The sequence below is a fragment of the Cyanobacterium sp. genome, from assembly GCF_054166785.1.
The window spans coordinates 1-57,671 of record NZ_JBSZCP010000025.1 but is presented as its reverse complement, the minus strand read 5'-3'; the positions used below and the strand labels follow the sequence as shown (position 1 = coordinate 57,671).

The window sequence follows — 57,671 nt, the reverse complement described above, 5'->3', positions numbered from 1 at the left end:
AGGGTAAGGGGTAGGGATTCGGGGTAGCGATTCCAGTTACCGATGAGATCAAATCCTAATAGGATACTGATGGCTTCAATGGAGGTAAATGCCGTAGCAACCAATAGCACTAGGGCTAAATTTTTTTGTACGAGGGTAAGGGGTTTGGGATCATTACTACTGGGTAAAATAATTACCACAGGTTTACCTTCTGGGGTTTCTACTAAGAATAAGCGATATTTATCTCCTAGTTTTTCACTCAGTTTTTTACTCAGTTTTTCGTGGGCAATGTCGGGTTCAGTTCGTAAATTTCCTTTAAAAATAGCTCCTTCTTGATAGGGAATGGTTTCGGTGCTAAAAAAGGTTTCAATACCAAATATACCTTTGATTATTTTGATGTCTTCTTCATCAATGGGGGTAAAGCTAGGCTCTGGTACTTGATTTCTAAAGGATGAGTCGGTTTTTGGGATGAGGGTTTTTTGCTCATCCTTCGATTTTTCAGAGTTGTCTTGTTCTATTTTTAAGACGTTATTGTTGATATTATTTAAATTGAAAGAGGTGATATTCTGCTCTAGGGCTTTTTTCCTAATTTGTCTGCCTAGATAGGTGTAAAGTACGGTGGAGAGTATGAGGAGGAATATGATACCGATAAAGTTGATGTAGATACCTGTGGCGAGAAAAACGAAGAATATTAGCCAAGGGGTCATCAAAGATACTGATTGTAACCATGCAAGGATGCCCATTTCTCCAAATTGTTTGCCCCGATTGTAGCCCCATATTAGGATGATAAGGGCGATCGCACCTATGGCTAAAATAGTAAAGTTTTCCTGTAGATCTAACATTATGGATAAATTCTCTTGAAGTGTGAACAATTGAGTCCCGTATAATAATTAAGATTGGACGGTGTCACAACTCCTAAAATTTTATCACAAATTAATAGTTAATTCATGGGGCATCTTTTTCGGGTCAATTTTCGTCTAAATTTCTAGGCTTTGTTGAACTTCAAAATCAAAACTATTGAAAAGTTATGTCTTTTAGTAAACTACGACAATTATTGATGGGGGTGGTTTTCTTTTTCTCTATTCCCACAGCAGGGGCGATCGCCGCAGAGCGAGTAATAATTCGTTACCATCACCATAGAATGCCCATCCCCGTAAGTGAATTATCAGAATTTAGTCGTACGGGGGAAATGTCCCCCACAATCCGAACCTACTTTAGAGCCACAGGGCAAGATCCACAAAGGATGCAACAAGCATTGAACAGAGAAATCCCCGTCAACCCCGTAACCCTTTCTCGCACCCTCAACAGTCCCTTGGGGTTAATGTTTTTGAATCCTTTAGGGGAAATTATCACCACCCCTTCAAACCGAGCCAATACCGAAGCCCTACGGGGAGCTTTAGTTACCTCCGCCCTCAACGATAATCGCATCAGCCTAATGGAAATTATCGAAAATTACCCCACCCATGAAGTACAGGTTCATGGCGATCGCATCTTAGAAACCTATAAAACCATAGCCAGAATAATCAGCCCCATGAAATTCTTTTAACAGTTTGAGCATTGATAAAATCACCGTTGGTGATAGTATAAAATATTAATTACAAAAATCTGTTTAGTAAGGAAAATTTATAAATGGAGGCAACCATGTTACTAGCTCAACTACCAGAGGCTTACGCCATATTCAAGCCCTTAGTAGATGTTTTACCCGTAATTCCTTTATTCTTCCTCTTGTTAGCCTTCGTATGGCAAGCAGCGGTAGGTTTTAGATAAACTAAATTAATTCCACAGGGGGCTTGACTATCAAGCCCTACAATTTTTTAGATCAAAAAAGCAAAATAAATCATTTATTTGAAAGGCAATTTTAATAATAATGATGAATTGCTGACCAAAAAATTGTAAACTAAAAAACGGTTAACCCGTCATAGTTGTATTTTAACTTGAAATTATCAAGAACAAACAACAGACGGACTAAAATAATAAAATAGATATTAAATATGAACTCAGAAATATTTGAAAAAGTAAAAGAAATCGTAGTAGAACAATTAGACGTAGATGCAGGGGATGTTACCCCCGAAGCAAACTTTGCTAATGATCTAGATGCTGATTCCTTAGACGTAGTAGAATTAGTCATGGCATTAGAAGAAGCCTTCGAGATCGAAATCTCCGACGAAGAAGCCGAGAAAATTTTAACCGTGGGTGCAGCGGTAGAACATATCCAAACAAAAACCAAAGCGACTGCTTAATGGCATCTCGCCTTCCATAACCATAAGAGCGTTAAGGTTAAGTACCAGAATTACACCCTATTTTCTGTGAACTTAACTTACCCGCTTTTTAAGGAAAATTTTATTTTTAAAAATCTGCTCACCTTAGTGGATAATTTTGTTTTATATGTAAAAAATTATGAGTAATCAACAACTAAAAAGAGTTGTCGTCACTGGCTTAGGGGCTATTACTCCCATCGGCAATAACCTCGAAGAATATTGGCAGGGTTTAATTCAAGGTCGCAACGGAATTGGTCTAATTACCCTTTTTGATACTAGCAATCATGCCTGTAAAATTGCGGGGGAAGTGAAAGGATTCGAGCCCCTCGATTTCATGGACAAAAAAGAAGCCAAACGCATGGCAAGGTTTTCTCAATTTGCCGTGGCTACTAGTAAAATGGCCCTGGAAGATGCCAAATTAGTCATTGATGATAGTAATGCCCATGATATAGGTATTGTCATCGGTACTGGAGTTGGGGGCTTAAAAGTAATGGAAGACCAACAGGAAGTGCTACTTGCCAAAGGGCCGGGGCGAGTCTCTCCATTCCTCGTGCCTACCATGATTGCTAATATGGCGGCGGGTTTAACTGCTATCCATGTGGGAGCAAAAGGTCCTAATTCCTGCCCTGTGACAGCCTGTGCCGCCGGTTCCAATGCCATTGGAGATGCTTTCCGCTTAGTGCGCTCTGGATACGCTAAGGCGATGATTTGTGGCGGTACCGAGGCCGCTGTAACTCCCTTGGCCATGGCTGGCTTTGCCTCAGCAAAAGCTATGTCCACCCGTAATGATAGCCCTGAAATTGCTAGTCGTCCCTTTGATAAAGATAGGGATGGTTTTGTGATGGGGGAAGGTTGCGGTATTCTCATCCTCGAGGAAAGGGAACACGCCTTGGCAAGGGGAGCAAGAATTTATGGCGAAATGGTGGGCTATGGTATGACCTGTGATGCTTATCATATGACAGCCCCTGTGCCGGGAGGTTTGGGAGCGACAAGGGCCATAGAGTTAGCCCTTAAGGATGGAGGAATTTCCCCCGATGAAATTACCTATATCAACGCCCATGGCACCAGTACCCCCGCCAATGATACGACGGAAACTAAAGCCATTAAAAATGCGTTGGGAGATAATGCCAGTAAGGTATTAGTTAGTTCTACTAAATCTATGACTGGTCATCTTTTGGGTGGTTCAGGAGGCATTGAGGCCGTGGCAACGGTAATGGCGATCGCCCATAACCAAGTACCCCCCACCATCAACCTAACGAACCCAGATCCCGATTGTGACTTAGACTACATCGCTCACAAAAGCCGTGAAATCCCCGTCGAGGTAGCCCTATCCAACTCCTTTGGTTTTGGTGGTCATAACGTTACCCTAGCCTTCCGTAAACATCAATAAACCCTGTATTGGATTACTACAATAGCCTATGGTAGGGTGGGCATTGCCCACCATTAGATTTTTGTAACCTCTCCATCAACTTCTAATCAGAGATTTCTACGATTACGGGTGCATGATCACTCGGTTTAACTAACTTTCGAGGTTCTATATCAATTCCACAACCAATGGCCCGAGGCATAAGAGACTGACTTAGATAAATATGATCAATTCTCCAACCTCGGTTTTTTGCGAAGCCCCCTTGACGATAATCCCACCAACTAAAATGTCCCTCTTCGGGATGAAAATTACGGAAAACGTCAGTTAAACCCAAATCTACAACTTTTCTTAATGTTTCTCTTTCGGTGGGAGTTGCCATAACGTGTTTTTCTCTGCCTTCTGGTTTATATATGTCCTTATCTTCCAAGGCAATGTTAAAATCTCCACATACCAATAAATCAGTTTTTTCAGGATTAATAGTAATTAAATATTCCTGTAAAAGTGCTAACCACCTTAGCTTATAATCATATTTCTCCGAACCCAAAGAGTTACCATTAGGTACATAAAGATTAACAATTCTAATATTATCAATTACTCCACTAATTACCCTTTTTTGTTCATCTAAATTACCTACTTTTTCTTCATTATCAAGAATAGCATTAAATCCATAATTAATTAATTCAAAAGGCTTTTTACTAAAAATAGCTACTCCATTATAGGCTTTTTGTCCATAAACATAAACGTGATAACCCAAATCTATAAAAGATTGTCTAGGAAAATCTTGATCAACTACTTTAGTTTCTTGTAAACACAAAATATCAATATCTTGATCTACTAACCATTTTTTTACATGGTCTTCCCTCGTACGGATTGAATTAACATTCCACGTTGCAATTTTCATGATTAAGCTATTAAAATTTATCTAATTATGAATTTAAATTAAATTTACTGAACATTCCCCCATAACCATGTAATTCATGACACAGTTAATTATGTGGGATTAATTAATAAATAAAAAATCAGTTTAATTATCCATTATCAACTCTCAATTCTCCATTACTCCTCGTCTCTATTTTCTGTCAAATGATAGGGAGAAAAACTGTCATAGGTCAAATTTGATTTGCGATGTTTTTGAATGTCTTCCCTAATTTGCTCCAAATCAATATAGCGATCTGCTACATTAATAAGACTATCACTGGTCATAGAACGTAAACTAACCACCTCAATGCGAGCGCCCCTATAACTAACAGCATCCACAGCATAAGCTAAATCACCATCACCACTAACTAAAACCGCAGTATCATAAGAGCCCACCAAAGCCATTAAATCTACCGCAATTTCCACATCTAAGTTAGCTTTTTTTGAGCCATCGGGTAATTGAATTAAATCCTTAGCAATGACTCGATAACCGTTGCGTCTCATCCATAATAAAAAACCCTGTTGCTTCTCATTGGTGCGGTCAACCCCTGTATAGAAAAAGGCTCTTAGAAGTTTTGCTCCAGCGGTGAGACGATATAAAAGTTTAGTGTAATCAATTTCAACTCCTAGCTGTAGGGCAGCATAGAAGAGATTTGAGCCATCGATAAAAATGGCTACGCGCCCCCGATTTTCCAGCACTTGTTCGGGTGGAAAAACGGGATCGCTATCGAAGTTATCCCACATTTGTGTATCCTTTTTTTGTTATATTAAAAATTTTTTAAAGAAAGTTTATTAAAGTAAGTTTTAAGATGGTTGATATATAAAAAAGTTTTATTTTTATAAGATGGAAAGTTATTACTATGCTCTCAAGATAAGACGATAAAAAAATATGAAAGTATCTTTTATATACGTTTTTTAACTATTGATTTGTGAGTGTTAAAGTTTATTTTATATAAAAATTTTATGGTTTTGTATTATATTATGTTTTCACAATTATTATCAACAGTTTAACTTAATTATCAAGGTATATATCTATTCCCTAGAATCAGAGAATAGCATTTATCTTGGGAATTAGTTGCCCTCTCCTAATTCGAGTTTAGCAAAAATGGGAACGGCTCTGTTTAAATCTTTATTTAAACTTAATATTCCCCAGCTAAAGTGGTCTTTGAGGGCTTCGGTGTTGATAGTTAAGTTTTTATTATTAAAGTCATAATCAAAACCTAATTGTTGATATATTTTAGTGCTAATATTAGGAATTATGGGAGATAAAAGTAGCCCTGATAGTCTGACAGATTCGAGGACGCTATAAAGGATTTCCTGTACTTTTTGGCTTTCCCCTTGTTTGTATAATGCCCAAGGGGCGCTTTCGTCGATGTATTTATTACAAGCCCTGACTAATTCCATGACTTCTTCACAGGCTTGATGGAATTGATATTTATTGTATGCTATTGAAGTGCGATCGCACAGGGTTTCGCCAATTTTTTTGATCGGATTATCCTCAGAGATAGTCAAACCATTATCCAAACTACCCTTACAATATTTTTTCAACATTCCCAAACTACGATTAAGTAAATTACCCAAATCATTGGCTAAATCAGCATTCAGGGTGTTGACAAAACGAGTTTCATTAAAATCTCCATCCTTGCCAAACTCAATGGCCTTGAGGAAATAATAACGCACCGCATCAGAATCATATTTTTGCAAAAGTTCTATCGGATCTAATGTATTACCCAAACTTTTGCCCATTTTTTGACCATCTTTAGTTAAAAAACCATGACCAAATACCTGTTTAGGTAGGGGTAAATCCGCTGACATCAACATGGCTACCCAATAGATAGCATGGAAACGTAATATATCCTTGCCGATGAGGTGTAAGTTGTAGGGATACCATTTTTTGAGGGCATTGGCGAGGGTAACTTCTTCTCCTTCCTCCACTAAGGGGGTAATGTAACCCAAGAGGGCATCAAACCAAACGTAAATTGTGTGGTCAGGGTTTTCGGGGATGGGGATACCCCAATCAAGGTTTACCCGTGAGATGGAAAAATCTTGTAAACCTCCTTTAACGAAATTTAGTACCTCATTGCGACGGCTAACAGGTTGAATAAAATCGGGATTCTCTGCGTAAAACTGCTCTAATTTTTCTTGGTAGGCAGAAAGACGGAAAAAATAATTTTGCTCATCGCGCCATTCGGCTTTACGGTTGGTATGGATAGGGCAACAACCATCCTCTAATAATTCTCTTTCTTCCTTAAATTCTTCACAGGCGACACAATACCAGCCCTGTTGTTGATCTAAATATATATCTCCTTTTTCCCATACCCGCCCTAAAAATTCCTGTACGATGATTTCATGGTTAGGGGCAGTGGTACGACTGAAGGAGTCGTATTGTACATTTAATTTTTCCCAAAGATCTTTAAATGTAGCTGAAATGCGATCGCAATGGGCTTGAGGTTCGACACCATTTTCTTCGGCGGTGCGTTGAATTTTTTGACCATGTTCGTCTGTACCCGTTAATAGTAACACCTCATGACCTGATAGCCTTTGCCAACGGGCGATCGCATCGGCTGCCATCGTAGTATAGGCACTACCCAGATGGGGAAGACCATTAACATAATATAAAGGAGTAGTTAATGCAAAGGTATCTTTTGTAATAGAATTATTAACACTATTCATTGAAAAGTTAATTATTGTTGGTTTAAATAGTAGATGTTCTGTATATATTTCATATCATATAGGCGGGGAATGGGGAATAGGCAATGGGGAATGGTAATAATAGGGAAAATATTTAAGTGCCTTTTATGATTCAATAATACTTCATCTAATTACTAAACTACCCCTCAATTCTAACTAAACAGGGAAAAAGATTCATTGTCAATTGTCCATTGTCAATTGTTAATTCATCCACACCAAAGAACAAAATTTTCAACACCAAATCAATAACTACCTATGGAAAATAATTGGATTCACCGTGCAGATCGTTTAAGTGCTTTACCTCCCTACGTTTTCGCCCGTTTAGATGAATTAAAAGCCAAAGCCAGAGAGCAAGGATTGGACTTGATAGACTTAGGGATGGGTAATCCTGATGGTTTTGCACCCGAACCAATTATAGAAGCCGCTAAACAAGCCCTTTCCGTTGCCCAATACCATGGTTATCCCCCCTTTGAAGGTACCGCCAACTTTAGAAATGCGATCGCCCAATGGTACCAAAGACGCTATGACGTGGAATTAAGCCCCGATAACGAAGCCTTACCCCTGTTAGGGTCAAAAGAAGGTTTATCCCACTTAGCCCTCGCCTACGTCAACCCCGGGGACACTGTCATCGTCCCTAGCCCCTCATACCCTGCCCATTATCGAGGTCCTGCGATCGCAGGGGCAAACATCTACGCACCCCGCCTCAGTGCCGAAAATAACTGGTTAATCGACTTTGACAGCATACCCGAAGAAGTAGCAAAAAAAACCAAGATTATTTACTTCAACTACCCCAATAATCCCACCACCGCCACTGCCCCCCGAGAATTTTATGAACAAGCCGTAGAATGGGCAAGACACTATCAAGTAATGCTCGTTCATGATTTAGCCTATGCTGAGTTAGCCTTTGAAGGATACGAGCCCACCAGCTTACTAGAAATCAAAGGAGCAAAAGAAATCGGTGTCGAATTTCATACCCTCTCCAAAACCTACAATATGGCAGGTTGGCGCGTGGGATTTGTTGTCGGTAACAGTGACATTATCCAAGGATTACGCACCCTAAAAACCAACCTCGATTACGGCATTTTTAGTGTCATCCAAGCCGCAGCCCAAACCGCGCTCGAATTGCCCGATAGCTATATCCACGAAGTACAAAAAAGGTATCAAAAACGCCGTGACTTCTTCCTAGAAGGTATCAAAAAAATGGGCTGGGATGTAAAACCCTCTCAGGCAACCATGTATCTCTGGATTCCTACCCCTCGCAACTCTAATTCCACTGATTTTGCCCTTGATTTATTACAAAAAACTGGGGTGGTAGTAACCCCGGGTAATGCCTTCGGGGAAGGGGGTGAAGGTTATGTGAGGGTGAGTTTGATTGCCGATTGTGACAGACTCGGGGAAGCCCTACAACGATGGGAGAATGCAGGCATCAGATTTTAAATGGGTTAATAATAAGTGAGTTGGGTTGAGGAAACAAAGCCCAACAAATTTAAAGTAGTTCATCGATTAGCTCTTACTTTATCGGCATAATCTTTTGGTTTTGTGTTTCTAATAATTTTAAAAATTGACTCAGTTAGTTGATGGGGAAAATAAGATAAAATTTGAGAAATAGAACTGCGAGGGGATTTTCCTAAAACTTTTTCAGCTTGTTTTATTAACATCCGACCCTCGTTATTTTGATTATTTTCTATCATTCTCATTCCTAGACATAAATTTATATCTGCTAGTTTTTTTTGTCTAGTCTCTTCTAGGTTTTTTTTCTCAAAATTGTAACTTTCTAAACAATATTTTTTTGCTTTTAAAAAATGTAAGTTTTGTTTTAAGCTATTTTGCTTTCCATGGAAACGATATTCCATTAAAAAATCGGGTAAAAAATAACCTTTCTTCTGTGCGATCGCCATTCTAACTAATAAGTCAAAATCCTCACAACCATCGGCGAAAGGGTTCATATAATCAACATCTTTTAAGGCTTGATAACGGAATAAGCTAGACCCCACCTGTAAACTTTGTAAAACAAAAGTTTGATAAATTAAATCGTTAATAATACCTTCTTTTAGGTTACTTTTACCCCACTTGTCAGAGTTTTTTTGAGTAGCTATTTCATCTCTATTATTATTAGCATCAATTACCCAATGATTACTACAAACAAAATCAATATTATTATTTTCGTCTAATACTTTGACAGTTTTTGTTAAAAAATCGGTTGTTAAACCATCATCATCATCAAATTTAATGAAATACTCTCCTATGGCATTTTCAAAACCAGAACGCATATTTTTACTACGTCCAATATTTTGGGGATGACGAATATATTTTATACGATTATCATTAAAATTATTAACTATTTCAGCAGTGTTATCGATTGAGCCGTCATCACATATAATTAACTCAAAATCTGAGTAAGTTTGATTTAAAACACTGTTAACAGAATACTTTAAATAATCAGATCTATTATAAGTTGGGATGCAAACACTAACTTTAGGCATGATGAAATTTAGACGATGACTTTATGATTATAATAACCAGAATCTTTTTTATTTTTAATAATTATTAGCATAAGTGCGATCGCCCTTAATTGTTCATGAAAATTTTAATAATATCCAATACCTTCCCCTATCCCCCTAGTAGGGGGGGAACTCAAGTAAGAACATTTAATCTAATTAAATATCTAAAGACAAATCATGACCTAACCATGGTTACTCAAATCGATGAAGAAATACAACCATCGGAAATCGAAGCCTTAAAAACCTACGTTGATACCCTCATCACCTTTCCCCGTCAACACCATAACCATCAAGGGGGATTTATTTCACGGTTTGTTAAATTTCTCATCACAGGCACTCCCCCCAGCGTTGTGGCAAACTATAATCCAACCATGAAAGAATGGATCGATAAAGCCGTGGAAAATAAAAAATTTGATGCCATTACCTGCGAACATAGCGTCAATGAAATCTACATTAAACCCCCATGGCAAAAACAACTTAAAACCGTTGTTAATATCCATAGCTCAGTATATCGCACCTGTAAAAATCAACTAGAGACAGGCACCGCCGAAAAACCAAGGCGCGATCGCATTTACCTCCCCCTACTATACCGTTACGAAAAAAAATACTGCCAAAAATTTACCAATCTAGTCGTCACCACCGCCGAAGATGCCCAATCCATCAAGGAAATATCGAAAAAATCTACCATTACCGTTATTCCCAATGGTGTTGACTTAGAAATTTTCCCCTTTCGACAACATCCAGTAAACAATCATCGCCTAATCATCACAGGAGGAATGGACTACTCCGCCAACATCGATGCCGCCTGTTTTTTCACCCGCCAAGTTTTACCCCTCATCCAAGCCAAATATCCTGATACTACCCTGATGATAGTCGGCTCAAAACCTTCCCCAGAAGTCCAAAACCTTGCTCAACAAAAAGGAGTAGTAGTAACAGGTAGAGTACCATCCATGGCAGAGTATTTACACAAAGCCTCGGTATGTGTTATTCCCATGCGTACGGGATTTGGCATCAAAAACAAAACCCTCGAAGCCATGGCAACGGGCATTCCCGTCGTCGCCAGTGATAGGGGATTAGAAGGTTTAAGCACAGATAATCCTTTGTGTGCCTTAAGAGCCAACCATATTGATGAGTATGTCAAACAAATCTGTAAATTATTTGAAAACTGTAATTTGGGTCAAGAAATAGCTTATAATGCTCGTAAAATGATTGAAAATGACTATAGTTGGAAAAACTTCGCCACAAACTACGAAAAAATCATTACCAATAATTAAGATTTGTCCCACCCCTCCTAAACGGACTCTACACCCCTCCTCCAAAAACCATTCATAACACCTTTTAAATCTTGATAGAGTATAATGTGCTATAATTTTGGGTAAAAATATCATTTAATAAAAAATAAGGCAACCTATAGCCTTCACAATGGGAATAAAATAAATATGGCTATCGAAAAACAAACCTCCAACTATGGAGCAGAACAAATCCAAGTATTGGAGGGGTTAGAACCTGTTAGAAAACGTCCGGGGATGTACATTGGTACCACAGGCCCGAGGGGTTTACATCATCTAGTATATGAAGTAGTGGACAACTCCATTGATGAAGCCTTAGCAGGACATTGTAGCCATATTGAAGTAGATATTAATAAAGATGGCTCAGTGAGTGTCACCGATGACGGGCGAGGTATTCCCACCGATGTCCACCCCAGTACCAATCGTTCCGCCCTCGAAACCGTAATGACGGTACTTCATGCAGGGGGAAAATTTGGAGGCGGTGGTTACAAAGTATCTGGAGGTTTGCACGGGGTAGGTATTTCTGTTGTAAACGCGCTTTCTGAGTGGGTAGAAGTCAAAGTATGGCGCAATGGCAATCTTCACCAACAACGCTACGAAAGAGGGATTCCCATTACAGAATTAGTCGCCCAGCCCGATGCGGAGCATTCCACGGGTACATCCATCAGCTTTATGCCCGATGCTCTTATTTTTAGCGAAACCACCGAATTTAATTACGCCACCCTTTCCAATCGTCTCAGGGAGTTGGCATACCTCAATGCGGGAGTTAAAATTACTTTTGGCGATCGCCGCTTAGAATCTCTCAAGGAAGAAACCTACTGTTATGAAGGGGGTATCAAAGAATACGTTACCTATATGACAAGGGAAAAAGACGTATTACACCAAGACATTATCTATGTAGAAGGAGAAAAAAACGGCGTACAAGTAGAAGTCGCCTTCCAATGGTGTATTGATGCCTATAGCGACACAATCCTAGGCTTTGCCAACAACATCCGTACCGTAGATGGTGGTACTCACCTAGAAGGACTAAAAACCGTTTTAACCAGAACTTTAAACAACGTTGCCCGTAAACGTAACAAAATTAAAGATAACGAGCCTAACCTTGCCGGGGAAAACGTTCGAGAAGGTTTAACCGCAGTAATTTCCGTCAAAGTACCCGATCCCGAATTTGAAGGGCAAACCAAAACAAAATTAGGTAACTCCGAAGTGCGGGGTATCGTTGATTCCCTCGTGGGAGAAGTATTAAACGAATACTTAGAATTTAATCCCCATGTAGCCGATAGCATCATTGAAAAAGCAGTTCAAGCCTTTAAAGCCGCCGAAGCTGCCCGTCGTGCCAGGGAATTAGTGCGCCGTAAATCTGTTTTAGAATCCTCACCTTTACCCGGAAAATTAGCAGATTGTAGTACAAGAGACCCCTCCGAGTCCGAAATTTTCCTCGTGGAAGGGGACAGTGCAGGGGGTTGTTTTTCAGGAGAGACAGAAATCGCCCTTGTAGATGGTCGAAATATTACCTTTAAAGAGTTAGTAGAAGAGCAAAAAGAGGGTAAAGAGCATTTTTGCTATACCATACGCCCAGAGGGGACTATTGGTGTTGAGCGTATCATTAACCCTCGCATTACCAAGAAAAATACCCAAGTTATTAAAGTCACCTTAGACAATGGCGAGCAGATCGTTTGTACTCCAGATCATCGTTTTATGTTGCGTGATGGTAACTATAAACAAGCTCAACATTTAACCCCAGAAGATTCTTTAATGCCTTTGTACCGTAAACTATCTTCTACCCAAGAAAAAGGTATTACCATTAATGATTATGAAATGGTGTGGAATCCTCGCTCTGATTCTTGGTTATTTACTCATTTAGTAGCGGACTGGCATAACCGTTGGCAGGGTGTTTATAAAAAAGAAGACGGACAACATTGCCATCATATAGATTTTGATAAAAGAAATAACAACCCCACTAACTTGCTTCGTTTAAGCGCTGAGGAGCATTTAGCCTTACATCGATCGCACCTAGAGCATACTTTACACCGTCCTGATGTAAAAGAAAAATGCCGTCAACTCAGACAAAAAGACGAATTTCGTCAGATGATGAGTGCAAGGATGAAACAAGAGGATACTCGTGAAACGTTATCTGCCAATGCTAAAGCCCAATGGGAAGACGCTGAGTATAAAAATTACATGGCGGAAAAATGGCTAGATTTTTATAACAGTAACCCTGAATATCGTCAAAAAAATGCTCAACAGCTATATGAAGCCCAACAAAAATATTGGAGTGACGAAAATAATCGTCAAACTCAAAAGGAAAAAGTAAAAGAGTTTTTTAAAAATAATCCCTCTACCCGTCAAGAATTATCTACCTTGGCTAAAAAGCAGTGGCAAAATCAAGATTTATTAGACTGGAGAAGAGAAGAAACTAAAAAACAGTGGACTCCTGAATTCCGAGAAAAGCGTCGTCAAGCCTTGGAGAAAACCTACTATAACAAAACTATCTCTGCCCTTAAGCAGATTGAAATTGATTATGGTTATGTAGATACTGAAGCCTATAATCAATATCGTTTACAAACAAAGGATAAAACTTTACTCAAGCTAGAAACTTTTGGTGACCGTTATTTTAACGGCAATCAAGAGCAGGTTTTGGAAGCCGTTGCTAATTATAATCATAGAGTAATAAAAATTGAGTCTCTCACAGAATTAATTGATGTTTATGATATAGAGGTACCCCATACCCATAACTTTGCTCTAGCTAGTGGTGTCTTTGTTCATAATAGTGCAAAGCAAGGGCGCGATCGCCGTTTCCAAGCTATTTTGCCCCTAAAAGGTAAAATTTTGAACATAGAAAAAACCGATGACGCTAAGATTTATAAAAATAATGAAATCCAATCCCTAATCACTGCCTTGGGTTTAGGCATTAAAGGAGATGAATTTGATCCTAGTCAACTAAGGTATCATCATATCGTAATTATGACTGATGCGGATGTAGATGGCGCGCACATCAGAACCCTTTTACTGACATTCCTTTACCGTTATCAAAGGGAATTAGTAGAGCAGGGATATATCTATATTGCTTGTCCTCCCCTTTATAAATTAGAAAGAGGTAAAAATCATTATTACTGCTACAGCGAAAGGGAATTGCAAGAAAAGATTGCTGAGTTTCCTAGCAATGCCAATTACAGTATCCAAAGATTTAAAGGTTTAGGGGAGATGATGCCCCAACAACTTTGGGATACTACCATGAATCCTGAAACCCGTATGATGAAAAGGGTTGAGATTGAAGATGTGGCGGAAGCCGATCGCATTTTCACCGTTTTAATGGGTGATAGGGTAGCCCCAAGGAGGGAGTTTATCGAAACCCACGGACCACGGTTAAACCTCACGGAGTTGGACGTATAATAATTTTAGGGTGGGCAATGCCCACCTTTTTTATTTTATCTAGTATTGGGGTACAGAGGAATCAACTTCTTCACTCCAAGCGGCAATACCACCTTTAACGTTAATTCCCTCAATTCCTGCTTGTTGTTTAAGGATATTGAGAGCTTTGGCAGAGCGTCCACCTAGCTTACAATGGGCGATTAAACGCTTATTTCCTACCAACTCCTTAACTTTTGCAACTCCATCACTATCTTCAATGTCAGGTAAAGGAATTAAAGTTGCATTGGGAATTTTAGCAATTTGATACTCGTTAGGATTACGCACATCAATTAATACATAATCATCGGCACCACTATCTAATAACTCTTTTAATTCAGTTACACTCATTTCCTGTAATTCACCCTCACTTTGACTAGCTGCGGCGGCGGCTTGGGGAATACCGCAAAACTGTTCATAGTCAATGAGTTTTTCAATGACAGGGCGCACAGGGTTGGGACGTAATTTCAATTCTCTAAACTTCATCCCCATGGCATCATATAATAATAATCTACCGCTTAAGGTTTTAGCAGGATCAACTCCTAAAATAATTTTAATGGCTTCGGTGGCTTGAATTGTGCCGATAATACCACATAAAACTCCTAAAACTCCCCCTTCAGCGCAAGAAGGTACCATGCCCGGTGGTGGTGGCTCGGGATATAAGTCACGATAGTTGGGCCCGCCTTCATAGTTAAATACGGTGGCTTGTCCTTCAAAACGGAATATAGAGCCGTAAACGTTGGGTTTGTTTAACAATACACAGGCATCGTTGGTAAGGTAACGGGTGGGGAAATTATCTGTACCATCAATGATTACGTCGTAGGGTTCAAGAATTTTGAGGGCATTTTCTGAACTTAGGCGGGTTTCGTATAAGTCCACTTGACAGGTGGGGTTAATTTCTAAGATACGATTTTTAGCCGATTCAATTTTGGGTTTACCTACCCATGAAGTGCCGTGAATTACTTGTCTTTGTAAGTTAGAATGATCGACTACGTCAAAATCTACAATGCCGATGCGACCAATACCAGAGGCGGCTAAGTATAATAAAAGGGGTGAACCTAATCCCCCTGTACCAATACAGAGTACACTCGCTGCTTTAAGACGTTTTTGCCCTTCCAATCCGACTTCAGGCAAAATAATGTGTCGTGCGTAGCGTTCGTACTCATCTTTATTCAGTTCTATAGAGTCTAAATTAGGATTGAGCATTTTATAAGTTTTAGATTAGCAGAAATTGTTTCTGTTATTTTTTCTGTAAGTGATTATTTTAACAAATTTATGGATCTGAGGTAATTTATGATTGATCTTTGTTAAAAAAGTGCTTTGGGTAAATTTATATGGAGATTTTTTTTCATGAAATAAACTAAGCCATCTTTGGGTTTGATGATAGGGTAAGTTATCTTCGAGCAACAGAGGCGATCGCCCATGGAGTTACTGTTACGATGGTGTAGTGACCGTATTCTCGGTATTGGGTGATAACTTTAATTTCTTGTGGTTGATGGTGGAAGAAGAATTAATTGAATTTGTGGTTAATTTGCCCTGAGCTTTGATGGAGCGAGGTAAAATGAAGATAGAAAAGTTATTGTAACAAATATTAATAAAAATAAAATGACTCAAACTATTGATAATCAAAAATATAGGGCAATTTTAGCTCCTACCTCTGAAGATATAGCTTTTGAGAGTAATGATCTCAATGATTTTGTGCAGGAAACTTTTGCGCTCACTAAGCGTCTTTTCATTCAGTTACAACGTCGCCCTTCTACCCTTGTAGCAGGAGTTATTCAACCTTTTATGTGGTTAATCTTGTTTGGCGCTTTATTTTATAATGCTCCCCAAAGTTTATTTGGTGATGATTTTAGTTATGGGCAATTTTTAGCCCCCGGTATCATTGTTTTTACTGCTTTTTCGGGTGCTTTAAATGCTGGTTTACCTATTATGTTTGACCGAGAATTTGGCTTTTTAAATCGGCTATTAGTTGCCCCCTTGGCTTCTCGGTTTTCCATTGTGGCCGCTTCGACTATCTATATTATTAGTCTGAGTTTGATTCAAACCGCCGTAATTATCATTGCTAGTGCTTTTATTGGGGCTGGTTTACCTAGTATCGCTGGTTTAGGGGCGATCGCCCTCATCACCTTCTTAATCGTCTTAGGAGTAACAGGATTAAGTCTAGGACTAGCTTTTGCCCTCCCCGGACACATCGAACTACTAGCCGTAATATTTGTAATTAATTTACCCCTATTATTTGCAAGTACCGCCCTAGCCCCCATGGCATTCATGGCAAACTGGTTACAAATCATCGCCAGTCTAAACCCCCTAACCTATGCTATCGAACCCATACGCTATATTTATCAAAACGGTGACTGGAACTTCGCTAGTATTGTAATTACCACCCCTTGGACAGAAATAAACTTCGGCGTTGTACTACTCCTATTATGTGCCTTTGATGCCCTCATTCTTTTAGCTATCAAACCCCTATTAAGCCGTCGTTTTGCTTAATCTTTAATGTAAACAAAATTAGGAAAAAAATATCATGAAAAACAAACTTATATACACAACCCTTCTCAGCCTTGGTTTAGTTATGGGTTATGGTAATATTGCCTCCGCCCAAAATATTAACTCTAATCAAGATAATATCTTCCAATCCAACGAACAAAACTCCCTCTACGGAGACAGTATCAACCCCATGCAACTCATTCACAATGCTAACATGATGAATCGCATGAATGGAGGTACTAGCCCCGAAGTCAGAAACAGAAACATTCAAAATGCCGCCCAAAGTTTTAGGGAAAGACAACTACAAAGAATGCGAGAAATGGAATTACAGAATAACAACTCAGGAGAAATAGAACTAGAAAACGAACTATAAAAAGAAAACCCTCTCCCATGGGAGAGGGCTTAAATGGTAAAAACCAATAGTTGCTTAGTAATGATTCACCGTAGAATTATTAGTCTTGGCGAAAATCATTCTTCCCGCTGAAGTTTGTAAAGCAGAAGTTACGGTAACTCTCAACTCTTCCCCCACATGATTATTGGCATCTTCCACCACAACCATCGTACCATCATCAAGATAACCGATTCCTTGACTAGGTTCTTTCCCATTTTTCAAGATTTTTAAATCAATGTAGTCTCCAGGTAGATAAATAGGGCGAATAGCTTGGGCTAAATCATTGATATTCAGAATAAGAATTTTTTGTAAACTTGCTACCTTACTCAAATTAAAATCATTAGTAATGAGAGTGGCATTAATATCGTGGGCAAGGTGTAGTAACTTAGCATCCACCGTCGTTACATCCTCATATTCTTCAGGGTGAATAACGATAATTTCGGGGTATCTTTCCTGCATTTGATTAAGAATATCTAACCCTCGGCGCCCCCTGACTCTTTTTTGGTCATTGGTAGCATCCGCTAATTGTTGTAATTCTTGTAAGATAAACTGGGGTACTAAAATTTGCCCTTCAATAAATCCCGTATCTAATAATTGTTGAATACGTCCATCAATAATACAGCTAGTATCAAGGATTTTGGTGGCAACGGGTTTTAGTGTGCCTTCCGCCACCAACATCGACTCAATACTATTGGGGTTAATTAGTCTTAAAAAAGTTCTACCGTGGGTATCAGCCAAAGAGACTCCCAATACGGCAAAAATAACACTACCTAAAATCGCCAACATGGGCTTAAGGAAACTAAACTCGCTCGGAATTGGTAGGAGGAATATGGGGGCTAACATTAAATTTGCCAACAATAAACCTAGTACCAAACCGATCGCCCTTGTTATAATAACTTCAATGGGGGTTTTTCTGATTCTTTGCTCTAAACGGCGATAAGTAGTTTGGGCAACTAAACCCATGGCTAACCCAATAATGGAAGAGAAACCGGCGGCTAACCATCTTAGGGCTTGAATATTGGAAACTTGACCTTGAATGTCACCGGGTAAAACTTGGACGATATCAAAGCCTACTCCTGCAAATGCAAGAATAAATATAGAAATAATAATAGCGTCAATCATAATAAATAAGTTGATCCTTGTTTGGATGCAGATAGTTAATTATATCTTTCGATAACGAGTGCGATTAATAATCATGCTAACTCTTAATCTATTTTAACTTTTCATTGCGGTTTACGAAGTTCGGTTATCTTTCACCGTCTGTAATAATGTAGAAAAACAGTAATTCTAATTTATGACTGGACTAGATAAATATTACCAAATACTTAAAATAGAGTCAGGGGCTAGTGTGGAGGAGATAAAAAAGGCATACCGACAACTGGCTAAAAAATGGCATCCTGATAATTTTAATGATAGTCCTGAAAAAGCGGAGTTAGCAGAAGAAAAATTTTTAGAAATTCATGGGGCTTACGAAATATTAAAAAATCATAAAGATTCTTATCATGATCATAATAAAAATGTGAACAATAGTCAAAAGTCTGTGTTTGTCAGAAGGAGTTTAGATAATAATAAGAAAAAGGCAGATTTTTATTATAACTTAGGGGTAGAGGAAGCGGAACATGAGGAATGGGAAGAGGCTATAAGGTATTTTACCCATGCTATTAAGCTAGATAAAGATTTTATTGATGCTTATTATTATCGTGGAGCGGTGTTGGAGAAGCAAGGGTTGAAGTTGAGGGCAGAATCTGATTGGAGTAGGGCAGATTTTCTCAAAAGTTTTGAACAGAATAAGGTTGAATTTAATTATTACCAAAATAATTCTAAGAAGAAAAACAAAGTTCGTTACACTTCTAAAAATAGGTTTAATAATTCTATAAAAAAGAAACAAGCTAATCTTTTTGTCTGGTTTAGTATTAGTTTTAGCTTTATTTTAATTGCTTTTGGACTTGCTTTTGTTAACTATAGTGAAAGTAGAAGGGATAATAATCAAGGCTTAAACTACTTTTTAGATGATCAAAAAATATTTACTTTAATAAATAATTAAATATTACCTTGTCCTTGAGAATGTGAGATAGAGAGTGTAAACTTTAGGGATAATCAAATTTGAAGCTATTAAAATAATCTTGATTGGGGATATTGGATAATGAAAGCTATTTTTCAGAAGTTAATATTATTTACTGTGTTGGTTGTGTTTTTAACGGGTTGTGTCCGTTATGATGTGGGGGTTAATTTTTCTCAGGCAAATAGTGGTACGATAATTCAGCATATAAAATTGGGTGAGCAGTTAACTAGCTTTAGTGAGTCGGAAGGTAATGCTTGGTTAAATGGCATTCAAAAACAGGCTTTGAGGTTACATGGTAAGGCAAAAAGATTGTCTGCGGAGGAGTTGGTAGTAACGATTCCTTTTCATAATGGACAGGATTTGGTAAGTAAGTTTAATCAGTTTTTTATTTCTGAGGTTGATTCTAAGGTTAACCGTAATTTGACGCAGCAGCAGGGGGATAGTTTACTAGATTTAGAGGCTAGTATGGATATTACCCAAAATAATGGGATTTTTGTGGAAAGAAATGTGTTACATTTTTCGGCTGATTTGACTCCTTTGGGAGTAATTTCTGATGAGGGTAATATTATTATTTCTTCGGGTGATTTGATTAATTTACAGTTGAGTTTTAATTTTCCTTGGGGGGCAAAGTTAATTACTAATGATTTTCCTACTTGGGAAAGGGGAGAAGATAATCAATATAATGTGAGTCTCAAGGCTGGGCAGGTTAATGATGTGACGGCTATTTTCTGGCTACCTAATTATATCGGTTTAGGAGCAGGGGCGATCGCCCTTTTCATTTTCTTAGGTTTTACTTTAAAATATCCTCAATCCCTCAAGTCGTTAAAATAATTCACTCAGAATCGTTGTGATTAACTAGCTTTTCTAAATCATGATAGTTAATTTTTCCTTGGTCATTACGGGGGATTTTATCTACTTTTAACCATATTTTTGGTATTTTGTAGTGGCTAAGGTGCGATCGTAATTTATCTTTAATATTATTAGCTATATCCCTCTGGTTATACTCAGAGATAGTTTCATAAATAGCACAAACAATTTGTCCCCAATAGTTATCATTTTTTCCCAAAATTATTACATCTTTCACTAAACCTGTCTCCCTAATTAAATTCTCTATTTCTGATGGGTAAATATTTTCACCCCCTGAAATAATTTTATGGCTACTTCTGCCTATTATATGCAAATAATTATTTTGGTCTAAATATCCTAAATCATCAGTTTCAAAATAACTATAATCTTGATAATAGGGATAATATCCTTTAAATAAAGACGAACTTTTGATAATAATTTTGCCAAATTTTTCTTGGTTATTTTCAATGGTTATATCACCATGGGGTAAAGTCTTACCACTACCCTTTTTCCCCTCCAAAAAATTATTTGGTTTCAGAATTGTTACTCCTGAAGCAGTTTCCGTCATGCCATAGGTTAGGGCTAAATTTATTTTTTGAGTTTTGCAAATATTTTGTAATTCTAAGGGGGTGCTACTTCCCCCCACTAAAACTGTTTTAAATTGTTTTAACCAATTAATATTGGTATCTAAAAAAAACATTAATTGGGTAGGTACAAGGGAAATAAAAAAGCCGTGATAATTACCTAAAGGAACTTCTTTTTTTAGAAAAGAGTAGTCATAAATTTTTAAATTCCCCCCCGTAATAAATGTTCTTATAATTTGCATTAACCCACTAACATGATACAAAGGCAGACAACAAAAAGAGTTGATCTTTTCTTCTTGCCAAAATTCTTTAAATCCCATAGCAGAATTGCTTAAAGTTGACCATGTATGGATAGCAAATTTAATTTTTCCCGATGTTCCCCCTGTGGGTATCATTATTTTTTCAGTCTCATCATTCTTATTAACCAAATTTTTATTAGTATGGATAATCTCATGCTTTATGTGCTGAATTAATAGGGAAGAATTATTTTTTTCTAACAATTGATGATGGATATTATAATCATCTGAATCTATAAAAATAAAGTTAGGTGTTGCTAATTGATAGACTTGCTCTAATTCTTTCCTTTGCCAATGAGGATTTAATAAAAAAATAGAGGATTTTGTTAGAACTGAAGCGAAAAAAACACTGATAAATTTTGTGGGATTTTTAGTTGAAAGGAATACTATATTATTTTTACTTTCTTTAATTTGATTAATATAGTTATGAATGTGAATTAAAATGGGTATATTTTCTTGGTTATAAACACAATTTTTTTCAAAGCACTCTAATAATTTTAAAATTTTTTTTCTATTCACAAAAAATCACAGTTTTGATGATCAAAATATCCGATGGTGGGCAATGCCCACCCTACTTTGTTTAGAAATAACTAGGAAATCGATTGCACTGCGTTAACATCCAAACCTTGTTTAGTCAATTCTTGGGTAAGGATAAGGCTATTTTTAATTCTATCCACAAACAGAACACCTGTAAGATGATCCATTTCGTGTTGTATTACCCTTGCCATCCATCCTGATGCCTTTATTCTTTGTTTTTTACCACTTAAAGTTTTAAATTCTACTTCAATTTTTGATGGGCGACTGACATCGAGGAATACGTTAGGTATGCTTAAACAACCTTCTTCTAGGATACATACATCTTTGCTATATTTTTTGATAACGGGATTAATCATCACTAGGGGAGGATTAGTGTCATTATCGGGCTGAAGATCGATTACAATCATTTGTTTATTGACTCCTACTTGGGGGGCCGCTAAACCGATACCGTTTTCTGCATACATAGTTTGCAGCATTTCCACGGCTAATTCTTTGACTGATTCATCAATTTTAGCGATGCGCTTGGCGTTTTGTCTGAGAACTTTATCTCCTAATATATGTAATTTTAGGGGTGGACTTACTTTTTCTTTTTCGACAATTAATGTATTAGTCATACTTGTAGTTTTCTAGTGTATTAACACAATCTCTTTTCTTTGATCATAAAACATTGTTTTAACTTCTCCAAAGTTTGGACGTTGTGAATTATGAGCCTGATGTTGTCAAGGGGTTTTAACCTTCGTTTATCTTATTTGGGGAAAAAATGACTATAGGGTATTACCGCTATCAAATTTATGATGATTCGTGTTTGAGTAACCAAAAGCCTTCAAAGGATTCTGATTCGGGAGAGGATTGGATAGCGAGAAAGTGTACGCCATTGGCTTGTTGTTTGGCGGTTTCAAAGCCTTCCCCTTCGGCAACGGTTTTTTCGTCGGTAAGGTTTGCTAGTATCCAACTATCACTGACTCCTGTTTCTAGGCATATGCGGGGAAATTGTCCTGTTTCTAGGCGTAAATAGCCTAATTCTAGTCCAGACATCCATGCACTGAGGGGTAATGCTCTTTTTGAAAAGATTATCAATCCGGGTATTTTGGTGGTTTCTTTTATGTTGGCAAGGGAGAGGGGAAATGATTCTCCAAATGCGATCGCCCATTCATCCATATCTTGAAAATCATCACTATTAAGGGATACTAAAGCCCATTTATCGGTGCGATCGCCCTTAACGGCATCAGGTAAACTAATGGCATTACCTTGGGGATATTGTACTGAAGCGACTGTTTTTGGGGCTTGATAACCATCTTGATGGGGATAAAAATCAATATCTCTTTCAGCCAACCAACGATTCAGGGCATAGGTATGGCGAGAAGGAAATACAGAAATATTAGCATCATCACAGGCTTTGATGATCATATTATTCATTTGACGGCGAAAAAACCTTATTTTACTAGGAGTCTCCCCCGCTTTCTCTATGGCAGAGGCGATCGCCTTTCCTAAAGTGATAGAATTAACCTCACTATTAGAACAAAACTGGGAATAACGAAACAAAGAATCATAATCACTATTAATACCCGTAGGACTCTCACAAATCAGAATTTCCCACAGTTTTTTATCATTCTCATCAAAAATCGGACGTGAGTAGAAATCTAGCTCCCAAATTTTTCCCATAGTAAAAAGTCTTAAGCCTTAATATAAAATGAACGTTGTTATCAACCTTGTATCATATCATTCTCTGATTTCTAATGTTTAGCTTTACCTATCCTTAAAGTAAATACCCTATGCTGTGCTATGGATAATATATTATCCACAATAATTTTACAAAGCACCTCTGAATCAAACTTTATTGTGTACTAAATTAAAAAGTAGAATGATTAACTTCAAAAAAAAAGCTCAACATTTCTTAGGAAAAGATTGAACTTCATATAATCTTGCTTATAATTAGTTTTATAAAAATGAAATAATACATAGTATTTTTAAACACGGAAATTTAATAAATACATATATAAATTTAATTCCTGATAACGACAAAGTAAACCATGGTATATACTCTCGGTTCAGTAGAAAAATTTATTGCTACTGTCGCACCTTTTAACCTTCTTTCAGATAACGAAATAAAACAACTAGCCCAAGAGTTTAACCCATTAAAATATGAAATGGGACAGATAATGCTAGTCAAAGACAAAATTCCTCCCTACGTTTCCATCATATACGAAGGACAAGCCCGATATATTGGTTACGATCCCCGTACCAGTTTACCCCAGAGTTTAAAACTTATTAGTAACGGTAGTGTAATTGGTTGGCAAAGTTTGATGAGGGGGTTTGCCTGTGAAACTGCGATCGCATCTACCCCTGTAGTGGCGTTAACCTTAGCTCGGGAAAAATTTTTAAATCTTCTTGAGCAAAAACTAAATATAAAAGAATATTACCAAAAAACCCCCGGGTTAATCGAGATTTTTGACAGCCTTGGTTATCAACTCAACCATCGTGCCACAGGGGAAGGTAACTTAAAAACATTAACTCAACAAGCCCTAACAACATCCCAAGTAGTGCATTTGGGTAAAGGAACAATTACTAACTTACCCCCTGCCCCCGAAGGACATATATGGTGCTTTAGTGGTGGAAAAATTAAAGACTTAGCCATCGGCGCTACCATTAACCCCAGAGAAACCCTTGAAGCGCAAACCGAAATTAGGCTAGTATCCCTCGATATTACCCTGATAGAATCAGCCCACAATAACAATAACAATAACACCAACGGCACATCACCCACCGAAATTAAAGATGACCCTTGGCAGGATAGCCAAACCCCCACTCCTAAAACAGAGCAACTTCCAGCCATTGCCCCTGAAGTTCTTATGGATGAGGATAACATTCCTCTAGCGGATAATAGCATTTTACAAGAACAACCCCAAAATCTTTTTCAAGAGCCAAAACAATCCCTTAAAAGTTATCCTTACTTCACAGGTAGGAGTGAAACAGAGATAGGTATTGCTTGTTTTCGGATGTTGTGCAAATACTTTAACATTCCCTATAAAGGAGATATTCTCACTCGCATAATTACTCAACAGGTGGAAAATAGTGGAAGGTTATCCATTGAAGTGTGCGGTGCGATCGGGGAACTTTTAGGATTAAATAGTCAATTAGTAGAAGTACCAGCAGGGGCTTTTGCCAGATTAGAAGCACCTATCCTAGTCAAACTAGAAGACTCCCTAGTGGTAATTTACGCCACCAGCGATAAAACTATCATCGTAGCAGATCCCACCCTGGGCAAAGTTCGGGAAATGAAAACCATCAGTTTCCTTGAAAGATGGGGACAAAGTGGTAAAGCCCTACTCCTGAAAAAAAATAAAGAAACCGCCCAACAAACCTTTGGATTGAGTTGGTTTGTGCCATCCCTAATTAAATTTAAGTGGATGTTGCTAGAAGTATTTGTGGCTTCCTTCTTTGTACAACTTTTTGCCCTCGCCAATCCTTTGATGATTCAGGTAATCATCGATAAAGTAATTGTGCAAAATAGTCCCGATACGTTGCAAGTATTGGGTATTTTCCTCGTTGTCTTGGCGGTATTTGAAGCCATCCTCAGCACCCTGCGCACTTATTCTTTTGTGGACACCACCAACCGCATTGACATGGCATTGGGTTCAGAGATTATTGATCACCTTCTGAGGCTACCCCTAAGGTACTTTGAAAAGCGCCCTGTGGGGGAAATTTCTACCCGTATCAACGAATTAGAGAATATTAGATCGTTTTTAACAGGAACAGCCCTAACGGTGGTGTTAGATGCGATTTTCTCGGTAATCTACATCGTGGTAATGCTCATTTATAGCCCTCTGCTTACCTTGGTATCCATGGCGATCATTCCTATTTTTATCATTCTTACCGTTGTCTTTTCTCCTCTAATTCGTCGTCAACTGAGGGAAAAAGCCGAGCGTAATGCTGAAACTCAATCTCACTTAGTGGAAGTAATGTCAGGGATTCAAACCGTTAAGGCTCAAAACATAGAATTGAGATCCCGTTGGGAATGGCAGGAGCGTTATGCTCGTTATGTGGGTACAGGGTTTAGAACGGTGATAACCCAAACTTTAGCAGGTTCAGCTAGTAATTTTCTCAATAAACTCTCCCAGTTATTAGTGCTTTGGGTAGGGGCTTATTTAGTCTTACAGGGGGAGTTAACCTTGGGGCAGTTAATTGCTTTTCGTATCATTGCAGGTTATGTAACCTCTCCGATTCTTCGATTGGCTCAATTATGGCAAAATTTCCAACAAACTGCTTTATCTTTAGAACGTTTAGCGGATATTGTGGATCACCCCCAAGAGGGTGAGGAGGATAGAGATAATATTCCTATGCCCAGTATTGAGGGGAATTTGAAATATGACAGTGTTTGCTTTCGTTTCAAACCCAATACACCTTTACAGCTTAATAATGTGAGCATTGAAATTCCTGCGGGAACTTTTGTGGGTATTGTGGGGGAAAGTGGTGCTGGTAAGAGTACCCTAACTAAGTTGGTGGCAAGGCTTTATGAGCCTGAGTCGGGACGCATTTTGATCGATGGTTATGATGTCAACCGTGTGGAGTTGTATTCTCTACGTCGTCAAATTGGGGTTGTACCTCAAGAGAGTTTGTTGTTTGAGGGGACGGTGATGGATAATATTGCCCTCACGAATCCTGATGCGAATACGGAGGAAATCATTGAGGCGGCAAAAATTGCGGTGGCCCATGATTTTATTATGGATCTGCCCAACGGTTATAATACAAAGGTAGGGGAAAGGGGGGCTTCCTTATCGGGGGGACAGAGACAAAGAATTGCGATCGCCCGTTCGGTTCTGCAAAATCCTCGGATGTTAATTTTGGACGAAGCCACTAGCGCCCTTGACTACAATACAGAAGCTCAAGTATGTCAGAATTTGATTTCGGCTTTTAGCGATCGCACTGTACTATTTATCACCCATCGCCTAGGTACCATTCAAAATGCTGATACCATCGTGGTAATGGATAAAGGGGCGATCGTAGAAGTAGGAACTCATGCAGAATTAATGGCACTAAACGCCCGTTACTATTACCTTTATCAACAACAACAAAAAGCAGAAATATAAAAAAGCATTTGCCTAGACTCCATTCTAGGTTCATCAACCATTTAACCCTATCTCCGTAATAACTATGCAATTTACCAACAACCCCAACACAAATCAAGAAAATCTTTTACAAAGAAATGGACAATCCGCCCCCCCCCAAGGGCAGGAAAAAATTAACCTAGATACCTCTGGATTTGAAAAAGGAGTAATTCTCAAACAATCCCCCGTTTGGTCTAGGGCGATGACCTGGACTATTATGGGAGTCACCGTATTTGCTATTTTATGGGCCTATTTTGCCCGCATTGAGCAAGTGGTGGCCGCAAGGGGTCAACTGAAGCCAAAAAATTCCGTACAAGAAATTCAAGCACCCATTAATGGTGTGGTGAGCAGCGTTAGGGTTCAAGACGGACAAAGAATCAACGCAGGAGATTCCCTCGTAGTATTTGATTCGGAAGCATCGGAAGCACAATTAGAATCCCTTTTAAGCATTCGAGAGTCTTTAGTGAAAGAAAATCGCTTTTATCGAGGACTTACGAATTCTCGCCTCACTGCCTCTGTGGTAGAAGCAAATATCATTGATCTTGAACTAGCCCCAGAAATTCAAGCCTTAGCCCTCAACCGTGCTTCCATTGTCGAAGAAATTGAGTTTTACGAATCCCAAATTGGCACAAGAAATGGGAATAACCTTAGTCCAGATCAAGCCTCCCGTCTAGTGGCGACGAATAATGAAATCGATTCTCGCTCTCAGGTAGCCCAACTAAAAATTAGTCAACTGGAAAAACAAAGAAGTCAGAATAATAGTCAGTTAGCCGATGCCCAACGGCAGTTAGGAAATGATCGCACCGTATTAGAGCAAATAAAAAATAGAAATCGGGATGCCATCGCCCGAGCCGAAGAAAGCCTAAAAATTGACGAAGATATTTTAAGTAATTTTGGTCCCCTATCGGAAGAAGGGGCAGTGTCAAGGGTACAAACAGACTTACAAAGGCAAAGGGTGCAAGACCGCCAAGCTCGATTAATTGAGCAAAGAAGCAATGGCAGAATAGAAGAAGAAAGACAACAACAGCAGATACAAACCCGCCTAGCTCAAATTGAACAACTTCAAGAAGAACGAGCCAGAATTAACTTAGAAATTAATCAAGCCCAACAAGAGTTAAGAAATACTGTTTCCGTTAGTGAAAGAGATGTGCGCGATCGCCTCGCCGGAAATAACCAAAGACTCTCAGAAATTGATAGTCAGCTTAACCGTATTATCGTAGATAACGAAAAAAGGATCTCCGAACTCAACAGTCAAATCACCTCAGCCCAACAAACCCTTCGTTTTCAGGAACTAAAAGCCCCCGTCTCAGGAACTGTATTTGATCTCCAAGCAAGTCCTGGTTTTGTTCCTAATGCGGGTATTTCTGAACCTTTATTAAAAATAGTACCAGACCCTGGCCCTGATAATCCCCTCATCGCTGAAGGCTACGTCACCAACCAAGACATAGGGTTTGTGCAAATAGGACAACAAGTAGATGTAAGAATTGATAGCTTTTCCTATAGTGAATTTGGTGATATTAAAGGAACGGTGGAATTTATCGGCTCCGATGCCCTTCCCCCTGATCAAATTTATAACTTTTATCGTTTCCCTGTCAGGGTAGAGTTAGAAGAACAAAATTTATTAATTCGTGGTAATCCTATAGATTTACAATCGGGGATGTCTGTGAGTTTAAATATTAAAGTTCGAGAAGATCGAAGTGTGCTTAGTTTATTTACAGAGTTATTTAGTAAAAAAGTAGATAGTCTGCGAGAAGTCCGTTAATTATCACTCGATGCCCAACTCCTGAAGGGGTCGGATAATAGTGGATTCTGGTACTTGATCGGGGTTAAAAACTCCATCAATGGCTTCTTGAAGACTGTTCGCCATGACAATGCGATTATCGTAAACCACAATTACCCTTGTTAGGGCGGGAATACTATTTTGATCGGCTTCTAAATACACAGGTTCCACATATAATAAAGACTGTTCGATGGGAATTACTAACAAGTTACCCTGAATAGCTTTTGAGCCTTGACGATTCCAGAGGGATATTTGTCCCGAAATTAGGGGATCTTGGTTAATGAGAGCCTCAATTTGATCTGGCCCAAATACTAGCTCTTGTTTGGGAAATTGATATAACAATAGTTTGCCATAATTCTCCCCATCACTTCTGGCGGCTAACCATGCGATGAGGTTAGGGCGAGATACGGGGGTATAGGGATGTAAAAGGATAAATTCTTCTTGATCGGCAATGGGTAGTTTCATGATCAAGTAATAGGGATTGATGGATAGTGCTTCATCACCGTAGATTTCTTGGGGTACTTGCCATTGGTCTTCCCTGTTATAGAATACTTGAGTATTTTCTACATGATAGGTAAGTAGTCTTTCTGATTGGGTACTGAATAAGTCGATGGGATAGCGGATATGTTCCATTAAATCTGAGGGCATATTCTCTAAGGGTTGGAATAGTTCCGGGAATATTTTTTGCCATGAGCGAATTAGGGGATCATTTTCTTCGCTGATATAAAAAGTTGTTTTACCGTTGTAGGCATCTATCAATACTTTTACTGAATTACGAATGTAGTTAAATTGGTTCTCTCCCGGATCTGAGTAGGGGTAGTAGTTGGAGATGGTATAGGCATCAATAAGCCAATATAGATGGTTAGAATCATCGGGATCTCCGTCAGCGGCTACGATATAGGGATCTCGATCATAGTAAAGAAAAGGTGCGATCGCCTTTATCCGTTCATTAATATTACGACGGAACAGAATACGAGTATCAGGGGTAAAATTATCCGTCAACAACATCCGCCAATCTCGCAGATGCACAGCAAAAGCTAATTTACGCCAAGTATCGGCAATATTAATGCCCCCCAAACCATCATAGCTAGTATTAAAATTCTCCTCTCCGCTAGGAAAATCAAACTCAGGAAATCTAGTATTCGTCATGATATAGTTATTCGCCAACTCCCCAAAATAGATACGAGGGCGCACAATGGGAATACTTTCTCGAATGGCAGGGGAAGAAACATTTAACCCCCCCGGATCTGACTCTGAGCCAATATCACTAACAAAATAAAAAGGTAATCCCCCCTGTTGTACCCTATTCACAGGAGACATGGTAAAACCATAACCATGGGTATAGATGAGATGTTTATTTACCCAAGTTTTTGCTTGTTCGGGTACCAGTTGATAATCTAACTCTCGGGGAGCGACAATTACTTGAGTATAGTTACTATCTCCATCGTCATTTTTAATGTTATAACGGTCAATATCCGCATCAGGGAACACATAATAAGGGCGAATTTGTTGCAACTGCCTATTGGCTTGGAGAATAGGGCGAGTATCCCACAGACGAATATTATCAATGGTTAAATTATTGGCTCGGATGTCTTCTAGGGTAAGAGAGGCTTCTGGGTTAAAGGTCTGCACTTCTATGGTATCTAAATTAAAAGCTGCCCTAGTTTCTTCTATATTTCTGCGTATATAGGGTTCTTCCAAGCCCAACTCGTTGGGCTGTACCATGGTATTTTGATATATTTCCGTTACCACTAACCCTGTACTATAAAAGACAAAATAGATAATGAAAGGAATGCTAGAAAAGCGCAAACCCCTTTGATGTTTATTCCTGCCCCCATAGCCCGTTACACATTTTAACAACAGCCAAATACCTATGAGCAAAGCCATGGCAGAGGCAACGGTTTCTACGGGTAGGCTAATGTTAAGGTCAGTATAACCAGCCCCATATACCACTCCTCGGGTAGAGAAAAGTAATCCATAGCGATTTAACCAATGAATCACCGCCACGGTAACCATTAACCCCCCTAACAGTCCGTAAATATGTCTTAGTTGATACCTCGATAACCCATCAAACTTACCTTGGCTAATACTATTGTTACTGATTAAATAAATAATTAATGAAGCGGTAATACTGTAGAAAAATAATCCTTGTAACCAAAAATCGAGGACTTGTAAAAAAGGAATTTTGAAGATATAAAAACTAATATCATAGTTAAATATGGGATCAGTTTTATCAAAATCAATACTGTTAAAAAACCGTAAAAATCTTATCCAATAACCTGCATTGGTAAAGGCAAAAACTATACTAATATAAACAGAAATAAAGTAAAGACAAAACCTCGCTTTGGTCATTATTAAACTGGTGATGACGAGCAATAATAACCCTTGCCAAGCGGTATCCGATACACTGCCCACTAACTGGGCGATCGCCCTTATGCGAAAAGGAGACTTAATAGCGGTTTGTAAATTGGGTAAACCAATATTTAATTGCCATGCCTCATTAGCAGTTTCGGTATAAAAAACTAGACTAAGAGCAATGAGAGAACTAAAAAGAATTAAAATAAATAATAAAGATTTAATCTGAATAGCAGGGGATTGAGGAGCAAATTGTTCCTGCTTAGTATCTTGATATAATTGTTGATGTTTTTTAAGTCTGTTGGCAATAAAAATATTACCAATAATAAAGGATGAGGAAACGAAAAAAGTAACTAAACCTAAGAATAATTTAGTTTTAAATTGAGTTAAAAAAGTTTGTACATAACCCAACTCTTCAAACCAAAGTATTTCAACGCCCAAACGGCTCAAGCCTATGATAGATAACCAAACCACCATTATTAAAGACAAAAGAGCAATAATAACTTTATGGTTGAAAACAATTAATTTGGTTGGACTTTTATAAACTTGTTCCATGGGGAAACCATTGACAATGAGCAGTGGACAATTGACAATTACTTTTTTATTATCAATTAATTTGGAAGGTTTTTAGGGACTCCCCCTCACCTTGGCAAGGGGGAAATTAATAATTGAGAAGGTCAGAAATTACAAATGATCAACTCTGAGTTGTACCGTACAAAACAGAAAACATTAATTTATCATAATTATCCATTCTCAATTCTCAATTCTCAATTCTCAATTATCCTATTTCTATATTAACAGCATCCACATCCCAGATTTCCTTGCAATACTCCCTGATGGTGCGATCGCTCGAAAACTTAGCCATACGGGCGCTGTTGAGGATAGACATTTTAGTCCATTTTTCCTGATCCTTATAAGCCTGAGCAACTTTATTTTGACAGTCTGCATAGGCAGCAAAATCAGCCATGAGCATATATTGATCGTTATAGAGTAAATAATCAACAATAGGTTTAAATAGCTCTTTATCACCATGACTAAAGTAACCATCCCGAATACGATCAACCACTTGGGCTAGTTCCGCATTTTCTTCGTAATAGTCCATGGGGTTATAGCCGTTGGCCTTATATTCAGAAACTTCTTCGGCGGTTAAACCAAACAAGAAGAAATTTTCAGCCCCAGCTTCTTCCCGAATCTCGATGTTAGCACCATCCAAAGTACCGATGGTTAAAGAACCATTCATGGCAAACTTCATATTACCAGTTCCAGATGCCTCTTTTCCTGCGGTGGAAATTTGTTCAGATAAATCGGCGGCGGGATAAATTCTTTGTCCGAGGGAAACGTTAAAGTTAGGTAAGAATACTACTTTAATTCTGCCACGCACATCGGGATCTTTGTTTACCACATCTGCTACGCTGTTAATTAACTTGATGACTAATTTCGCCATGAAGTAACCGGGAGCAGCTTTTCCACCAAAAATAAAGGTACGGGGTACTACTTCTACATCGGGATTTTCCTTAATTTTGTTATATAAGGCGATGATGTTTAAAACGGCTAGGTGTTGACGTTTATATTCATGGATACGTTTAACTTGCACATCAAAGATGGAGTCAACGTTAACTTCAACCCCTTGTTTTTTGAAGATATACTCCGCTAGTCTTTGTTTGTTGGCTTTTTTAATGGCCTGCCAGCGATCGCAAAAATCCTGATCATCAATGTACTTTTCTAACCCCTTCATCATGGTTAAATCTTTTAACCAACCATCACCCACTTTTTCGGTGATTAATTTGGAAAGTTCAGGGTTACTGAGCAAAATCCAACGACGGGGGGTAACACCATTGGTTTTGTTATAAAATTTTTCTGGCCAGAGGAAAGCAAAGGCACGGAGGGTTTCTTGTTGTAGTAATTCCGTATGGAGGGCAGCAACTCCGTTAATAGCATGACTACCTACACAGGCGAGGTGGGCCATGCGTACTTTTTGTTCTGAACCTTCTTCGATGAGGGATACCTGTTCTAATAAGTCCTCATTGTCAGGGTACCATGTACGCACATCTTCGAGGAAACGATGGTTAATTTCAAAGATGATTTCGAGGTGACGGGGTAGAAGTTTTTTGAATAAACTTACTGACCATTTTTCAAGGGCTTCGGGTAAGAGGGTATGGTTGGTATAAGCGAGGGTTTTTTGGGTGATATACCAAGATTTATCCCAGTCCATGGCGTATTCATCCACAAATATGCGCATCAATTCGGCAACGGCAACGGCGGGGTGAGTGTCGTTAAGCTGGATGGCTACTTTGTCGTGGAAGTTGTCTAGGCCGGGGTTACGGCTTAGGTGTTGTTTTACCAAGTCTTGGAGAGATGCGGCTACAAAGAAGTATTGTTGAGCCAGTCTTAATTCTCTACCTGCGGGGGTATTATCGTTAGGGTATAAAACTTTGGAGATGGTTTCGGAGTTAATTTTTTCTTCTACGGCACGGTCATAGTTTCCTGCGTTGAAGGCTTCAAAGTTAAACTCTTCACTAGCTTCTGCTTTCCATAACCTTAGGGGGTTAACGGTGTTAGTTTTAAATCCGGGTACGGGGGTATCGTGGGGGATGGCAAGGACGGTGCGATCGGGTATCCAAGATACTCTACAGTTGCCCTTGGAGTCGCAGTAGGGTTGGGTATAGCCCCCTAGTTTTACTTCGATGGTTTCGTTGGGGCGAGGAATTTCCCAAGGGTTTCCGAATCTAAGCCAGTTGTCGGGTACTTCGGCTTGCCAACCATCTCTAATTAGTTGGTGAAAAATTCCGAATTCATAGCGAATACCGTAGCCAATGGCGGGTATTTCTAAACTAGCGAGGGAGTCGAGGAAACAAGCGGCTAGTCTGCCCAAACCACCGTTACCGAGTCCTGGATCTGGTTCTTCTTCTAATAATTCTTCTAAGTCAAGATCTAATTCTTTGATTACTTGTTCTACTTCTTCGTAGATGTCTAGGTTCACTAGGTTATTGCCTAGGTGTCTGCCCATGAGGAATTCGGCAGAGAGGTAACATACTCTTTTGGTGTTGCTTTCTCTATAGGTTTCGATAGTTTTGAGAAAGCGGTGAAGAATTCGATCTCGGATGGTGTAGGCGAGGGCTACATAATAGTCTTGTTTGGATGCTTTATTTTGGTTTACCCCTTGAATGTAGAAGAGGTTATCTAAAAACGCTTGTTTTAGCGTTTCTCGACTCATCCCAGTGCGATCGTCTTCTATATTGCTAGTGGTTTTTTTTATTGTTGTCTCTACCATAGTATTTTTCTATACTTCTATATTGTTAAGGTTATACGATCTTTTAAAAATATTGCTATTTTTCTAGAAAACCCTGCGATGGTTTCTACTCAAAGGGTTAAAATAGTATTAACTTTTATGAAGTTTATTAATAAAACTGCTTATTTTTTCGGTGATGCCTTTTTTTAAACCCAAACAACCTATTCTGCAAAGAAAGCCCACATCTAGGGAGGATGATTATTTTAATGGGATGCGTCCTTGGCGTTTCGAGCCTTATCCTTGGCTTCCCTTATGTGGTGTCTATACTTGCATTGATCAGAGTATGGTGCTGTGGGGGGTAATTTCTGGGTTTATTTTTTTGGTGGCTCAGTTTTGCCCTTTTAGCTGGGTTGATCAGGCGATCGCATGGTCAATTTTAACCATCATGGGTACTGGAATTATGATAGCTCTAACCTATGGTTGGACGGTAGTTGAGCGATTATCATGGCTGTTATATACCTGGGTGGGACTAATGGTTTTTGGTATGGTCATGACGGACTGTGCGATCGCCCTTGGGTGGGGATGGTTACTAGCTCACTTATGCAGTTTTTGGTTATTAATAAGTGCCATGGGCTATCTAATAACAGGGTTTGCCATGCGTTCACGGGCTTTTTTCTTAGCTACCGTAATTCACGGGGGGGCAGTATTTCTCTTACCCCATGTTGTAATGTGGCAATTCCTTTTTACAGGATTGGTGATGATGAGTAACTTATTAATTTTTGCGGAAGGTCACTGGGATATGATCTTACCCAATGAAAGATTTACTTTACTTAGAAAAAAGAATAAAAATCTTAAAATTAATTCTAAGTTAATCCTAGATAACTAAATATAGTTAAATGAATTTTCCTAGTTCAAACAAAAAAACTAACGACCACCGAAAAACAAAAGATTAACTCCTACGCTAACGCCACTATCCGATTGAGTTAACAAAGTAGTAATACCATGACTACCAATGGCATTAGTTCCATAAACTCCCAAACCCCAGTTATTTTGAGGTGCCATATAGCGAGCACCAACAGCCCAAACCAGTGGATTTGAAGTAATCATGGGGGTAATCTCACCAATGAATTGTAACCCCGATATTGGTTGATAATTAACTCCTAAGCCAACACCAACAACGTCGTTACCCGCAAAAAAACCCGCCTTAGGACTAAAGATAAAAGCTAACTCCTCATTAGTCTGATAGTTCAAAAGAGCTTGAATGTTAGACGTACCTACTCCAGCACCAGAGTTTGTAAGGTCAGTCCCCTCCAGTTCACCCCTGAGGCTTAAAGAAAAAGGAGCCCCCTGAGCTTGATTTAAAATTCTAATTTTAGTGGCAACACCAAATTTAATGGTAGAACTTCCTCTTGTCACTGCTAAATTTTCATCATTACGACCAATATCAAATCCAAGGATTTCCAGTTGTACATCATCACTCAACCCATAGCCCAACTGAAAAGCAAAATCTCCACCAACTACCCCTTTTGCTAAAAAGTTTCCTTTGCGCAAAGTTTCCGCACTATTAAGGGTAAAACCATCAAATAATAATTGTTTATCCCTAGGGGTTAAAGCAGGAAGAGGTTCATTAGCAAAACTACTTCTGTAGCTATTTTGAACAAAAAAGTCTGGAGTCCAGCGCACATTTAACCCCACAGCAACTTGATTAGGATCAGGAATAAAAGTTAATAGCTTAGTGGCGGGGGTCACTCCTAGGGCATTAGTTAAATATAAATCAAGAGCCACTGCTGGACTATAAAGATAATTAACCGAAGCACTCCAAACAAGACTTTTATTTATGTTTCCCTGATTATCAACACTATTCCCTTTACCAATTAAAGGATAATTAAAATCAGCAGATACTCCGAAACGCTCACCTAGTTTGGCACTCACTCCAGCACCCCCATGGAAAAATGTGCCGTAAAAATCTCCACCATCGTTGATAGTATCAGCGAAAATAGCTAATCCACCCAAAAGATGGAATTTAACATTTTCGTTGTAATTAAATGTCACAGGTACTTGAAGAGTACCCCCAAAAGTTCTGGTACTTTGAAGTTCTTGATCAGGGGTAAATAAGCGGTTTTCTCCTGCAACTCTTAAAAGTTCTGCTGAACCTGCCACTGCTAGGGTATAGGAAGGTTTATTTATGAGTTGATATTTGAAACTTGGAGCGAATGATTTAAAGTCTAGAAACGTTAGCTCGTTATTAATTCTTTCTCCTAAAATATCATCAAAGTCACTATAGGCTATGCCTATTTGCAGTCTATCGCTGATGCTATATTCTAGGGATGCTCCATACACTTGTAGTCCTGAGCCTAAACCGACTGATCCTGTGGAGAAATTATGTAAGCCATAGGTAAAAGTCATTGTTCCCTTTGGCATGGTTTCGGCGGTGGGAATATTTATGGGTTTGGGCAAAAATATCTCTAAGGGAGAAAGGGTATATCTTAAGTTTTGATCTCCATTTCCTTCTTGAGCAAAGATTTCCCAAGTCGCTTTATTTTGATCAGCTAATAAGGTTGTTATGTTATCTTCTTCTAAGGGTTGGATCTTTAGTTGTTGTCTATGAAAAGAGTTTTTCTTTAATAATTCTTGACTATTTTTTTGTTGAAACTCAGTGAAGACTTCCCCCGAAGGGGATTGATTATCCGCTAATAAAATTTCTGGCTTAATTATTGATAAAAATTCATCTTTTTTGATGGTGGTTTCAGAATTTAAATCTTGACTATTTGTGCTTGATAGTTTGTTTTGAAAGTTGCTCTCGCTGGCTATGGCTTTAAAGCTAATACTAGAAGTAATGATGAGAGAGTTAATAATAATAACAGATAATTTCAAGGACATTTATTATGGTCTTATGATTTAATTTTTTCCATATTCTATCGGATCTATTACCATTGTCAAACTTTTTGCCAAACGGTTTTGATGTTGACAAATTCTCGGATGCCTTCAATGCTCAATTCTCGTCCATAGCCTGAGCGCTTGATGCCCCCGAAGGGTAAACGAACATCGGATTTTACTAAGCCGTTTATAAACACCGCCCCTGCTTCGATGTCTTGGATGCAACGTTCTATATTTTTCTCGTTTTTTGTCCAAACACAAGCCCCTAAACCCAAGGATGTACCATTGGCAAGGGCGATCGCACTTTGCACATCTTTTACGGTAAAAAGTAAAGCCACCGGTCCAAAAAATTCTTCGCTCATGGCGGGGGAGTTTTCGGGAATATTGGTCAAAATGGTGGGGGGATAAAAATGGCCTTTGCCTTGTAAGGGTTTACCACCGATCAAAACTTTTGCCCCCATGGAGACGGTTTTTTGTACTTGCCCATGGATTTCTTCTAAAATTGAGGAGGTAGCAAGGGGTCCAATGTCGGTATCTTCGGCCATGGGATCTCCTATTTTTAAGGCTTGGAACTTCTCCAATAATAGTTGTTCAAATTTAGGGGCGATCGCCTCTACCAGAATAAATCGTTTACTAGCAATGCAAGATTGACCGTTATTTCGTACCCTAGCTTCCACTGCCACTGTCGCTGCTTCCTCTAAATCTGCATCTTCAAGGACGATAAAAGGATCACTGCCCCCCAACTCCAACACCGATTTTTTCAACTCTTCCCCCGCTACCGATGCCACCTTTTGCCCTGCCAACTCACTGCCTGTGAGGGTTACAGCCTTTACCCTCGGATCTCTGATTACCTGTTCTACTTGCCCCGATTCGATTAATAAAGATTGAAATACCCCCTTAGCAAATCCAGCCCCTTTAAAGATAGTGGCGATCGCCAAAGAACACTGAGGCACATTGGAAGCGTGTTTTAACAGGGCTACATTCCCCGCCATGAGGGTAGGAGCGGCGAACCGAAAAACTTGCCAAAAAGGAAAATTCCACGGCATTACCGCCAAGATAGCCCCCAATGGTTGATAAGTTACATAGCTATGGGAAGCATCCGTTTCCACTATTCTATTTTGTAAAAAATCCGCCCCATGCTCTGCATAATATCGACAGACAAGCGCCGACTTGTGTACCTCTGCGATCGCACTTTGAAAAGGTTTTCCCATCTCCAAAGTCATCAACTTCGCCCACTCTGGGGCATCATCCTCCAAAATCGTTGCCACCTTCAACAATTTATCAGCCCTCGACTCAAAAGAACTTTTGCGGTAGTTTTGAAAAGTAGAATCCGCTAACTGTAACTTAGTCTCAATTTCTGTGGTAGTCAGGGGAGTAAAGGTTTGGATGGTTTCTCCCGTAGCAGGGTTAATGGTGGAGATCATGGTACTATACAATCCTCAGAACTTATTTTTGCGATCCGACATATCTGAATCTTAGCAAGAAAGCCCCATTTATTCCCATTTTAACGTCGCTTTCTCTAATCCTTCCTCCCTTCTAACTTGACTATCATTTTCCATCCAACTAATAATCTGTTGTGGAGTCAAATCATTTACTTCTATTTGTAAATCATCCGCCATTACCTTCAATAACCGTAAAGAAGAAATCGTTAAACGGGTTAAAAACTTTTCCTGAGAAGTTAACAAAGCCATCTCCACCGCCATGGATTCCTCTTGGCTTAAATATTGTTGATTATCAATCATTAAAATGCCTCGGTATCAAGTTTACTGTTATGTGTTTAGATTAATTTTACTTCAACCTTAACCATTAGAAATTAAATAACCACAACGATGCTCCCCATCATAAATCCAGTTCGTCCTTTCTACCTTACAATCAGGAAAAAGAGAGGCGAACATCTCTAACTCATGACCACAAACTTGAGGATAAGATTGAGCTACATCAGAAATGGCGCAGTTATGTTCACTTAAAAAAAACTTCTCACAATCAGCTTCACTCACCGCATACAACTCCGCCATATATCCTTCTTGACGGCGAATTTCCGCTAACTTTTTAACCCTCTGCTCAAGATTTTTCCCCTTCATATACTGACGATACATGGAGGCTTTTTTTTGCCACTGTTTAGCTAAAATTTCTGTAACCTTTTTTTCTCCCACTGTTTCCGCCATGGTATCTAAAAAAGAAACAGCAAAATCACCGTAGTTTTGAGGAAAAAAATCCCGCCCTTGGGGGCTAAGATAGTATAAATGTTGGGGGCGCCCTGATTTTAGGGGCATTATTTCATAGTCAATTAAATTCTGATTTTCCAAGTCCTTGAGATGTCGCCTAATGGCTTGAGGACTAATATCTAGGGCTTTGGCTATTTCCTGAGCCGTGGCTTTATTATTTTTTAGTAAATATTGTAAAATACTTTCTTTACTGGATTGATGCAGGGAAATGTTCATGGTCTCCCTCTATGTTAATCAATAATTTTTGTCATCTTAACCTTGGTTGGTTATGGGTAAAACAACACGGAAGTTGTTTAAATCTTAGTTTAGCAGATATTTCCCTTTACCGTGAATATAAATTGAGAAAGATTGCTAGAATAAACGGGTTCTTAATCATTTTTACTTGGTGTATGTATTCTATTACTGCTATTATTTGCACCCACAATCGAGGAGATTATTTAAAGTCTGCTATTGATAGCTTATTGAGCCAAGATATAGAAGATTATGGGGTAATGGTGGTGGATAATGGCTCTACGGATGATACTGCCCAGATTGTCAAAAAGCGCTTGAATAATCCCAGGCTGAAATATGTTTATGAACCAAAATTAGGTTTATCGGTTGCGAGAAATACGGGGGCGTTGAATACTGATGCTGATATTATCGCTTATTTGGATGATGATGCGGAGGCTTCTGTTTCTTGGTTGGGTAATTTGAGGGAAATTTATGAAAATGATAGTCAAGTGGCGATCGCAGGGGGGGCAGTAAATTTAATTTTACCCAAGGGCTATGAAGATTTACCAGAATGGATTTCTGAGGATTTAGCAGGGGCTTTAGGACTTTATAATTTGGGAGATGAAGTTAAATATATTACTGAACCAAGATTAACTCCTCGAGGGTTAAATTATTCTATCCGTCGTGATTTTTTGATGGAGATTGGGGGTTTTGATACCAGTTTGGGTAGAGTAGGAAAAAAACTTTTGTCCAATGAAGAGCTTTATATGACAGAATTAGCTCTAAAAAAAGGTTACAAGGTGGCTTATATTCCCACGGCGAAGGTAGGGCATAATGTGCAACCCGAAAGATTGAAAAAAGATTGGTTTTTCCGTCGTAGTTGGTGGCAGGGGGTAAGTGAGTATTATCGAGCGCAAGGGAAAAGTATCAAAAAATCAAAACAGTTTCTCAACACTTCCGAAAGAATTTTAAGGGGGGTTTATAAGAGTATTAAATATTATCAAAATCCTGCCATGCGTTTTGAAAATATGCTCTATGCCTATGGGCAGTTTGGATATTTAAGACATTTACTGATGAAGGATTAGGGATTGGAAGCTAGGGGATATGATGATAGGTTATAAGTTTTTAATTGTCCATTTGCCTTTACTTTACCTACTTTTTTATTTTCAATTGCTATGATGGTGAGAGTTTTTATTTCTCGAGTGTCATGACTTTTCAAATATGAAGAAGTACCGTTGGTTAATTGTTGCTGTTGCTTTAATTTCGATTTTTTGTCAAATGATTTTTTCTACCCCTGCCATGGGGGCGAATGATGCCTATTGTAGATTTAATCAAAATGAGGTTAATCTCAAGACTGAATTGAGAAATCAAACTTTTGCTAGTAACAATAGTCAGGCAGGAAGGGAATATCAACAGGTTGTGCAAAAACACGCTCAAATGTTACGGGACTGTCGCAACAAAAACTGGCTCAAGGAACAGGCGATTTGGTTAAGGATTTACCCCTGTGATGTGCTGGATGGCTCGGTGGAGAGAGTTTTGGATCAAATTGTCAATTTGGGCTATAACACGGTTTATTTAGAAGTATTTTTTGATGGTCGGGTATTGTTGCCCAAAAATGGTAATAATACGGTGTGGAGAAGTGTGGTGGAGCAACCGGGGTACGAAAATAGGGATTTGTATGCGGAAGCTCTGCAAAAGGGGCGATCGCGCGGTTTGAAGATGTATGCTTGGTTATTTTCCCTCAATTATGGTTATTCTTATAGTGTTAGGGGCGATCGCACTGGGGTTTTAGCATTAAATGGTAAAGGGGAGAATAGTATCGGCTATGTGGATGATGGCTCTCAAACCTTTGTAGATCCCTATAATTCCGTTGCTAGACAAGATTATCAACGTTTACTTCAGGCCGTATTACAACGGCGCCCCGATGGAGTTTTATTTGACTATATTCGCTACCCGAGGGGGGCAGGTAATTACTCTGTGGCTTCCAAGGTAAAGGATTTATGGATATATGGTAGTGCTTCCCGTCAAGCCCTCTTGGCAAGGGCGGTAAACAGCCAGGGTAGGTGGATTTTACAACGGTACATTGACCAAGGATTTATTAACGCCAACGACTTACAGCAAATGCGAGAGCTTTTCCCCAATGAAACTATGCCCCTATGGCAAGGGAGAAGCTCCAATGCTGCTAACCATTTATCTGCCCTACAGCTAGATTTATGGTACTTTACCGTTGCCCACGCAGCCCAAGGAGTGATTGATTTTCTTAATTTTGCAGTGAATCAGGTACAACAAATGGGTATTCCTTCGGGGGCGGTATTTTTCCCAGAAGGTAATCAACCCGTAGGGGAAATCGGTTTTGATTCTAGGGTACAACCTTGGGATAATTTTCCCCATACCCTTCCTGAGTTTCATCCTATGTCCTATGCCCTTTGTGGTAATGCTAGTTGTATTACTCAACAGATACAGAGGGTAATAGACGAGATTCCTAATGTTAATAATGTCAAGCCTGTATTGGCGGGTTTTTGGGGTAGAAGTGAGGGGCAACGTCCTTCCCTTGAAATACAGATGGAGGGCATTAGGCAGGCAAATAGGGGTATTACTTCTATTAGTCATTTTGCTTACTCTTGGCTTGAACCTGAACATACTAGGGAGCGCCGCCGTAGTTGTGGTTTTTAATCGTGCAATTTTCCTTCTAATTCTTTGGTGAGAAAATAGTTTAAGACAGTACGGACGATGGCAATTATCACCAGTTTACCAAGGGAGGTAAAATCGGAGCTTAGGGTGGTGGCTACTATGTCCGCCCCTAACTGAAATTCGAGGGCAAGGACGAGCCACATTCCAAATTCTAGTCTAACTTTTGTGAATCGGTGGCGACGGTGGTGGAATGGATAGTTAATGGATAGTTGTAGGGTTTTTATTAACCCCCATAGTATGCACAAAAGGGCGATCGCCTCTAGTACCAATTTAAAAAAATTAGCAAAGATATATAATCCTGCCTCAATCAGTTCTATAAGTCCCATTTTTCTAGGTAATTAGTGATGGTTTGATGAATACTTTCTTGATTTTCCCTAGCATCTACTTTTAATATTTTATGGGGATAATGCTCAAATATTTCGGTAAATCTTTCTCTTACTTTAGTTAATTTTGCTTCGGTTTCATAGATTTCTTTATAAGGGCGATCGCCCATTCTTTCTAAAGCTAATTCCACAGGAAGATCAAGATAAATCACCACATCAGGAGGGGGAAATTTTTGATTTAAAATACTTACAAAATCATAATCTTTTTGGGTTTTGCCATTATAAGCAAGGGATGAAAAATAGTATCTGGTACTAATTACATGGACATTCTGAGATGTTAGACTATAAACCCCATCTAAATTATTATATAAGTGATAATGGCGATCGGCTGCAAATAAATAAGCCATTTGTTGATCATACAAATCTTGATCATTAAAATCATTTTTACCAGCCAAAAAAGTTCTTAATAATTGACCGATAGGACCTCCTGAAGGTTCAGGACTAACCACTGATTTTTGATTTATTTTAGTAAAATAATCCTGTAAAAGTTGAGCTTGAGTTGAACTCCCTGCACCATCAACCCCTTCAAACACAAGAAATAATCCCTTGGACATTTTTATAATAATAATTATTTTTTTATAACATTCACAAAGGATATAATACTAAATCTTGGTGGAATAATATACTAATCAGGGCGGGCAATAGGCAATGGGGATTAAGGAAGTAAAAATAATTATTCCATTATCTAAAGCCCTTAACATCTAGTTGTACAGTCCTTTTTCCGTTCCATTCATTGATCGACAACTCATAAGCAATATCAATATTAGCAGGGAGGGGATAACAATAACCTTTATTCCAAACGATACATTTTAGCTTTTCTCCCGATTCATCTTGTAACGTTAATTGTAAATGTTCCCCCGTTTTAGTTAATCTTTGTTCAATTACCGTCACATCAGGAGTCCAAAAAATAGGGGCATCATTTTCTATACCCCAAGGATAAAGACTTTCTATTTCTTTTATTAAGTCAAAATCAGCATCATAAAAACTAATCTGACCATCAATTTTTAACAAAGGAGTGAGATGTTCAGGGGATAACATTTGATGGCTAAATTTTCTTAATTTATCTTTGATTAAGTCAAGATTTTTTGTCTCAAAACTAAAACCTCCTGCGGCTTTATGCCCTCCATATTTTAATAGTAAATCATCGCAATATTGTAAGGCTTCAAAGATATTATATTCCTCTGTACCCCTTGCTGAACCCCGAATATGTTTTTTTTCCTCGTCTTCATAGGTGGCAATAAATACAGGTACTCCATAACGATCCACTAGGCGGGAAGCTACAATGCCTATTACTCCATGGTGCCAGTCTTCCCCTAATAATAGTAAGAAGCGATCGCCCATTAAGTCAATTTTTTGCTCTTCAATGAAGGTAATGGCATCTTTTTCTACATTTTTACATAGGTCCTGCCTTTTTTGATTTGCCCTGTGGCACTCTCCTGCCCTCTCCGTGGCGATGGACTGATCTTCGGTAGTCAGTAACTCGATCACAATTTGAGGGTCACTAATACGCCCGATAGCGTTGATTCTAGGACCTAATTTAAAACCAATATCCTCAGAATTGAGAGTTTTTTTCTTTTTATCCACTCCCCCTACTTTGATGAGGGCTTGAAGTCCCAAAATTTGAGGATCTGCTAATCGTTTCAAACCTCTTTTTAGCCAACGGCGGTTAACCCCCGTCAGGGGAGCCATATCGGCAATGGTACCGAGGGTGTAGAGTTCGAGCAATTGCCTTGTTAAGCCTTCTAATTTCCCTAGTTTTTGAGCAAGGGTGACTCCCAACACATAGGCAACCCCTACCCCTGCTAAACCTCTGTAGGGGGAATCTAGGGGTAATAATTTGGGGTTCAGGATACCATCGGCGGGGGGTAAGTTGGGGGGTAAATCATGGTGATCGGTTATGATTACATTCAATCCCAATTCTTTGGCTAGGGCGATGGGTTCGTAGGCTGAAATACCGTTATCCACGGTCAGAATTAAACTTACTCCCTCTTCTTTAAATTCCTTGACAATGCGTTTATTAATGCCGTAACCATCTTGCATTCTACTAGGAATAGCGTAATCAACCTTTGCCCCAAGGGGTCTTAAAGCTCGAATTAATAGGGCTGTGCTGGTCATACCATCGGCATCATAATCTCCGCAAATAGCTATTTTAGAGCCAAGGGCGATCGCCTCTGTCAACAGATCAAGACATTTAGGTAAATCAACAAATTCAGTGAGGGGAGAGGGTAAAGTTTCTGTTTCAGGATCAATATAAACCCGTGCATCATCCATGGATTCTAAGCCACGGTTAACCACCACCTCCGCCATGATGGGGGATAAACCCAAAGACTGGGAAAATAATTCCACCAACTGGGGGTTAGGTTGACCAAATTGCCATCGTTGTTTTGGTAAACTATCAATCATCAAAATTTCCTTAACTCTACAGCATTTTTCCCGTCCACGGACTCTAAATAAACCTTAACTTTTTCGTCTTTGGCTGTGGGTAACACTTTTCCTACAAAATCGGGATGAATGGGCAATTGACGATGTCCCCTATCCACCAGTGCCAAAAGTTTAACAATTTCTGGTCTGCCATATTCTGCCACGGCATTAAGGGCAGCACGGATGGTGCGTCCACTATAAATCACATCATCGACTAAAATAACGGTTTTACCTGTTAAATCTACGGGAATTTCGGTTCTTTCGGGGGTTCTCATTTGGATTTTGTCTAAATCATCCCGATAAAAGGTAATATCGATGGCTCCCACGGTAACTTCCTGTTGTTCGATGTGCTTAATCTGATCCGCCAGTTGTTGGGCCAGGGGTACTCCCCTTGTATAGATACCCAACAAAACCACCGTAGATAAATCTGGGGCTTCTTCTACTACTTGGGAAGCTAAACGATTTAGGGTACGGCGTATTTCATCGGCGGAAAGGATTTCGACAATTTGATTAATCATAGAATAATTAGTTGATAATGGATAATTAACTTTCTGGGAAATTTAGACTATGGGGGTTAATTAACACTGGCTACCAATTACCTATTCTTCGTCATCTTTGTTTTCTGAAACCTCTATGACACTGTTATCATCTTTTACTTCGGTGGCAACGTCTTCTAAATCGTCAATTTTGACCAAAACCACGGTAACGTTATCGGAACCACCATTGTTTTTTGCTTCGGTAACAAGGCTATCGGCAACTTTATCTAAATCATCTCCATCTCCCAATAGTTTGTAAATAATGGGATCGGTTACTTCTTCGGTTAAGCCATCACTACAGAGCAAAAAGCGATCGCCCTTATCGGTGGTATCAATTCTGTGAATGTCAATGCCTTCATACAAATCCCTTCTACCCAAACATTGGGATAGTACATGGCGCCAAGGATGATGTTTCGCATCTTCGAGGGTAATTTCCCCCGCCCTAATGGCCTGACCAATCCAAGTATGATCGGAGGTGACTTGAATTAACATCTCATCTTGAAGCTGATAAAGACGGGAGTCCCCAATGTGCGCTCGCCAAGTTTCCCCACCACGGAAAATTAAAACCACTACGGTAGTACCCATATCTCCCCGCTCTGGGTGATTATCTTGATCTTCAAGGATGCCTTCATTGGCTTGTAATACGGCTTTTTCGAGAAGATCATAGGAATCGATGGGAGCTTCCCAGTTTTCTTCTAAATATTCTTTGATAACATCCACAGCGATTTTACTGGCCTGTTCTCCACCAGCATGACCACCCATGCCATCGGCGAGGATAAAAAATCGTCCCGAAGTATCAGTATAAAAATTATCTTGATTATACGACCTTACCAGTCCGGGGTCACTCAAGCCAGCGAATGCACATTTCATATGACTAATTTACCTTGATTGCGATTAAACATTGATTGCCTTTACAAATTTAGAGGACGGATACCCCCCCGTCCCATGATCTCTTAATTTATCAGATTATTTCGAGCAAACTTATTTATCTTAAGTATATTTAATTTTACCATAACCTGATCAGTTATTTAAACAGTATTTCGCCTTAGAATTTGCGGTCTAACTTCTTAATTTGTTTTAATAATTTCAACAGTGCAACGGTGGGTAAAATGCCCACTACCCCAAGGGCGATCGCCACTTGCCACAAACTATTAACGACTAAAATAGTAGCGGACAAAACCAAGGTACTAATAATCAAAGTGTAATTGGTAGCCATCTGGGTACTACTGATACGGCGTAATAGGCGCTCCGACTCTAAAGAACGAACCCTTAAGCGAATATCCCCCCGATCTAACTTATCGATGGTATCGTCTAAACGGGCAGGTAAACCAAAGGCTGTACTACCGACCTGCATTGCCTGACGGCTAAACTCATCAATAATTGATTTACCATTTTCGGCATTAAATTCACTCATAACATTTAGGGCAAAAGGTTGTGCAACTTCCATAAAATTAAAATCTGGATCTAAACCCTTCCCAACCCCTTCTAGGGTAGAAAAAGCCCTCATCACAAAGGTAAAGGTAGCAGGAAAGCGAAAAGGTTGATCGTAGGCAATTTCATAAAGATCCTCACTAATCTGCCCAATGGACTGTTCCTCAAAAGGTTTGTCCATAAAATTATCGAGCAAAAATTGCACCGAACGCCTGATAGGGCCTGGATCATCCATGGGTGCTAAAGCTCCTAAATCCACTAAAGAATCCACCACTCGCTCCGCATTTTTTTCCGTAACACCAAAAAGCATTTCCAACAGTTTCTCTTTGATGTTCGGCTGTAGTTGTCCCATCATGCCAAAATCATAAAAGATTAAAGAACCGTCAGGATCTACCGCCAAGTTACCCGGATGGGGATCGGCGTGGAAAAAACCATCATTTAAAAGTTGAATTAAATAGGCCCTTGCTCCTAGTTTTGCTAACTCCTTACGGTCTAGCCCTGCGGCCTCTAGGGCATCGTAATGGCTAATCTTGATCCCCGGCATATATTCGAGGGTAAGCACCCTTGGGGAGCTATAGCGCCAGAATACTCGAGGTACTTTTACCCAGCTTTCATCACGGAAGTTTCGGCGAAAAGTGTCAGCGCTGGTGCCTTCCAATAGATAATCGGTTTCTTGCCATAGAATACGACAACATTCTTCATAAATCCCCATCCAGTCACGATTTTTTCCCCAACGGGGATGATTTTGGAAGTAACGGGCAATTTGCTTGAGAATACCTAAATCAATGTCGAATAGTTTTGGTAATCCGGGGCGCTGAATTTTTACGACTACTTCTTCCCCTGTGATTAGTTGAGCTTTATGGACTTGCCCCAAACTTGCTGCGGCTAGGGGGGTAGGGTCAAAGTTAGCGAATAATTGGTTTAGGGGTTTGTTAAAATCTTTTTGAATAATGGCGCATACCTGCTCATAGCTAAAGGCTGGTACCCTATCTTGTAGTTTGGATAATTCGGTAACGTATTCTTCGGGAAATAAATCGGCTCGGGTAGAAAATAGTTGTCCTACTTTTATGAAAGTGGGCCCTAATTCAAGGAGATTTTCCCTAATCCATCCCGCCTGAATACGACGACGAGCGACTAATTTTTCTTCGCTGAAGCCATCGGGATAACTCCACTTTTTGCCATTACGCCATAGTTTGAAAAGTAGTAAAAGAACGAATGTCCAAATATCTATACGACGACGGAGGGGGGAATAATTTTCGCTATTCCAACGATAGACTTTTTTCCCGGGTTCTGGTTTACGGGCGGGGATTATTTTAGGAATCTCGGAAGATGACTCTAAATATTTACTGGTGTTGGGATAGGCTGATGACACTTTTATTTTATGATGATAAATTGGTCTGATGATTTGGGTTGTTAAGCAATTTTGATCTTTAAAAAGTTTTCAATGTGCTTATTGTTGACGATACTTATTTAGTTCCGCTTTTAATCTAGCAATTTCTGCCCTTAGTTCGTCTAAAAGTTCTTGTAAATCCACACTGGTATCCACTTCTATGGTTATGGTGGTGTTGGTGCGATCGTGGTCGGATTGTTGTTTAGCAATTTCGGCCCTTAGTCTTACTTCTTCGGCAAATTGTCTTAGTCTTTCTCTGGTTTCTGCGTCAAATTTACCAACTTCACTGAGGGTGTTGGTGAGGGTGTCTTCTACTTTTTCTGTCAAGACTTCCGCTAGGGCTTTACCAAAGAAGAATGCTTCTGTTACTGGATTACTCATTTGCAATATTTCTTAACGCTTTTGTTACAAATTATATCTTTATTTCTCAGAATCTGGATCGGTTTGTGGGGTAATTGATAATTGAGAGTGGAGAATGGATAATTGATAATAAATGTTTTGGGGTTGCTGATTTTAGATATGATTTATCATTTAGGCAGGGAATAGGGAACGGGGAATAGGCAATAGTAATAGTATTTTGATGTCTTAGTTTTTAGCATCATTACAATTATATTTCATACCATGATTAAGCAATGCCAATGTTTTTATTGTGGGGGATAGTTTTTTATAAAAAAACTCCCTTGCCCCAAGGGAGTTAAAAAATATCTGGTATGGGGTGGATATATAAAGATTGGGTATTATTGATTTTCCGAGGCAGGTTCTAGTTTTTGAGGGGATGGCAGTTTAAAAGATACGAGGGAAGCAATTAAAACAAAAAAGCTGGAAATCCATAAACAACCAACAATGCCAAAGAGTTGGTAACAGATACCTGATGTAATGGTGCCTAGCAGTCTTCCTCCTGAGTTTGCCATGTAATAGAATCCCACGTTTAGTGCTACGTCGTTATCTTCGGTGTAGGCTAAAACCAAGTAGGAGTGGACGGCGGAGTTGAAAGCGAAAACAATACCAAAAATAATTAAACCCCCTGTGATTACCCATTGGGGATCTAATCCTGCCATGAAAGCAAGGGCGATCGCCACTGGAATAATGGTTAAAATAGAAGTCCAAATCTGGATAGTTTTGGCTTGGGGTGCGGTGCTTTTTTTATTTTGCCCGAGGATGGCGGGGGAAAAAGACTGAATAAAACCATAACCAATTACCCAACATGCCATATAAGTACCCACTTGAATAAAAGTCCATTCCAATTCAGTTTGGAAAAATACGGGTAATGCCACCACAAACCAAATATCCCTAGCCCCAAAGAGGAAGAATCTGGCAAGGGATAAAATGTTAATGGCTTTACTTTTGGAAAATAGCTGTTTAAATTTAACTTTGGCTTTGATTTTACCCATATTTCTGGGCAACAATCGACCCGTTAAAAAGATAACAAATAATACCCCCGCCTGAATAAATAAAGCGTTGGTAAATCCTGTTAATTCTAATAGGGCAGCGCCAACGAAAAACCCTAAACCTTTGAGGGCATTTTTAGAACCTGTGAGGATAGCAACCCATTTAAATAACTTCGATTCCGCTTCCTTGGGTACTACTAAACGCACGGCACTTTTGGAACTCATTTTGGTTAAATCCTTGGCAACTCCTGAGAAGGCTTGGGATGTCATTACGTATAACACCTGAAACCATACCGCCCATTCTGGGTTGAGAAAACCTAACATGACAAGGGCGAAAATTTGCAGTCCGATTCCACCATAAAGGGTTAACCGTAAGCCAAATTGTGATCCAATCCAACCTCCCAAAAAGTTGGTTATTACGCCAAAAATTTCGTAAAAGAGGAATAAAAAGGCGATTTCGATGGGGGTATAGCCGAGTTGATTAAAGTGTAATAATACGAGCATTCTCAATGCCCCGTCGGTGATGGTATAACCCCAATAGGCGGCGGTGACAAGGCAATAATTTCTTAAGTTTTTGTCCATTTTTTTATTGATGTAGTGATTTTTGATCCCCCCTAGCTCCCTTAATTAGGGCAGGTAAAGGGGAACGGGGAATAGGGAACAGTTTTCGATGGTTTATGGCTGTAAATTGATAATATAAACATTTTTAACTACTCCTTAATTCTGAAATTACCAAAATGCTGTATTCCTTTGTTGGGTAAGGTTTAAGGGTCTTTGTATTCCTACTTTGAATCACCCCTGCCGCCAATTTGGGGCGAAATATAATTATTTTTTGGTAATAGTTGGAGAATCATGGATGAAAACCATTCCCCGTTGCCTATTCCCCATTCCCTCAATTAATTGACTGAGCGATTTTGGCGACTAACTCTGCCATGCGGTTGGAGTAGCCCCATTCGTTGTCGTACCAAGCGAGGATTTTTACTTGGGTTTCGTCAATTACCATGGTGGAGGGAGCATCCACGATGGATGAGCGGGGATCATCTTTGTAGTCGATGGATACGAGGGGGCGTTCTTCGTAACCTAAGATACCTTTGAGGGGGGCTGTGTTTGCTGCCTCTTTGAGCAGTTGATTGACTTCTTCTATGGTGGTTTTACGATTTACCTCAAAAACGCAGTCGGTGAGGGAGGCGTTGAGCATGGGGACTCTGACGGCCACTCCGTTAAGTTTTCCTTTTAGTTCTGGGTAAATAAGGGCGATCGCACTGGCAGATCCTGTGGTGGTAGGTACAAGGGATTGTAGGCAAGATCTAGCTCTCCTCAAGTCTTTGTGGGGGGCATCTACTACAATCTGAGTATTGGTAACATCATGGATGGTGGTAATAACTCCATGTTTAATGCCCAATCCTTCTTGAATTACTTTGACCACAGGGGCTAAACAATTGGTGGTACAGGAGGCAGCGGTTAAGATATGGTGTTTTTCAGGGTCATATAAATGATCATTTACTCCTACCACTACATTTAAAGCCTCTTCTTTTACGGGGGCAGCCACCACCACTTTTTTTACTCCGCAATGAAAGTAAGGGTTTAAGGTTTCAGGGGTGCGAAATTTACCAGAACTTTCAATAACAATATCCACTCCATAATCTGACCATGGCACTTGCTCAGGGGTTGAAAATTCAGAAAAACTGATCTCTTTTCCTTCAATTACCAAATTATTTTCTTTAACTTGAATATTTTTGTCCCATTTTCCATGGACGGAATCAAACTCAAGCAGATGGGCGGCACACTCTACCCCTCCTTTTATTTCGTTGATATGGACAAATTCCATGGCTGGATTATTCCACCCTGCACGGAGAGAAAGTCTGCCAATCCTACCAAAACCATTAATTCCTACTCTTATAGTCATATTTCTCTATATACTAAAAAATATTGGTGTATTTATCAAAATTGAATATAGCATCAAAAAAACTTAGCAACTGCTTTGCTTCTTTCCCTAGCTGATTTTCTAAAGTTTGAAGTAAAAGTAAAGACTATTAATCTTCTACTGTCTAGGGTTAAACTGGCTTTTAAATACCTTTACCCATAAAAACAATATAAGGGAAGTACATTAAGAAACGATTAAGGGACGGAAAGAATACTAATCAATTTTTATTGTTTTACTTTTTTTCGTTTTTCCGATGTGTGTTTTCGGGGCAGAGGGAAAAAAAGATTAGATTTTCTTTTATGGGGTAAGATTAAGACTGAAAAAATACCATTCAGTGAACTTTTTAGTCTGTTTGAGGGTCAAAAAACCAATGGACAGGATAAAATAAACCCCATGGATCATCAGATATATAGTGCTTTAACCTTATTTATAAGTCTGTTAGTGGAGGCCATGCCCTTTTTGTTGTTTGGGGTGCTTCTTTCTAGTAGTCTAATCGTTTTTCTCGATGAGGGTAAGTTAATCGAGTTATTGCCATCAAATCCTATTTTAGGAGCGTTTATTGGCAGTTTTTTTGGCTTTTGTTTTCCTGTGTGCGAATGTGGTAATGTGCCTGTGGCTCGACGTTTCCTTTTGCAAGGTTTACCTACTTCTGTGGCCATTTCTTTTTTGTTAGCCGCCCCTACCATTAATCCTGTGGTTTTGTGGTCAACCTATGTGGCTTTTAGGGGGCAACCAGAGGTTTTTTGGTTAAGGATTATTTTTTCTTTGACCATAGCCATTACGTTGGGCTGTTTATTTAGTTTACAAAAAGATTGTCGTCCTTTGCTCAAGCCCTCTTTGGCGAAACGTTTGACGGTGTTGTTAGAGGCTAAGGCTAAAGCGAAGCTGAAACCTATTAATAATGTTTCTAATAATTATAGTTTGTTACAATCGGGGAGTTTTATTTTAGGTCAGCCCGGCCAGGTAATCAAGATGGATGATGCTCTTTTGAAGGCGGAGGAAGAAAAACAAAAAAAGGAGGTTTGGGGGCGTAAGTTTAATCTTTTTATTGAAAATGTTACCCAAGAGTTACGGGATTTGGGGGGTGTATTGATTTTGGGCAGTGCGATCGCCTCTACGATCCAAGTATTTATACCTAGGGAGATTATTTTAAACATTGGACAAGATACTATTACATCAATTATTGCCATGATGGTATTGGCTTCGGTAGTGTCTATTTGTTCTACGGTGGATTCATTTTTTGTACTGTCCTTTTCTTCCACTTTTACCACCGCTTCCTTAGTAGCATTTTTAGTCTTTGGTCCCATGATTGATATTAAAGCCATGGGTTTGATGTTATCTATTTTTAAACCTCGGATGATTTTTTATTTAATGGTGATTATTGCCCAGTTTACTTTTATTTTTACCCTTTCCTACAGTTATTTTTTCTAGTGAAATAATTAGTTATATATTGAAACTCCATAATGAAGACTATTAAGAAAAACCTGTTATTTTTTCCATTATTAGACTTTTCTGCCTTCTTCTTTTGGGGGTTCTTACTCTTTAAATATTGGGCTACGGGAGAACTAAATTTATTGATACACCCTAACTATTTTCTTTTAGTTTTCATTGCCAGTATTGTATTGTTCATAATTTCTGCCCTCAAATTGCTACATATATATTTGAAATACTATCGCAGAAAAAACTATTTAAGAGAAAGTGATAACTCAATTTTATTATTACCCAAAGGTTTCGGAAGTTCTTTACTGATTGTTGTGGCGGTATATGGTTTGGTTACTCAACCAATGATTTTAAATAGTCAAAGTGCTATCCAAAGAGGTTTAGTAGATTCTTTACCCCCAGTCACGTTACAACCAGAAGCCTTTGGGGCTGGTACGAAACCAGAGGAGCGTACTTTAATTCAGTGGGTGCGTACTTTACACGTATATCCTGAACCTGATACTTATAAGGGGCAAAAGGCAAATATTACGGGGTTTGTGGTACATTTGGATTCTTTGCCTGATGATTATGTTTATCTTTCCCGTTTTATCATTACCTGTTGTGCGGTGGATGCTTATCCTGTGGGTATTCCTGTTAAATTACCTGAATCGAGAGAAAATTATCCCCCCGATACTTGGTTAACAGTGCAGGGGCAAATGATGACTCAGACTTTACCGCCGTTAGATGCGACTAATACCAATTCTACTAGGGAGGTAAGACATTTGGTTTTGGATGCCTCAGAGGTGGAGGTAATTCCTACTCCTGCTGATCCTTATGGGTATTAATATTATAGGGGTTGCTGATTAGATATAATTTATCATTTAGGCAGGGAACAGGGAATAGTGATAATATTTTGATGTCTTAGTTTTTAGCATCATTCAATTATATTTCATCCCATGATTAAGCAATGCCATATTATTACTACCATTGCCCATTGTTTACAAATTGGTGGTGATGGCTTGGACGGGGCAGGTGGGAATACATTGCTCGCAAACGATGCAGGTTTGTTGGCGAAATTGTAGCTTATAGCTACTGGGGTTGAGGGTGAGGGATTCGGTGGGGCATACCCCTGTACATAACCCACAATGGACGCAGGTTTCTTCGTCGATGACGATTTCTCCTGTGGCGGATGAAACTTTGATTTCTTGGGATTTCATCCAATCGATGGCGATTTCTAGTTGATCAATATCCCCTAGTAATTCTACTACTAATTTTCCCACTTGATTGGGGGCTACTTGGGCGCGGATGATATTGGCGGCGATGTTAAATTCTTTGGCTAGGCGATAGGTGACGGGAATTTGCACCATGGTGCGAGGAAAGGTGAGGGTTACTCGTTTTTTCATAGGTTTAAGGGATAATAGGTTTAGAAACAACTATTTATAGTTTAGGGAATTATATTTATGTCTGAAAATACTTCTTCTAGTTTTGGGGTTAATCGACTTAGAAATTTTGTGATTGCTCTGGTGGCGATCGCCCTTAGTCTTACTTTGGTGTTAGGATTACAAACAAGTGTTAATTCGGAGTCTTTGGAAGCCCAAGCTCAGGATGCGACTCCTTTGGAGGTGGCTTTGAATAATGGTAAGCCTACGTTGATGGAATTTTATGCGAATTGGTGTACTAGCTGTCAGGCGATGGCTGGGGATATGGCAACCTTGAAACAAGAGTATGGTAGTAATGTTAATTTTGTGATGCTTAATGTGGATAATACTAAGTGGCTTCCTGAGGTTTTAAATTATCAGGTGGATGGCATTCCCCATTTTGTTTTTCTTGATGAGGGAGGAAGTGCGATCGCATCTACCATTGGGGAGCAACCTTTATCAATTTTTGAAAAAAATTTAACGGCTTTAATTAATAATAATACCCTACCCTATGCCAATGCTCAGGGCATAACTTCTCAAATTCAAAGCTCTAATCCTGTGATGAATGGTAATCAGGATAATCCCCGTGATCATGGGTAATTAATTAATCTTTTTTTATATTCCTTCTCTTTTATTTAAAGATTCTTAACTTAGGTAAAATGTCTATATTTTTATTCTAAAATTTTAAAAAAATTGGGCAAAAACCTTGTCATTTAATTTTGGCTATGTTATAATAAAGGTACATCAAAACAGCCACCTTTTCTTGACCCGTTGCGGTCGGGGAGTGGTGGCTTGTGCCTTTTTTTGACGATAGTGTAAAAGTATGGATAGTTGGTTAGAAATCAAGTCGCAAATAGAGGCTTTTTGTCGTCAAAATGATCATGGACGATTAAAGGTATATTTAGAGTCTTTGTTGGCGGTGGATGATTCTAATCCTTTACTTTTGGCCTATGGTGGAGTTTGCTATATGTTAGCGGATGAGGAGGAAAGGGCGATCGCCCTTTGGTTAGATTGTTTTCTTTTGGCACAGGAGAAACAGTTAGAAATTATTGCAGAAAATTTGGCTCAATTAGCTAATTTATATTTTGAAAATCATCAGTTTTATGAAGCCTCCCTTATTTATCAACAGGTATTAGAATTTAACCCCAGTCATTTTCAAAGTTATCTTAATGGGGGTTATAGTTTGCTATGTTCTGGTAATTTTGATCAAGGTATTGACATCTGGAAAAATGGTTTAAGTATTAATAATCAATCGGGAGAGTTATATCTTAATATTGCACGGGAGTATCAATATATTAAAGAATATTCTCAAGGTATTAGTTATTATTTAAAGGCTCTTAATTTTTACCCCAATGATGACTATATTTTTTATAATTTAGGATTATGTTATGGGGCAATAAATGAACTTGATACGGCTATTGGTTATCATCAAAACTGTTTAGAAATTAATCCTAATTTTGCCCCTGTTTATGGGGAGTTAGGTTATCTTTATTTACTGAAGGGTGACATTGCCCTCGTCAAAGAAAATTGGCAAAGGTTACTAAGGTTTAATTCTCATATATTTACCAGTTATCTGGGGTGGAGTGATGGTAATAAGGATAAACTTATTTCCCTTAATAGACAGTTGATTGCTAATTTATTATCTGATGATAGCTTACTACAATTAGGGGCGATCGCCTCCAACATATTTTTTGAACGAAAACAATATAATCTTGCTTCTAAATACTATCAATTATCTCATCTTGAGGAAAAAATACTAACAGAAGAAATAAAAACTATTGATGGTATAAATAAACTTGACTTTCAAGGGAATAATGTACAAAATTACTACGAAACTAGCCAAGATTGGGCATCAAAAATAAATCTGAAGGAAAACTACCAATTAATTTACCAAGATAATAAATTAAAACTAACTCCCCCCCAAAATCTTGATAATACTATCCATCCTAGCTTCTATTTTCCCCCAAATTTCCCCCTGCCCCCTAGCTTTGTTATCACAGTCAAAAAAGGTAGATTTTGGCTACGGAAAGACGAGAGTAGTAGTGCCATAATTACGAAGGATAATCATTTACTGGGGGATATTTCTCCCGAATCCCCAGCCCTTAGCCCTAATCATCCTGATAAACACCCCTCTTATCATTCTTTGTTAAAAACTTCCCATCTTCCTCATATTACCAGCATCACGGGTACAGTGGTTGTTTTAGGTGGTTTATTAAATAACATTTATTTCCATTGGTTGTTTGATATTCTTCCCCGTATTCATCTTTTGGAAAAAATATCTATTAATTGGGATGATGTTGATTATGTGGTGGTGGATAATCGTTGTCAATTTCAGCAAGAAACTTTAGAAATTTTCGGTATTCCGACTTCTAAAATACTTCCTCTTTCTTTTCCCACTCACATTGAAGCGGATAAGTTAATTGTACCTTCTTTCCCCAGTGCGATCGCCTGGATGCCCCCTTGGAGTTGTGAGTATTTACGGACAAAAATATTAGGAGACGATGTAGATAAAAAAACTCCCCATAAAAGAATTTATATTAGTCGAGAAAAATCTAGTAATAGAAGACTAATTAATGAACTAGAAATAGTTGCCATATTACAACAATATAACTTTGACATAGTCAATTTAGAATTACTTTCCGTCAGACAACAAGCCGAGTTACTCAACCAAGCAGAAATAGTCATTTCTCCCCATGGTAGCGGCTTAAGTAACCTTGTTTTTTGTCAACCCAAGACTAAAATAATTGAACTTTTTTCTCCTCATTATGTCTATCCTTGTTATTGGTTAGTTAGCAATATCCTTCAATTGGAATACCAATATATTTTAGGGGAAGTTTTTGGTAGTAAAAGTTTTGATAATTTCCTTTATCCTGATAGTCGTTTTGAAGATATTTATCTCAATCCCACTAACTTGAAAGAAGTTTTAAAGGACTTGTAATAAGTATAAAAAATGTTCTACAGAAAAATTAGCGTTGCTCCATAGTGATACAAGGGTCATTCAATCAATTAAACTGAAATAATATCGAATTTATCTTAAATGTGAGAGCAAGACTCCCGTTTAATTTCTCCCGAAAAAAATACCCACAGAAATAGACGGGAGATGTAAGCGAACCAATAAATAAATCGAGGGACAGCGAGTCCTTGACTTTTCCAATAACTTAACACAAACAATATGTTTTGTGCTATGCTTAATAGCATAAGAAATTCTCTAAAGCAAAATGATAATTCTGGAGTATAAACTAAAAGGCAACCAATACCAATATCAAGCCATTG

Annotated in this window: 47 protein-coding genes (1 of these 47 running past the window's edge); 20 read left to right on the top strand and 27 right to left on the bottom strand. The window is 38.8% G+C overall.

What is annotated here, in order from left to right:
* A protein-coding gene (locus ACXITR_RS04560) for a site-2 protease family protein (protein ID WP_457996047.1) crosses the window boundary here: on the bottom strand, positions 1-821 show its 5' portion. The gene continues 724 nt to the left of window position 1, outside the view; 821 of the gene's 1,545 nt are visible here — the first part of the coding sequence; its start codon is at positions 819-821; its stop codon lies off the left edge, out of view.
* A gap of 185 nt (positions 822-1,006) precedes the next feature.
* On the opposite strand from ACXITR_RS04560, the gene ACXITR_RS04555 reads away from it, so the two are divergent.
* From ACXITR_RS04555 to fabF, 4 genes are all read left to right on the top strand, one after another.
* On the top strand, positions 1,007-1,525 hold the full coding sequence (locus ACXITR_RS04555) for an alpha/beta hydrolase (RefSeq protein ID WP_457996046.1): 519 nt from the start codon (positions 1,007-1,009) through the stop codon (positions 1,523-1,525).
* Positions 1,526-1,608: 83 nt separating this feature from the next.
* The gene (locus tag ACXITR_RS04550) at positions 1,609-1,746 is read left to right on the top strand and encodes a photosystem II reaction center protein K (RefSeq protein WP_457996045.1); all 138 of its coding nucleotides are present in this window, start codon (positions 1,609-1,611) and stop codon (positions 1,744-1,746) included.
* 224 nt (positions 1,747-1,970) lie between these two features.
* Positions 1,971-2,219, top strand: a complete 249-nt coding sequence (gene acpP / locus ACXITR_RS04545) for an acyl carrier protein (RefSeq protein ID WP_457996044.1) — start codon at positions 1,971-1,973, stop codon at positions 2,217-2,219.
* A 157-nt stretch (positions 2,220-2,376) separates the two neighbouring features.
* Entirely contained in the window at positions 2,377-3,627 is a 1,251-nt protein-coding gene (fabF, locus tag ACXITR_RS04540; protein ID WP_457996043.1) for a beta-ketoacyl-ACP synthase II, read from the top strand.
* Between the two features lie 82 nt (positions 3,628-3,709).
* Here the strand turns inward: fabF and xth are convergent, their stop codons facing one another.
* The 3 genes from xth to metG all read right to left on the bottom strand — a co-directional run bounded on the left by xth (position 3,710) and on the right by metG (position 7,194).
* On the bottom strand, positions 3,710-4,504 hold the full coding sequence (xth, locus tag ACXITR_RS04535; RefSeq protein WP_457996042.1) for an exodeoxyribonuclease III: 795 nt from the start codon (positions 4,502-4,504) through the stop codon (positions 3,710-3,712).
* 155 nt (positions 4,505-4,659) lie between these two features.
* On the bottom strand, positions 4,660-5,265 hold the full coding sequence (locus tag ACXITR_RS04530; protein WP_457996041.1) for a LabA-like NYN domain-containing protein: 606 nt from the start codon (positions 5,263-5,265) through the stop codon (positions 4,660-4,662).
* Between the two features lie 327 nt (positions 5,266-5,592).
* Positions 5,593-7,194, bottom strand: a complete 1,602-nt coding sequence (gene metG, locus ACXITR_RS04525) for a methionine--tRNA ligase (protein WP_457996040.1) — start codon at positions 7,192-7,194, stop codon at positions 5,593-5,595.
* A 273-nt stretch (positions 7,195-7,467) separates the two neighbouring features.
* On the opposite strand from metG, the gene ACXITR_RS04520 reads away from it, so the two are divergent.
* Positions 7,468-8,649: an aspartate aminotransferase gene (locus tag ACXITR_RS04520; protein WP_457996039.1), complete on the top strand. Its 1,182-nt coding sequence runs from the start codon at positions 7,468-7,470 to the stop codon at positions 8,647-8,649.
* Positions 8,650-8,708: 59 nt separating this feature from the next.
* Here ACXITR_RS04520 and ACXITR_RS04515 read toward each other — a convergent pair whose 3' ends face one another.
* Positions 8,709-9,695, bottom strand: coding sequence for a glycosyltransferase family 2 protein (locus ACXITR_RS04515; protein ID WP_457996038.1), 987 nt, complete (start codon positions 9,693-9,695; stop codon positions 8,709-8,711).
* Between the two features lie 95 nt (positions 9,696-9,790).
* Here ACXITR_RS04515 and ACXITR_RS04510 point away from each other — a divergent pair, with 95 nt between their 5' ends.
* The gene (locus ACXITR_RS04510) at positions 9,791-10,987 is read left to right on the top strand and encodes a glycosyltransferase family 4 protein (RefSeq protein WP_457996037.1); all 1,197 of its coding nucleotides are present in this window, start codon (positions 9,791-9,793) and stop codon (positions 10,985-10,987) included.
* A gap of 165 nt (positions 10,988-11,152) precedes the next feature.
* Positions 11,153-14,395 carry a DNA topoisomerase (ATP-hydrolyzing) subunit B gene (gene gyrB / locus ACXITR_RS04505; protein ID WP_457996036.1) on the top strand — a complete coding sequence of 1,081 codons (3,243 nt, stop codon included), beginning with the start codon at positions 11,153-11,155 and terminating at the stop codon, positions 14,393-14,395.
* Between the two features lie 39 nt (positions 14,396-14,434).
* On the opposite strand, the gene moeB is transcribed toward gyrB, so the two are convergent.
* The gene (moeB, locus tag ACXITR_RS04500) at positions 14,435-15,616 is read right to left on the bottom strand and encodes a molybdopterin-synthase adenylyltransferase MoeB (RefSeq protein ID WP_457996035.1); all 1,182 of its coding nucleotides are present in this window, start codon (positions 15,614-15,616) and stop codon (positions 14,435-14,437) included.
* 399 nt (positions 15,617-16,015) lie between these two features.
* On the opposite strand from moeB, the gene ACXITR_RS04495 reads away from it, so the two are divergent.
* Positions 16,016-16,903 carry an ABC transporter permease gene (locus ACXITR_RS04495; protein WP_457996034.1) on the top strand — a complete coding sequence of 296 codons (888 nt, stop codon included), beginning with the start codon at positions 16,016-16,018 and terminating at the stop codon, positions 16,901-16,903.
* A 34-nt stretch (positions 16,904-16,937) separates the two neighbouring features.
* On the top strand, positions 16,938-17,273 hold the full coding sequence (locus tag ACXITR_RS04490) for a hypothetical protein (protein WP_457996033.1): 336 nt from the start codon (positions 16,938-16,940) through the stop codon (positions 17,271-17,273).
* 54 nt (positions 17,274-17,327) lie between these two features.
* On the opposite strand, the gene ACXITR_RS04485 is transcribed toward ACXITR_RS04490, so the two are convergent.
* On the bottom strand, positions 17,328-18,413 hold the full coding sequence (locus tag ACXITR_RS04485) for a PIN domain-containing protein (protein ID WP_457996032.1): 1,086 nt from the start codon (positions 18,411-18,413) through the stop codon (positions 17,328-17,330).
* Positions 18,414-18,585: 172 nt separating this feature from the next.
* On the opposite strand from ACXITR_RS04485, the gene ACXITR_RS04480 reads away from it, so the two are divergent.
* Positions 18,586-19,335, top strand: a complete 750-nt coding sequence (locus ACXITR_RS04480; protein WP_457996031.1) for a DnaJ domain-containing protein — start codon at positions 18,586-18,588, stop codon at positions 19,333-19,335.
* Between the two features lie 99 nt (positions 19,336-19,434).
* Complete coding sequence (locus ACXITR_RS04475; RefSeq protein ID WP_457996030.1) at positions 19,435-20,184, top strand: DUF3153 domain-containing protein; 750 nt, start codon at positions 19,435-19,437, stop codon at positions 20,182-20,184.
* Between the two features lies 1 nt (position 20,185).
* Here the strand turns inward: ACXITR_RS04475 and ACXITR_RS04470 are convergent, their stop codons facing one another.
* From ACXITR_RS04470 to ACXITR_RS04460, 3 genes are all read right to left on the bottom strand, one after another.
* Entirely contained in the window at positions 20,186-21,598 is a 1,413-nt protein-coding gene (locus ACXITR_RS04470; protein ID WP_457996029.1) for an AMP-binding protein, read from the bottom strand.
* Positions 21,599-21,669: 71 nt separating this feature from the next.
* Entirely contained in the window at positions 21,670-22,230 is a 561-nt protein-coding gene (gene def / locus ACXITR_RS04465) for a peptide deformylase (RefSeq protein WP_457996028.1), read from the bottom strand.
* Between the two features lie 175 nt (positions 22,231-22,405).
* Positions 22,406-23,278: a Tab2 family RNA-binding protein gene (locus tag ACXITR_RS04460; RefSeq protein ID WP_457996027.1), complete on the bottom strand. Its 873-nt coding sequence runs from the start codon at positions 23,276-23,278 to the stop codon at positions 22,406-22,408.
* A 368-nt stretch (positions 23,279-23,646) separates the two neighbouring features.
* On the opposite strand from ACXITR_RS04460, the gene ACXITR_RS04455 reads away from it, so the two are divergent.
* Together ACXITR_RS04455 and ACXITR_RS04450 are read left to right on the top strand one after the other, a co-directional pair.
* Entirely contained in the window at positions 23,647-26,703 is a 3,057-nt protein-coding gene (locus tag ACXITR_RS04455) for a peptidase domain-containing ABC transporter (RefSeq protein ID WP_457996026.1), read from the top strand.
* A gap of 64 nt (positions 26,704-26,767) precedes the next feature.
* Positions 26,768-28,483 (top strand): HlyD family efflux transporter periplasmic adaptor subunit, encoded by a 1,716-nt coding sequence (locus ACXITR_RS04450; protein WP_457996025.1) that lies wholly within the window; start codon positions 26,768-26,770, stop codon positions 28,481-28,483.
* Positions 28,484-28,486: 3 nt separating this feature from the next.
* Here ACXITR_RS04450 and ACXITR_RS04445 read toward each other — a convergent pair whose 3' ends face one another.
* Together ACXITR_RS04445 and ACXITR_RS04440 are read right to left on the bottom strand one after the other, a co-directional pair.
* Positions 28,487-31,411 carry a UPF0182 family protein gene (locus ACXITR_RS04445; protein WP_457996024.1) on the bottom strand — a complete coding sequence of 975 codons (2,925 nt, stop codon included), beginning with the start codon at positions 31,409-31,411 and terminating at the stop codon, positions 28,487-28,489.
* A 223-nt stretch (positions 31,412-31,634) separates the two neighbouring features.
* On the bottom strand, positions 31,635-34,127 hold the full coding sequence (locus ACXITR_RS04440; protein ID WP_457996023.1) for a glycogen/starch/alpha-glucan phosphorylase: 2,493 nt from the start codon (positions 34,125-34,127) through the stop codon (positions 31,635-31,637).
* A gap of 154 nt (positions 34,128-34,281) precedes the next feature.
* On the opposite strand from ACXITR_RS04440, the gene ACXITR_RS04435 reads away from it, so the two are divergent.
* Entirely contained in the window at positions 34,282-34,971 is a 690-nt protein-coding gene (locus ACXITR_RS04435; protein WP_457996022.1) for a hypothetical protein, read from the top strand.
* 38 nt (positions 34,972-35,009) lie between these two features.
* Here the strand turns inward: ACXITR_RS04435 and ACXITR_RS04430 are convergent, their stop codons facing one another.
* The 4 genes from ACXITR_RS04430 to sufR form a co-directional block, all read right to left on the bottom strand.
* Positions 35,010-36,965, bottom strand: coding sequence for a hypothetical protein (locus ACXITR_RS04430; protein ID WP_457996021.1), 1,956 nt, complete (start codon positions 36,963-36,965; stop codon positions 35,010-35,012).
* Between the two features lie 56 nt (positions 36,966-37,021).
* Positions 37,022-38,386, bottom strand: a complete 1,365-nt coding sequence (locus tag ACXITR_RS04425; RefSeq protein ID WP_457996020.1) for an NAD-dependent succinate-semialdehyde dehydrogenase — start codon at positions 38,384-38,386, stop codon at positions 37,022-37,024.
* Between the two features lie 69 nt (positions 38,387-38,455).
* Positions 38,456-38,704, bottom strand: a complete 249-nt coding sequence (locus ACXITR_RS04420; RefSeq protein WP_457996019.1) for a hypothetical protein — start codon at positions 38,702-38,704, stop codon at positions 38,456-38,458.
* A 57-nt stretch (positions 38,705-38,761) separates the two neighbouring features.
* A complete protein-coding gene (gene sufR, locus ACXITR_RS04415) occupies positions 38,762-39,403 on the bottom strand; it encodes an iron-sulfur cluster biosynthesis transcriptional regulator SufR (protein WP_457996018.1) in 642 nt (213 codons plus the stop codon).
* Between the two features lie 173 nt (positions 39,404-39,576).
* On the opposite strand from sufR, the gene ACXITR_RS04410 reads away from it, so the two are divergent.
* Together ACXITR_RS04410 and ACXITR_RS04405 are read left to right on the top strand one after the other, a co-directional pair.
* Positions 39,577-40,482, top strand: coding sequence for a glycosyltransferase family 2 protein (locus ACXITR_RS04410; protein ID WP_457996056.1), 906 nt, complete (start codon positions 39,577-39,579; stop codon positions 40,480-40,482).
* Positions 40,483-40,618: 136 nt separating this feature from the next.
* A complete protein-coding gene (locus ACXITR_RS04405; protein WP_457996017.1) occupies positions 40,619-42,070 on the top strand; it encodes a hypothetical protein in 1,452 nt (483 codons plus the stop codon).
* On the opposite strand, the gene ACXITR_RS04400 is transcribed toward ACXITR_RS04405, so the two are convergent.
* The 9 genes from ACXITR_RS04400 to ACXITR_RS04360 form a co-directional block, all read right to left on the bottom strand.
* Positions 42,067-42,414, bottom strand: coding sequence for a DUF1622 domain-containing protein (locus tag ACXITR_RS04400; RefSeq protein WP_457996016.1), 348 nt, complete (start codon positions 42,412-42,414; stop codon positions 42,067-42,069). The genes ACXITR_RS04405 and ACXITR_RS04400 overlap by 4 nt on opposite strands.
* Positions 42,402-43,025, bottom strand: coding sequence for a dTMP kinase (tmk, locus tag ACXITR_RS04395; protein WP_457996015.1), 624 nt, complete (start codon positions 43,023-43,025; stop codon positions 42,402-42,404). Before tmk ends, ACXITR_RS04400 begins: the two co-directional genes overlap by 13 nt.
* Positions 43,026-43,152: 127 nt before the next feature.
* The gene (recJ, locus tag ACXITR_RS04390; RefSeq protein ID WP_457996014.1) at positions 43,153-44,874 is read right to left on the bottom strand and encodes a single-stranded-DNA-specific exonuclease RecJ; all 1,722 of its coding nucleotides are present in this window, start codon (positions 44,872-44,874) and stop codon (positions 43,153-43,155) included.
* Entirely contained in the window at positions 44,874-45,410 is a 537-nt protein-coding gene (gene pyrR, locus ACXITR_RS04385) for a bifunctional pyr operon transcriptional regulator/uracil phosphoribosyltransferase PyrR (RefSeq protein WP_457996013.1), read from the bottom strand. Before pyrR ends, recJ begins: the two co-directional genes overlap by 1 nt.
* An 81-nt stretch (positions 45,411-45,491) precedes the next feature.
* The gene (locus ACXITR_RS04380) at positions 45,492-46,298 is read right to left on the bottom strand and encodes a PP2C family protein-serine/threonine phosphatase (RefSeq protein ID WP_457996012.1); all 807 of its coding nucleotides are present in this window, start codon (positions 46,296-46,298) and stop codon (positions 45,492-45,494) included.
* A 175-nt stretch (positions 46,299-46,473) separates the two neighbouring features.
* Entirely contained in the window at positions 46,474-48,180 is a 1,707-nt protein-coding gene (locus ACXITR_RS04375; RefSeq protein WP_457996055.1) for an ABC1 kinase family protein, read from the bottom strand.
* A 129-nt stretch (positions 48,181-48,309) separates the two neighbouring features.
* Positions 48,310-48,630 carry a DUF6825 family protein gene (locus ACXITR_RS04370; RefSeq protein ID WP_457996011.1) on the bottom strand — a complete coding sequence of 107 codons (321 nt, stop codon included), beginning with the start codon at positions 48,628-48,630 and terminating at the stop codon, positions 48,310-48,312.
* Between the two features lie 356 nt (positions 48,631-48,986).
* Positions 48,987-50,219 (bottom strand): organoarsenical effux MFS transporter ArsJ, encoded by a 1,233-nt coding sequence (gene arsJ / locus ACXITR_RS04365; protein ID WP_457996010.1) that lies wholly within the window; start codon positions 50,217-50,219, stop codon positions 48,987-48,989.
* A gap of 310 nt (positions 50,220-50,529) precedes the next feature.
* Entirely contained in the window at positions 50,530-51,543 is a 1,014-nt protein-coding gene (locus ACXITR_RS04360; protein ID WP_457996009.1) for an ArsJ-associated glyceraldehyde-3-phosphate dehydrogenase, read from the bottom strand.
* A gap of 411 nt (positions 51,544-51,954) precedes the next feature.
* On the opposite strand from ACXITR_RS04360, the gene ACXITR_RS04355 reads away from it, so the two are divergent.
* Positions 51,955-52,992, top strand: a complete 1,038-nt coding sequence (locus ACXITR_RS04355; protein ID WP_457996008.1) for a permease — start codon at positions 51,955-51,957, stop codon at positions 52,990-52,992.
* A gap of 32 nt (positions 52,993-53,024) precedes the next feature.
* Positions 53,025-53,825 (top strand): TIGR03943 family putative permease subunit, encoded by an 801-nt coding sequence (locus ACXITR_RS04350; protein ID WP_457996007.1) that lies wholly within the window; start codon positions 53,025-53,027, stop codon positions 53,823-53,825.
* 153 nt (positions 53,826-53,978) lie between these two features.
* Here the strand turns inward: ACXITR_RS04350 and ACXITR_RS04345 are convergent, their stop codons facing one another.
* Positions 53,979-54,383, bottom strand: coding sequence for an NIL domain-containing protein (locus ACXITR_RS04345; RefSeq protein WP_457996006.1), 405 nt, complete (start codon positions 54,381-54,383; stop codon positions 53,979-53,981).
* A 57-nt stretch (positions 54,384-54,440) separates the two neighbouring features.
* Between ACXITR_RS04345 and ACXITR_RS04340 the strand changes: the two genes are divergently transcribed.
* Together ACXITR_RS04340 and ACXITR_RS04335 are read left to right on the top strand one after the other, a co-directional pair.
* Positions 54,441-54,998, top strand: coding sequence for a thioredoxin family protein (locus ACXITR_RS04340; protein WP_457996005.1), 558 nt, complete (start codon positions 54,441-54,443; stop codon positions 54,996-54,998).
* Between the two features lie 223 nt (positions 54,999-55,221).
* A complete protein-coding gene (locus tag ACXITR_RS04335; RefSeq protein ID WP_457996004.1) occupies positions 55,222-57,336 on the top strand; it encodes a glycosyltransferase 61 family protein in 2,115 nt (704 codons plus the stop codon).
* A gap of 95 nt (positions 57,337-57,431) precedes the next feature.
* Here ACXITR_RS04335 and ACXITR_RS04330 read toward each other — a convergent pair.
* Positions 57,432-57,671: hypothetical protein (locus ACXITR_RS04330; protein WP_457996003.1), on the bottom strand; the 240-nt coding region annotated here is incomplete at its 5' end.

Bases quoted from the DNA above. Each gene is read 5' to 3' on its own strand.
- ACXITR_RS04555 (WP_457996046.1), top strand. From the start codon at position 1,007: ATGTCTTTTAGTAAACTACGACAATTATTGATGGGGGTGGTTTTCTTT.
- ACXITR_RS04550 (WP_457996045.1), top strand. From the start codon at position 1,609: ATGGAGGCAACCATGTTACTAGCTCAACTACCAGAGGCTTACGCCATA.
- acpP (WP_457996044.1), top strand. From the start codon at position 1,971: ATGAACTCAGAAATATTTGAAAAAGTAAAAGAAATCGTAGTAGAACAA.
- fabF (WP_457996043.1), top strand. From the start codon at position 2,377: ATGAGTAATCAACAACTAAAAAGAGTTGTCGTCACTGGCTTAGGGGCT.
- xth (WP_457996042.1), bottom strand. From the start codon at position 4,504: ATGAAAATTGCAACGTGGAATGTTAATTCAATCCGTACGAGGGAAGAC.
- ACXITR_RS04530 (WP_457996041.1), bottom strand. From the start codon at position 5,265: ATGTGGGATAACTTCGATAGCGATCCCGTTTTTCCACCCGAACAAGTG.
- metG (WP_457996040.1), bottom strand. From the start codon at position 7,194: ATGAATAGTGTTAATAATTCTATTACAAAAGATACCTTTGCATTAACT.
- ACXITR_RS04520 (WP_457996039.1), top strand. From the start codon at position 7,468: ATGGAAAATAATTGGATTCACCGTGCAGATCGTTTAAGTGCTTTACCT.
- ACXITR_RS04515 (WP_457996038.1), bottom strand. From the start codon at position 9,695: ATGCCTAAAGTTAGTGTTTGCATCCCAACTTATAATAGATCTGATTAT.
- ACXITR_RS04510 (WP_457996037.1), top strand. From the start codon at position 9,791: ATGAAAATTTTAATAATATCCAATACCTTCCCCTATCCCCCTAGTAGG.
- gyrB (WP_457996036.1), top strand. From the start codon at position 11,153: ATGGCTATCGAAAAACAAACCTCCAACTATGGAGCAGAACAAATCCAA.
- moeB (WP_457996035.1), bottom strand. From the start codon at position 15,616: ATGCTCAATCCTAATTTAGACTCTATAGAACTGAATAAAGATGAGTAC.
- ACXITR_RS04495 (WP_457996034.1), top strand. From the start codon at position 16,016: ATGACTCAAACTATTGATAATCAAAAATATAGGGCAATTTTAGCTCCT.
- ACXITR_RS04490 (WP_457996033.1), top strand. From the start codon at position 16,938: ATGAAAAACAAACTTATATACACAACCCTTCTCAGCCTTGGTTTAGTT.
- ACXITR_RS04485 (WP_457996032.1), bottom strand. From the start codon at position 18,413: ATGATTGACGCTATTATTATTTCTATATTTATTCTTGCATTTGCAGGA.
- ACXITR_RS04480 (WP_457996031.1), top strand. From the start codon at position 18,586: ATGACTGGACTAGATAAATATTACCAAATACTTAAAATAGAGTCAGGG.
- ACXITR_RS04475 (WP_457996030.1), top strand. From the start codon at position 19,435: ATGAAAGCTATTTTTCAGAAGTTAATATTATTTACTGTGTTGGTTGTG.
- def (WP_457996028.1), bottom strand. From the start codon at position 22,230: ATGACTAATACATTAATTGTCGAAAAAGAAAAAGTAAGTCCACCCCTA.
- ACXITR_RS04460 (WP_457996027.1), bottom strand. From the start codon at position 23,278: ATGGGAAAAATTTGGGAGCTAGATTTCTACTCACGTCCGATTTTTGAT.
- ACXITR_RS04455 (WP_457996026.1), top strand. From the start codon at position 23,647: ATGGTATATACTCTCGGTTCAGTAGAAAAATTTATTGCTACTGTCGCA.
- ACXITR_RS04450 (WP_457996025.1), top strand. From the start codon at position 26,768: ATGCAATTTACCAACAACCCCAACACAAATCAAGAAAATCTTTTACAA.
- ACXITR_RS04445 (WP_457996024.1), bottom strand. From the start codon at position 31,411: ATGGAACAAGTTTATAAAAGTCCAACCAAATTAATTGTTTTCAACCAT.
- ACXITR_RS04440 (WP_457996023.1), bottom strand. From the start codon at position 34,127: ATGGTAGAGACAACAATAAAAAAAACCACTAGCAATATAGAAGACGAT.
- ACXITR_RS04435 (WP_457996022.1), top strand. From the start codon at position 34,282: ATGCCTTTTTTTAAACCCAAACAACCTATTCTGCAAAGAAAGCCCACA.
- ACXITR_RS04430 (WP_457996021.1), bottom strand. From the start codon at position 36,965: ATGTCCTTGAAATTATCTGTTATTATTATTAACTCTCTCATCATTACT.
- ACXITR_RS04425 (WP_457996020.1), bottom strand. From the start codon at position 38,386: ATGATCTCCACCATTAACCCTGCTACGGGAGAAACCATCCAAACCTTT.
- ACXITR_RS04420 (WP_457996019.1), bottom strand. From the start codon at position 38,704: ATGATTGATAATCAACAATATTTAAGCCAAGAGGAATCCATGGCGGTG.
- sufR (WP_457996018.1), bottom strand. From the start codon at position 39,403: ATGAACATTTCCCTGCATCAATCCAGTAAAGAAAGTATTTTACAATAT.
- ACXITR_RS04410 (WP_457996056.1), top strand. From the start codon at position 39,577: ATGTATTCTATTACTGCTATTATTTGCACCCACAATCGAGGAGATTAT.
- ACXITR_RS04405 (WP_457996017.1), top strand. From the start codon at position 40,619: ATGAAGAAGTACCGTTGGTTAATTGTTGCTGTTGCTTTAATTTCGATT.
- ACXITR_RS04400 (WP_457996016.1), bottom strand. From the start codon at position 42,414: ATGGGACTTATAGAACTGATTGAGGCAGGATTATATATCTTTGCTAAT.
- tmk (WP_457996015.1), bottom strand. From the start codon at position 43,025: ATGTCCAAGGGATTATTTCTTGTGTTTGAAGGGGTTGATGGTGCAGGG.
- recJ (WP_457996014.1), bottom strand. From the start codon at position 44,874: ATGATTGATAGTTTACCAAAACAACGATGGCAATTTGGTCAACCTAAC.
- pyrR (WP_457996013.1), bottom strand. From the start codon at position 45,410: ATGATTAATCAAATTGTCGAAATCCTTTCCGCCGATGAAATACGCCGT.
- ACXITR_RS04380 (WP_457996012.1), bottom strand. From the start codon at position 46,298: ATGAAATGTGCATTCGCTGGCTTGAGTGACCCCGGACTGGTAAGGTCG.
- ACXITR_RS04370 (WP_457996011.1), bottom strand. From the start codon at position 48,630: ATGAGTAATCCAGTAACAGAAGCATTCTTCTTTGGTAAAGCCCTAGCG.
- arsJ (WP_457996010.1), bottom strand. From the start codon at position 50,219: ATGGACAAAAACTTAAGAAATTATTGCCTTGTCACCGCCGCCTATTGG.
- ACXITR_RS04360 (WP_457996009.1), bottom strand. From the start codon at position 51,543: ATGACTATAAGAGTAGGAATTAATGGTTTTGGTAGGATTGGCAGACTT.
- ACXITR_RS04355 (WP_457996008.1), top strand. From the start codon at position 51,955: ATGGATCATCAGATATATAGTGCTTTAACCTTATTTATAAGTCTGTTA.
- ACXITR_RS04350 (WP_457996007.1), top strand. From the start codon at position 53,025: ATGAAGACTATTAAGAAAAACCTGTTATTTTTTCCATTATTAGACTTT.
- ACXITR_RS04345 (WP_457996006.1), bottom strand. From the start codon at position 54,383: ATGAAAAAACGAGTAACCCTCACCTTTCCTCGCACCATGGTGCAAATT.
- ACXITR_RS04340 (WP_457996005.1), top strand. From the start codon at position 54,441: ATGTCTGAAAATACTTCTTCTAGTTTTGGGGTTAATCGACTTAGAAAT.
- ACXITR_RS04335 (WP_457996004.1), top strand. From the start codon at position 55,222: ATGGATAGTTGGTTAGAAATCAAGTCGCAAATAGAGGCTTTTTGTCGT.